General features: G+C 65.0%; 51 protein-coding genes and 2 pseudogenes (2 of these 53 cut by a window edge). 38 read left to right on the top strand and 15 right to left on the bottom strand.

Features of this window, described 5'->3' with window-relative positions:
- The 3 genes in view from murJ to GUY23_RS18380 are tightly spaced (at most 3 nt apart) and all read right to left on the bottom strand, a layout consistent with a single transcriptional unit that may run on beyond the window.
- Positions 1-479 carry the 5' portion of a murein biosynthesis integral membrane protein MurJ gene (gene murJ, locus GUY23_RS18390; protein WP_166975321.1) on the bottom strand. 1,141 nt of this gene lie to the left of the window's left edge, so 479 of the gene's 1,620 nt are visible here — the first part of the coding sequence; it begins with the start codon at positions 477-479; its stop codon lies beyond the left edge, outside the window.
- A 3-nt stretch (positions 480-482) separates the two neighbouring features.
- Positions 483-2,834 carry a DUF6049 family protein gene (locus GUY23_RS18385; protein ID WP_228282569.1) on the bottom strand — a complete coding sequence of 784 codons (2,352 nt, stop codon included), beginning with the start codon at positions 2,832-2,834 and terminating at the stop codon, positions 483-485.
- Positions 2,831-3,319: an NUDIX domain-containing protein gene (locus GUY23_RS18380; RefSeq protein ID WP_166975318.1), complete on the bottom strand. Its 489-nt coding sequence runs from the start codon at positions 3,317-3,319 to the stop codon at positions 2,831-2,833. The genes GUY23_RS18385 and GUY23_RS18380 overlap by 4 nt, the downstream gene beginning before the upstream one ends.
- 131 nt (positions 3,320-3,450) lie before the next feature.
- Here GUY23_RS18380 and GUY23_RS18375 point away from each other — a divergent pair, with 131 nt between their 5' ends.
- The 8 genes from GUY23_RS18375 to rplI all read left to right on the top strand — a co-directional run bounded on the left by GUY23_RS18375 (position 3,451) and on the right by rplI (position 12,849).
- Entirely contained in the window at positions 3,451-4,926 is a 1,476-nt protein-coding gene (locus GUY23_RS18375; RefSeq protein ID WP_166975315.1) for a CCA tRNA nucleotidyltransferase, read from the top strand.
- A gap of 109 nt (positions 4,927-5,035) precedes the next feature.
- On the top strand, positions 5,036-6,742 hold the full coding sequence (locus GUY23_RS18370) for an AMP-binding protein (protein WP_166975312.1): 1,707 nt from the start codon (positions 5,036-5,038) through the stop codon (positions 6,740-6,742).
- A 517-nt stretch (positions 6,743-7,259) separates the two neighbouring features.
- The gene (locus tag GUY23_RS18365) at positions 7,260-9,650 is read left to right on the top strand and encodes a transglycosylase domain-containing protein (RefSeq protein ID WP_228282567.1); all 2,391 of its coding nucleotides are present in this window, start codon (positions 7,260-7,262) and stop codon (positions 9,648-9,650) included.
- A 31-nt stretch (positions 9,651-9,681) separates the two neighbouring features.
- Positions 9,682-10,995: a hypothetical protein gene (locus tag GUY23_RS18360; protein ID WP_166975309.1), complete on the top strand. Its 1,314-nt coding sequence runs from the start codon at positions 9,682-9,684 to the stop codon at positions 10,993-10,995.
- Between the two features lie 146 nt (positions 10,996-11,141).
- The gene (gene rpsF, locus GUY23_RS18355) at positions 11,142-11,432 is read left to right on the top strand and encodes a 30S ribosomal protein S6 (RefSeq protein WP_025779601.1); all 291 of its coding nucleotides are present in this window, start codon (positions 11,142-11,144) and stop codon (positions 11,430-11,432) included.
- Between the two features lie 34 nt (positions 11,433-11,466).
- Positions 11,467-12,099: a single-stranded DNA-binding protein gene (locus GUY23_RS18350; RefSeq protein ID WP_166975306.1), complete on the top strand. Its 633-nt coding sequence runs from the start codon at positions 11,467-11,469 to the stop codon at positions 12,097-12,099.
- Between the two features lie 35 nt (positions 12,100-12,134).
- Entirely contained in the window at positions 12,135-12,374 is a 240-nt protein-coding gene (rpsR, locus tag GUY23_RS18345) for a 30S ribosomal protein S18 (RefSeq protein WP_025779604.1), read from the top strand.
- Between the two features lie 16 nt (positions 12,375-12,390).
- Positions 12,391-12,849, top strand: a complete 459-nt coding sequence (gene rplI / locus GUY23_RS18340; RefSeq protein ID WP_166975303.1) for a 50S ribosomal protein L9 — start codon at positions 12,391-12,393, stop codon at positions 12,847-12,849.
- A 92-nt stretch (positions 12,850-12,941) separates the two neighbouring features.
- On the opposite strand, the gene efeB is transcribed toward rplI, so the two are convergent.
- From efeB to GUY23_RS18315, 5 genes are all read right to left on the bottom strand, one after another.
- Positions 12,942-14,276, bottom strand: a complete 1,335-nt coding sequence (efeB, locus tag GUY23_RS18335; RefSeq protein WP_228282565.1) for an iron uptake transporter deferrochelatase/peroxidase subunit — start codon at positions 14,274-14,276, stop codon at positions 12,942-12,944.
- A 17-nt stretch (positions 14,277-14,293) separates the two neighbouring features.
- Positions 14,294-15,607: an iron uptake system protein EfeO gene (gene efeO / locus GUY23_RS18330; RefSeq protein WP_166975300.1), complete on the bottom strand. Its 1,314-nt coding sequence runs from the start codon at positions 15,605-15,607 to the stop codon at positions 14,294-14,296.
- Between the two features lie 14 nt (positions 15,608-15,621).
- Entirely contained in the window at positions 15,622-16,509 is an 888-nt protein-coding gene (gene efeU / locus GUY23_RS18325) for an iron uptake transporter permease EfeU (protein WP_166975298.1), read from the bottom strand.
- A 248-nt stretch (positions 16,510-16,757) separates the two neighbouring features.
- Positions 16,758-17,933, bottom strand: a complete 1,176-nt coding sequence (gene argE, locus GUY23_RS18320; RefSeq protein WP_228282563.1) for an acetylornithine deacetylase — start codon at positions 17,931-17,933, stop codon at positions 16,758-16,760.
- A gap of 201 nt (positions 17,934-18,134) precedes the next feature.
- On the bottom strand, positions 18,135-18,974 hold the full coding sequence (locus GUY23_RS18315) for a class I SAM-dependent methyltransferase (protein WP_166975296.1): 840 nt from the start codon (positions 18,972-18,974) through the stop codon (positions 18,135-18,137).
- A 336-nt stretch (positions 18,975-19,310) separates the two neighbouring features.
- Here GUY23_RS18315 and GUY23_RS18310 point away from each other — a divergent pair, with 336 nt between their 5' ends.
- Positions 19,311-20,627: a DUF445 domain-containing protein gene (locus tag GUY23_RS18310; protein ID WP_166975293.1), complete on the top strand. Its 1,317-nt coding sequence runs from the start codon at positions 19,311-19,313 to the stop codon at positions 20,625-20,627.
- A gap of 57 nt (positions 20,628-20,684) precedes the next feature.
- On the opposite strand, the gene GUY23_RS18305 is transcribed toward GUY23_RS18310, so the two are convergent.
- Together GUY23_RS18305 and GUY23_RS18300 are read right to left on the bottom strand one after the other, a co-directional pair.
- Entirely contained in the window at positions 20,685-21,083 is a 399-nt protein-coding gene (locus GUY23_RS18305) for a VOC family protein (protein WP_166975290.1), read from the bottom strand.
- Positions 21,080-21,418 (bottom strand): ArsR/SmtB family transcription factor, encoded by a 339-nt coding sequence (locus tag GUY23_RS18300; RefSeq protein WP_208085415.1) that lies wholly within the window; start codon positions 21,416-21,418, stop codon positions 21,080-21,082. The genes GUY23_RS18305 and GUY23_RS18300 overlap by 4 nt, the downstream gene beginning before the upstream one ends.
- A gap of 159 nt (positions 21,419-21,577) precedes the next feature.
- Here GUY23_RS18300 and GUY23_RS18295 point away from each other — a divergent pair, with 159 nt between their 5' ends.
- From GUY23_RS18295 to GUY23_RS18260, 8 genes are all read left to right on the top strand, one after another.
- Positions 21,578-22,327 carry an ABC transporter ATP-binding protein gene (locus tag GUY23_RS18295; protein ID WP_166975286.1) on the top strand — a complete coding sequence of 250 codons (750 nt, stop codon included), beginning with the start codon at positions 21,578-21,580 and terminating at the stop codon, positions 22,325-22,327.
- The gene (locus GUY23_RS18290; protein ID WP_166975283.1) at positions 22,327-23,682 is read left to right on the top strand and encodes an FtsX-like permease family protein; all 1,356 of its coding nucleotides are present in this window, start codon (positions 22,327-22,329) and stop codon (positions 23,680-23,682) included. The genes GUY23_RS18295 and GUY23_RS18290 overlap by 1 nt, the downstream gene beginning before the upstream one ends.
- Before the next feature lie 11 nt (positions 23,683-23,693).
- Positions 23,694-25,073, top strand: coding sequence for an FtsX-like permease family protein (locus GUY23_RS18285; protein WP_166975280.1), 1,380 nt, complete (start codon positions 23,694-23,696; stop codon positions 25,071-25,073).
- A 212-nt stretch (positions 25,074-25,285) separates the two neighbouring features.
- Positions 25,286-26,623, top strand: a complete 1,338-nt coding sequence (gene dnaB, locus GUY23_RS18280; protein WP_166975277.1) for a replicative DNA helicase — start codon at positions 25,286-25,288, stop codon at positions 26,621-26,623.
- The gene (locus tag GUY23_RS18275) at positions 26,623-27,285 is read left to right on the top strand and encodes a hypothetical protein (protein WP_166975274.1); all 663 of its coding nucleotides are present in this window, start codon (positions 26,623-26,625) and stop codon (positions 27,283-27,285) included. Before dnaB ends, GUY23_RS18275 begins: the two co-directional genes overlap by 1 nt.
- Positions 27,285-28,436 (top strand): MFS transporter, encoded by a 1,152-nt coding sequence (locus GUY23_RS18270; protein WP_166975271.1) that lies wholly within the window; start codon positions 27,285-27,287, stop codon positions 28,434-28,436. Before GUY23_RS18275 ends, GUY23_RS18270 begins: the two co-directional genes overlap by 1 nt.
- A gap of 19 nt (positions 28,437-28,455) precedes the next feature.
- A complete protein-coding gene (locus GUY23_RS18265; RefSeq protein ID WP_166975268.1) occupies positions 28,456-29,364 on the top strand; it encodes a LysR family transcriptional regulator in 909 nt (302 codons plus the stop codon).
- A 2-nt stretch (positions 29,365-29,366) separates the two neighbouring features.
- Positions 29,367-30,215 (top strand): uroporphyrinogen-III synthase, encoded by an 849-nt coding sequence (locus GUY23_RS18260; RefSeq protein WP_166975265.1) that lies wholly within the window; start codon positions 29,367-29,369, stop codon positions 30,213-30,215.
- A gap of 31 nt (positions 30,216-30,246) precedes the next feature.
- Here the strand turns inward: GUY23_RS18260 and GUY23_RS18255 are convergent, their stop codons facing one another.
- On the bottom strand, positions 30,247-30,744 hold the full coding sequence (locus GUY23_RS18255; protein WP_166975262.1) for a GNAT family N-acetyltransferase: 498 nt from the start codon (positions 30,742-30,744) through the stop codon (positions 30,247-30,249).
- Positions 30,745-30,798: 54 nt separating this feature from the next.
- Between GUY23_RS18255 and GUY23_RS18250 the strand changes: the two genes are divergently transcribed.
- From GUY23_RS18250 to GUY23_RS18230, 5 genes are all read left to right on the top strand, one after another.
- On the top strand, positions 30,799-31,302 hold the full coding sequence (locus GUY23_RS18250) for an SRPBCC family protein (protein ID WP_166975259.1): 504 nt from the start codon (positions 30,799-30,801) through the stop codon (positions 31,300-31,302).
- Positions 31,303-31,432: 130 nt separating this feature from the next.
- On the top strand, positions 31,433-31,846 hold the full coding sequence (locus GUY23_RS18245) for an acyl-CoA thioesterase (RefSeq protein WP_166976432.1): 414 nt from the start codon (positions 31,433-31,435) through the stop codon (positions 31,844-31,846).
- Positions 31,847-31,981: 135 nt separating this feature from the next.
- A complete protein-coding gene (locus GUY23_RS18240; protein ID WP_166975256.1) occupies positions 31,982-32,884 on the top strand; it encodes a helix-turn-helix transcriptional regulator in 903 nt (300 codons plus the stop codon).
- A gap of 2 nt (positions 32,885-32,886) precedes the next feature.
- Complete coding sequence (locus GUY23_RS18235) at positions 32,887-33,909, top strand: zinc-dependent alcohol dehydrogenase family protein (protein WP_166975253.1); 1,023 nt, start codon at positions 32,887-32,889, stop codon at positions 33,907-33,909.
- A gap of 34 nt (positions 33,910-33,943) precedes the next feature.
- Complete coding sequence (locus GUY23_RS18230; protein ID WP_166975250.1) at positions 33,944-34,513, top strand: DapH/DapD/GlmU-related protein; 570 nt, start codon at positions 33,944-33,946, stop codon at positions 34,511-34,513.
- Between the two features lie 6 nt (positions 34,514-34,519).
- Here the strand turns inward: GUY23_RS18230 and GUY23_RS18225 are convergent, their stop codons facing one another.
- Positions 34,520-35,656: an amidohydrolase gene (locus tag GUY23_RS18225; protein ID WP_166975247.1), complete on the bottom strand. Its 1,137-nt coding sequence runs from the start codon at positions 35,654-35,656 to the stop codon at positions 34,520-34,522.
- 98 nt (positions 35,657-35,754) lie between these two features.
- The gene (locus GUY23_RS18220) at positions 35,755-36,390 is read right to left on the bottom strand and encodes an HAD family hydrolase (protein WP_166975244.1); all 636 of its coding nucleotides are present in this window, start codon (positions 36,388-36,390) and stop codon (positions 35,755-35,757) included.
- Between the two features lie 135 nt (positions 36,391-36,525).
- Between GUY23_RS18220 and GUY23_RS18215 the strand changes: the two genes are divergently transcribed.
- Positions 36,526-37,170 (top strand): GNAT family N-acetyltransferase, encoded by a 645-nt coding sequence (locus GUY23_RS18215; protein WP_166975241.1) that lies wholly within the window; start codon positions 36,526-36,528, stop codon positions 37,168-37,170.
- A gap of 210 nt (positions 37,171-37,380) precedes the next feature.
- On the opposite strand, the gene GUY23_RS18210 is transcribed toward GUY23_RS18215, so the two are convergent.
- The gene (locus GUY23_RS18210) at positions 37,381-37,584 is read right to left on the bottom strand and encodes a cold-shock protein (protein WP_025776564.1); all 204 of its coding nucleotides are present in this window, start codon (positions 37,582-37,584) and stop codon (positions 37,381-37,383) included.
- 591 nt (positions 37,585-38,175) lie between these two features.
- On the opposite strand from GUY23_RS18210, the gene GUY23_RS18205 reads away from it, so the two are divergent.
- Positions 38,176-39,237, top strand: coding sequence for an LCP family protein (locus tag GUY23_RS18205; RefSeq protein WP_228282561.1), 1,062 nt, complete (start codon positions 38,176-38,178; stop codon positions 39,235-39,237).
- 19 nt (positions 39,238-39,256) lie between these two features.
- On the opposite strand, the gene GUY23_RS18200 is transcribed toward GUY23_RS18205, so the two are convergent.
- Positions 39,257-40,138, bottom strand: coding sequence for an SDR family oxidoreductase (locus GUY23_RS18200; RefSeq protein ID WP_166975238.1), 882 nt, complete (start codon positions 40,136-40,138; stop codon positions 39,257-39,259).
- A 51-nt stretch (positions 40,139-40,189) separates the two neighbouring features.
- Here GUY23_RS18200 and GUY23_RS18195 point away from each other — a divergent pair, with 51 nt between their 5' ends.
- From GUY23_RS18195 to GUY23_RS18130, 14 genes and pseudogenes are all read left to right on the top strand, one after another.
- On the top strand, positions 40,190-40,819 hold the full coding sequence (locus GUY23_RS18195; protein ID WP_208085413.1) for a TetR/AcrR family transcriptional regulator: 630 nt from the start codon (positions 40,190-40,192) through the stop codon (positions 40,817-40,819).
- Between the two features lie 38 nt (positions 40,820-40,857).
- Positions 40,858-41,604, top strand: a complete 747-nt coding sequence (locus GUY23_RS18190; protein ID WP_208085411.1) for an ABC transporter permease — start codon at positions 40,858-40,860, stop codon at positions 41,602-41,604.
- A gap of 106 nt (positions 41,605-41,710) precedes the next feature.
- Positions 41,711-42,139, top strand: coding sequence for a thioredoxin family protein (locus GUY23_RS18185; protein ID WP_166975235.1), 429 nt, complete (start codon positions 41,711-41,713; stop codon positions 42,137-42,139).
- 198 nt (positions 42,140-42,337) lie between these two features.
- Positions 42,338-45,523, top strand: a pseudogene (gene fdnG / locus GUY23_RS18175) (formate dehydrogenase-N subunit alpha); the annotation flags it as partial.
- A 425-nt stretch (positions 45,524-45,948) separates the two neighbouring features.
- Positions 45,949-47,076 carry a 4Fe-4S dicluster domain-containing protein gene (locus GUY23_RS18170; RefSeq protein ID WP_166975226.1) on the top strand — a complete coding sequence of 376 codons (1,128 nt, stop codon included), beginning with the start codon at positions 45,949-45,951 and terminating at the stop codon, positions 47,074-47,076.
- Positions 47,073-48,347 carry an NrfD/PsrC family molybdoenzyme membrane anchor subunit gene (gene nrfD / locus GUY23_RS18165; RefSeq protein WP_166975224.1) on the top strand — a complete coding sequence of 425 codons (1,275 nt, stop codon included), beginning with the start codon at positions 47,073-47,075 and terminating at the stop codon, positions 48,345-48,347. Before GUY23_RS18170 ends, nrfD begins: the two co-directional genes overlap by 4 nt.
- A 489-nt stretch (positions 48,348-48,836) precedes the next feature.
- Positions 48,837-49,655 carry a PaaX family transcriptional regulator gene (locus tag GUY23_RS18160; protein WP_166975222.1) on the top strand — a complete coding sequence of 273 codons (819 nt, stop codon included), beginning with the start codon at positions 48,837-48,839 and terminating at the stop codon, positions 49,653-49,655.
- Between the two features lie 90 nt (positions 49,656-49,745).
- Positions 49,746-51,332: an FAD-dependent monooxygenase gene (locus GUY23_RS18155; protein ID WP_166975219.1), complete on the top strand. Its 1,587-nt coding sequence runs from the start codon at positions 49,746-49,748 to the stop codon at positions 51,330-51,332.
- Positions 51,298-52,149: pseudogene (locus tag GUY23_RS18725) on the top strand (CoA-binding protein); the annotation flags it as partial. The gene GUY23_RS18155 and the pseudogene GUY23_RS18725, both read left to right, overlap by 35 nt.
- A 162-nt stretch (positions 52,150-52,311) precedes the next feature.
- Positions 52,312-53,454, top strand: a complete 1,143-nt coding sequence (locus tag GUY23_RS18720) for an acetate--CoA ligase family protein (RefSeq protein WP_228282859.1) — start codon at positions 52,312-52,314, stop codon at positions 53,452-53,454.
- Positions 53,451-55,094: a (2,3-dihydroxybenzoyl)adenylate synthase gene (locus GUY23_RS18145; RefSeq protein ID WP_166975214.1), complete on the top strand. Its 1,644-nt coding sequence runs from the start codon at positions 53,451-53,453 to the stop codon at positions 55,092-55,094. The genes GUY23_RS18720 and GUY23_RS18145 overlap by 4 nt, the downstream gene beginning before the upstream one ends.
- 39 nt (positions 55,095-55,133) lie before the next feature.
- The gene (locus GUY23_RS18140; RefSeq protein WP_166975211.1) at positions 55,134-56,246 is read left to right on the top strand and encodes a cupin domain-containing protein; all 1,113 of its coding nucleotides are present in this window, start codon (positions 55,134-55,136) and stop codon (positions 56,244-56,246) included.
- Positions 56,243-57,079, top strand: a complete 837-nt coding sequence (locus GUY23_RS18135; protein WP_166975208.1) for a fumarylacetoacetate hydrolase family protein — start codon at positions 56,243-56,245, stop codon at positions 57,077-57,079. Before GUY23_RS18140 ends, GUY23_RS18135 begins: the two co-directional genes overlap by 4 nt.
- A 3-nt stretch (positions 57,080-57,082) precedes the next feature.
- On the top strand, positions 57,083-57,671 hold the 5' portion of the coding sequence (locus tag GUY23_RS18130; RefSeq protein ID WP_166975205.1) for a maleylpyruvate isomerase family mycothiol-dependent enzyme. Its footprint extends 143 nt past the window's final position; the window shows 589 of its 732 coding nt (coding positions 1-589); it begins with the start codon at positions 57,083-57,085; the stop codon falls past the right edge of the window.

The following is a 57,671-nucleotide window of genomic DNA, read 5'->3' as shown; positions in this document are numbered from 1 at the left end:
GGCCCGAACGAGGACTTCGCGTTGAGCACCTGCCCCAGCAGCGTGTAGAGGCCGTAGAAGAACAGCTGCGGCAGGCACCAGAAAGCAAAGGCCGTAGCCAAGGCCATTTGGTCATCGCTCCACCCGGAGGAATACAGCCATACGAGTACGGGTGCTGCGGCCGTGGCGATGATGCTCACGCCAGCCAGGATGAGGAAAGACAAGGTCAACAACCGGTTAGTGAAGTCCTCGCCCCCGTCCTCACGCTTCGACGCCCGCACGATCTGCGGAACGAGAACGGCATTGACCACACCGCCGGCGAGCAGCATGTAGAGGGTGTTGGGCACCTTGTTCGCGACATCGAAGGCGTCGGCCTGTGATGCGGTGACGCCGATCGCGGTCGCCAGCAGCGAGGCCTTGATGAGACCGAGGATGCGGGAGGTCAGGGTGCCCGCGGTCATGATCGCCGAGGACCGGGCCAGGGATGAGAATCCGGACACGTTCTACCTCTTTTCGTTCTCGTCGGTCTGAGCGCGGGCCATCGCATCGGCCAGCTGGTCTTCGGGAATCTTCGGGCGACCGCGGGCGATCGTCTTGACCAACCCGATCACGAACACCGCGGCCAGCGCCAATCCGATCACCGCAGTGCCGATGTTCTCCCAGTCCGCACGCACTCTGACCAGGAGTGATTCGTGTTTGGGTAGGACGACGTCATCGGCAGAGACCATGTCGATCGTCGTCGGAACGTCGGCATTCGCCAGCCCTTCGACGGGCACGTCGACGCGCATCGTCTCCGCCGGCGGAACCTTCACGGTCTCCGTCTCCTGCGCCCGCAGCTGCGGAGTCGCCGGTTTCATCCGGATCTTCAGGCTCGCCTCGGCGGGCGAATCATTGACGATCGTCACCGGGATCGTCGTCTCCTCCCCGGTCACGAGGAGGACCGAGGATCCCTTCCGCAGGTGCAGGCTGTCCATGAGCTTCGTGCTCTGCTTGCGCGCCGCCCCCGCACAGATGTTCGCGTTCCTGCCCAGGGTCCACGCCGCCGAGGTGCAGCTGAGCAGCTCTCGATCCATGCGGATGTCCGCGCTCTGTCGGTCGGTGAAGACGCTGTTGAAATCCTCCTGCTCGGCGCGGGTCTGGCCCAGGGAGCGCACGGCCCGTGCGCGGATGTGCGGTGCGTCGGAGACTTGTTGGAGGAGTCCGCGCTGGGTGGAGGGAGAGTCGAGCAGATCGTCGACCCCGGTGGGGGCGATCCAGGGCGCGGAGGAAAGCGAGTCGATCGCGTCCTCCCACCCCGCCGAGGCGGCCGCGCGTGGGAGCGGAACGAGCAGTTCGCGTGTGCGATAGGGAGCTTCGGATTGGATCGCTGCCGACTTCGCAACGAGCTCGGACAGCGCCGAGGCGGGATGATCGGCTGCGATCGCCTCGGCGCTCTGATCCGTCAGTCCCTTATCGGTGACGAGGGTGTCGATCGTCGACTCCCCATCGTCGGTGGTCGTCGTCTGCGAATGCGCATCGTCGCGGATGCCGGTCGTCGACGGCTGCTGCTCGTCGCTGACGATCGCGGTGGAGTTGCCTGTCTTCTCCAGTGCCCGCAGCCCGGACTTCGTGGCACTGCCGGCCACCGGCCAGGCGATGTCGGTGCGGGCGTCGGGGAAGACGTCGGACACGATCGAGCGCTGCTTCTGCGCGAAGTCGCTGAGCCGGTCGATCTTGGTCCCCTGCAGAGCGCTGAGGTCCGGGTCACCGTAGGGCAGGGCGACGATCGTGTGCTTCTGCGCCTCGGACACGAAGTCCTGGTACCAGGAGTTCAGGCGTCTGCGCTGATCCTCTTCGGCTTTGAGTTCGGCCTCGCTGGCGTCTTCGTCGGTGTCCTCGGCGGCACCGGCGGGCGGGGTCTGGGTCTCCGCACCGTCCTGATCCGAAGGCTCTTCGGTCTCGTCGGGGTCGTCGCTGTCGGGCGGTTCGGCGATCGCGGCTTCGAAAGAGGTGAGCACCCGCGGGTCGATGGCCAGTCCGAGCTTCTTGTGCTCGAGCAGCTTCTTCACCGTCGCGAGCGAACCGCCGTCGGCGATCGCGTCGTCGAGGCGGTCGGGATCGATGAGTCCGCCCTCCGAGTGCCCGGGCAGAGTGACGGGAGCGAGCAGACTGACCTTCGTCTGATCGAACTTCGGGCTCGGGTACCACGTGGTGAAGCCGATCTCCGAGGCGCGCAGGCCCGTGGAGTCGCCGAGCTGCACCGCCAGTCCCCGCGGACCCCATGAGCTTACGGGCGAGGACGTGCTCAGGCCGAGATCGTCGGCGGGGATCTTGATGGTGAAGTCGTACGAGGCGCCCGGGTCGATCTTGTCATCGAAGGTCGCATCGACCGCAGGAGCCTTGGAGTCGTCATCGCTGTTGTTCCCCTTCGCCTTCTTGCGGGCCTCGGGTCCGTTGTGTTCGAGGTCGGCGATGGTCCGGTGCCGAGCCTGACTCTGCTTCCACGCGCTGATGCGCGATTCCGAATCGAGGGTGCGCGTCGACATCTCGAGTCCCAGACTCGGCTTCTCGATCGCCTTCTCGGTGCCGTTCGACACGAGCCCGCGGACCGTGAGCGTCCCCTTCTCATCGACCCAGGGGGTCACCTCGTCGATGCGGACTGAGATGCCGGAGTCCTGCGCGGCGTCGCTGCCGGATCCATCCGAACCGGATCCCTCGGACCCCGTATTCGCGCTCGGGCTCGCGGCCGCGTTCATCGTGGCACTCGCCGAGGTGGCGGTGAGGAGCGGAAGTGCGAAAACCGGCCCTGCGAGCAGGAAGAGAGTGCTCAGCAGGGCGGTGAGGAAACGCAGGCGGCGGGCGGGAATGGGTTTCACTGCTCCATTCGGGAGACCATCGGTCGGGCGGCGGCGACGATGCGGCGTTCGTTGGCGAACGAGAGGCGCGAACGCAGCTCGTTGAAGGGCACCCATGCCGCATCGATCGCTTCTTGGTCAGGATCATTATCCACGGTCAGCGTTCCCGATTGTGCACGGAGCAGGAAATGGTGGACGAGTTTGTGGATCCGGATGCCGGTGACGGTGAACCAGTAGTCGACCGTTCCCAGCGGGCAGATGATCTGCCCGGTGATCCCGGTCTCCTCTTCGACCTCACGGCGGGCCGCCTCGGCGGGGGTCTCCGTCCCTTCGAGATGGCCCTTGGGAAGGCACCATTCGATCCGGCCGGCCCGATTGATCCGCGCGATGACCGCCACGGTCAGGTGCGGATGGGAGAAGTCGACGACGATGCCACCGGCGGAGATCTCCTCCACCGTGGTGCGGCGGGACGTTCGGGGTCCCGGCTTGGGCATCGGTGTGGTCATTCTCCTACCTTAGTAGGCGAAGCTTGGAAGTTCCGTGTCATCGGCGCCCGGTAGGCTTGTGGTGGCGAGAACTGCCGCCTGCACGCGGGCGGCACTTGCCGGACGCGCAGGAACCAAGAAGAAGGAGCTCGGTGGATCCGCAGACCGCGCACACCCGACTGCACGACAAGCTCGACGAACTCGAGCACATCCTCGGCCCGCTGGGCCAGAGGTTCTCCCAGGCCGGATTCGAACTCGCTCTCGTCGGCGGGTCGGTCCGTGATGCGCTGCTCGGTCGCCCGATGCCCGACCTCGACTTCACCACCGACGCACACCCCGATGACATCCTGGACCTGATCAGGGACTGGGTCGACACTCATTGGGACATCGGACGCGAGTTCGGCACGATCGGGGCGGTGAAGTCCGGCGTGCAGATCGAGATCACGACCTATCGCGCTGAGGCCTACGAGTCGGACTCGCGCAAGCCCGTCGTGCGCTTCGGCACCGACCTCGACGCCGACCTTGTGCGCCGCGACTTCACGATCGGAGCGATGGCGATCCGGCTGCCGAGCAAGACGTTCGTCGACCCGCATCACGGCTTCGACGACCTCGTCGCCGGACGCATCCGCACGCCGGGCGCGGCCGCGGACTCCTTCTCCGACGACCCGCTGCGGATGATGCGCGCCGCACGATTCACCTCACAGCTGGGCCTCGACCCCGTCACCGAGGTGGAAGAGGCGATGACGGCAATGGCCGAGCGGATCGACATCATCTCCGCCGAACGCGTCCAGGTCGAACTCTTCAAGCTCATGACGGGCATCGACCCGGCCGCCGGCGTCGACGTGCTCGTGCGCACCGGCATCGCCGACCACGTTCTGCCCGAAGTGGCTGGACTGCGCCTGGAGACCGACGAGCACCACCGGCACAAGGACGTCTACCAGCATTCGCTGACGGTGCTGCGTCAGGCCGTCGACCTCGAGGCCCGCTATGCCGCGGCCCAACAGGAGGCCGGGATGGCCGATGACGATCCGCAGCGGCTGCGCGTGCCCGACTTCGTCGTCCGCTTCGCGGCGCTCATGCACGATGTGGGCAAACCCGCGACCCGGCGCTTCCAGCCCGGCGGTGCGGTGACCTTCTACCACCACGATGCGGTGGGGGCGAAGCTCACGGCCAAGCGGATGAAGGCCCTGCGCTTCGACAAGGACACGACGAAGGCGGTCGGCCGCCTCGTCGAACTGCATCTGCGCTTCTACGGCTACGGTGACGCCGGGTGGACGGATTCGGCGGTGCGTCGCTACGTCACCGATGCCGGCCCCCTGCTCTCCCGTCTCCACATCCTCACCCGCGCCGACGTGACCACGCGGAACAAGCGCAAGGCCGACCGGCTGGCGTTCGCCTACGACGACCTCGAAGAGCGGATCGAGGCGCTCGCCGAACAGGAGGAGCTCGCGGCGATCCGGCCCGACCTCGACGGCAAGCAGATCATGGCGATCCTCGACATCGAACCATCGCCGCTGGTGGGCAAGGCCTACAAGCATCTCCTCGACCTGCGGATGGAACACGGACCTTTGGGACCCGAGCGCGCCGAGGCGGAGCTGCGGTCCTGGTGGCAGACGCAGGAAGGGTGAGAAACCCCCACTGAGCTCTTCGCAGCGTGGTGCTGATAGCTTCGGTATCGCGTAGATTTGTGCTCGACGTCACAGCATGTGACGGCGGCGATGATGTGAGGAGACAGCCATGACAGTGACCGAGGAGTTCCGGGCAGCCCGAGACCAGCTGATCGAGCTTCGCACCGACTATGAAGCGGCCCGCTCGACGTTCGAATGGCCGCGCTTCACCCACTTCAACTTCGCCCTCGACTGGTTCGACAAGGTCGCCGAGAACAACGACGACCCGGCCCTGTGGATCGTCGAGCAGGACGGGTCGGAAGGCAAGTGGAGCTACGCGGAGCTCTCGGCACGGTCGAACCAGGTCGCCAACTACCTCCGCCGCGCGGGAGTCAAGCGCGGCGACCATGTCATGGTGATGCTGGGCAACCAGGTCGAGCTGTGGGAGACGATGCTCGCCGGCATCAAGCTCGGTGCGGTGCTGCTGCCCGCGACCACCCAGCTCGGTCCCATCGATCTGGCCGACCGCGTCGAGCGTGGCCGGGCCGAATTCGTCGTCGCCGGTGCCGCGGACGCCGCGAAGTTCGACGACGTCGAGTCCGATGTCGTGCGCATCGTCGTCGGCGCCGACGCCACCCGCCAGCAGGACTACACGTACTCCGAGGCCGCCGAGGAGAGCACATCGTTCGACCCGCAGGGGCAGTCCCGGGCCGATGACCTCCTGCTCCTCTATTTCACCTCTGGCACAACGTCGAAGGCGAAGATGGTCGCCCACTCGCACGTCTCCTACCCCGTCGGACACCTCTCGACGATGTACTGGATGGGCCTGACCCCCGGCGATGTCCACCTCAATGTCGCCTCGCCCGGTTGGGCCAAGCACGCGTGGTCGAACATCTTCACCCCGTGGATCGCCGAGGCCTGCGTGTTCCTCTACAACTACTCACGCTTCGACGCGAACGCCCTGATGGAGACCATGGACCGGGTCGGTGTGACGAGCTTCTGCGCTCCGCCGACCGTGTGGCGGATGCTCATCCAGGCCGATCTCGGACACCTCAAGACCCCGCCGCAGAAGGCTCTGGGTGCCGGCGAACCGCTCAACCCCGAGGTCATCGACCGGGTCAAGAGCGACTGGGGTGTGCTCATCCGCGACGGCTTCGGCCAGACCGAGACGACCCTCCAGGTCGGCAACTCGCCTGACCAGCCGCTCAAGTACGGCTCGATGGGTAAGGCGCTGCCCGGCTTCGACGTCGTCCTCATCGATCCCAGCACGGGCGAGGAAGGCGATGAGGGTGAGATCTGCCTCCGCCTCGATCCCCGGCCGATCGGCCTGACCAGCGGGTACTGGAACAACGAGGAGAAGACCGCCGAGGCGTTCGAAGGCGGCGTCTACCACACCGGTGACGTGGCCCAGCGCGACGAAGACGGCTACATCACCTACGTCGGTCGCGCCGACGATGTGTTCAAGGCCAGCGACTACCGGCTCTCCCCGTTCGAGCTCGAGAGCGTGCTCATCGAACACGAGGCCGTCGCCGAGGCGGCTGTCGTGCCGTCGCCGGACCCGGTGCGCCTCGCGGTGCCGAAAGCCTATGTCGTCGTAACGAGCAAGTTCGCGGCCGACTCCGAGACCGCGCGGTCGATCCTCGCGTACTGCCGTGAACACCTGGCGCCGTACAAGCGCATCCGCCGCCTCGAGTTCGCGGAGCTGCCGAAGACGATCTCGGGCAAGATCCGTCGTGTCGAACTGCGGGCACGTGAGGATCAGCTCCACCCGTTCAGCGGCGAACCGGGCGTGACCGGCGAAGAATACGCTGACACGGACTTCGACCTCAAAGGCTGACGCGGACGGTCCGGCGGCGGGGCCACGCGTCTTCCCTGCTGCGGGGCCGCCTCGGTGATGGAGGGCTCAACAGTGCTCGCAGCGCTCGTTCAAGGCGGAGCGCGGTTGTGGATCGGTCCACGGGTCTGCAGAGGCGCTGCGCCTTGATCGACGGGATTCGGGCGGGGTGGCGAGGGATTTCGGCGGGGTGTGGACGTGATCGGGGCGGTGAAGGCGCGATTCGTCCGGCGGAATGGCCTTGGATCAGCGAGGTAAGGGAAGACTGAGAGCGTGAATGTGAGCAAACACGCACATGTCGTGGTTGAATCCGCCGCGGTGAATTAAAATGCCTGGTGAGAGTTCATATCAGGGGTTACTCGATATACCATTTGGTAACCTCGGCCGGTGATTGGGCGGGTGGTTCAGCACTTTTTCACGGTCTACTAAAGAAGGCGTGCGAAACTGTTTTGCGTCTTTAACCTTTTTCGGACCTCGTCGCCACGCATTGCGGCAGGCTGACTGACCTGGAGGACCTTGGGTGGCTAAGGGACAACACACAGCCAAGAACATCGGCAGGAATACGAAGAATCTGCTCAACTACCCCCGTGCGGGTGTGAGCGGATGGACTCGTTACCTGCCGAGCATCCGCATACTCGTCGTCGGCGGGCTCAGCCTCGTCATCGCGCTGTGCGTGCTCTTCGCCGTCGGATATGCCTCGACGGACATCCCCGAGCCGAACCTCGAGGCGACCGGTCAGACGTCGACTATCTACTACAGCGACGGCAAGACCCCCATCGGCCAGTACAAGGTCGAAGACCGCAAGTCCGTCGAGATCGACGAGATCTCCGAACCCATGCAGAAAGCCGCGATCGCCGCCGAGGACACCTCGTTCTACGAGAACCGCGGCATCTCGATCAAGGGCCTCTCCCGCGCCGTGGTCGGCGTGGCGACGAACAAGTACGCGGGCGGCGGCTCGACGATCACCCAGCAGTACGTGAAGAACTTCTACCTCACGAACGAGCACTCCTTCGATCGCAAGGTCAAGGAGATGTTCATCTCGCTCAAGATCGACCAGCAGCAGTCCAAGGACGAGATCCTCGCGAACTACCTCAACACCATCTACCTCGGTCGGCGCTCCTACGGCATCGAGGTGGCCGCACAGAACTACTTCGACAAGCCGGCCTCGGAGCTCAACGTCAGCGAGTCCGCACTGCTGGCCGCGATGATCCAACGTCCGGGCGCCGCCGATCCCTCGGACGACCCCGGTGCCTACCAGGACCGCTTCGACTACGTGGTCAAGAACATGGTCAAGGAAGGCTTCATCACCGAGGAACAGGCCGCGAAGGTCAAGATGCCCGAGGTGCGGAAGCAGAACAAGGAGTCCTCACTCTCGGGCCAGAAGGGCTACATGTGGGACTTCGTGCGGCGTGAGGCACTGCGCAAGCTCGACATCGACGAGGCGCAGCTCGACCGCGGCGGCTACAACATCGTCACAACCTTCGACAAGGACCGGATGAAGGCCGCCGAAAGCGCGATCAAGACACTGCCGCAGCAGCAGCCGGAAGGCATGCAGGCCGGACTCGTCTCGATCGACCCGGACAACGGCGGCATCGAAGCCTTCTACGGCGGCAAGAACTACCTCGACCAGGCGTTCAACGCCTCGACTCAGAGCCACGTGCAGGCCGGTTCGACGTTCAAGCCCTTCGCCCTCGTGGCAGGATTGGAGAACGGTGTGCGACTGACCGACTCCTATCCGGGTGCCAGCCCGACGACCTTGAACAACGACGGGACGCCGTGGACGGTCAACAACTTCGGCAATACGAGCTACGGGCCGGTCAGTCTGCTCAAGGCGACGCAGTCATCGATCAACACCGCCTATGCTGCACTCAACGTGCAGGTCGGTCCGGACAAGACCGTCGACGTCGCAGAACGTGCGGGGCTGACTCCGAACTGCACCGATAAGGAGATGAAGGCCGGCAACACGGGCGGTTGCTCGATCGGACTGACCGCGAACCCGTCGAACGTGCTGGGTACGCCCAGCGTCAAGCCCATCGATATGGCATCGGCGTATGCGACCTTCGCTGCGAACGGCGTCCACCACGAGACCCACTCGATCAAGAAGATCAATCAGGGCGCCGAGGACAAGGAAGTGTACAAGGCCGAAACGAAGGGCAAGCGCGTCTTCGACAAGGCTGTCGGCGCTGAGACCTCGTACGCGCTGAGCCAGGTCGTCAACGGCGGATCGGGCAGCTACGCCCAGAATCTCGGACGTCCGGCTGCCGGCAAGACCGGTACGACCAACGAGAACAAGGCGGCCTGGTTCTCCGGGTACACGCCGAACCTCGCGACTTCGGTCGTGCTCTACCGCGAGGTCGACGGAAAGTCCGTGTCGATCGGCTCCTTCGGCGGCCGCGGTGAGGTCACCGGTGGTTCGTTCCCGGTTCAGGTCTGGACGGATTACATGAAGCAGGCCCTCCAAGGCGAGAAGGTCGAACAGTTCCCCGCCCGCGGTGAACTGCCCGACAAACCCAAGCCGAAGAACACCAATCCTGCTCCGGCTCCGAAGCCCGAGCCGAAGGCCCCGTCGGGCAGCAACAGCGGCAGCGACGGGGACGAGACCAAGGCTCCGGTCGAAGAGCCGAAGGATGACGAGGACAAGAACAAGGACTCGGACTCCGAAGGCGATGAGAAGGGCAAGGAAGAAGGCTCGAAGGACGGATCGGACGACGCCAAGGACTCCGGCGACGACGGGAGCAAGGAAGGCGACGACGGAGGCGACGGCGATAAGTCCGGCGGGTCCGACGACGGAGACGACAAGGATTCCGGCGGCGGCAACGGATCCGGCAGCAATGAGGACCCACCGAAAGACGATGGACCAGAAGGCGGGATCCCGGTTGAACCGCCGAAGTCCCCTGGTGGCAATGACTAGTACCGGGAGTAACGACCGGTAACCTCGAGTCATGCCTTCGAAGCCCAGCACCCGGATCGCCGAGCCACTGCTCGGCGGTCCGGTCGGCATTCACCTCGGTGTCGCCGGACGGCGGTTCCGCAGTTCGCAGGCCTATGTCCTCGCCGCACTCCTCGGGCTGACCACATTCCTCGGTCTGGCGCTCCAGGGACCGTGCCTGAACTCCGGCTACGCACAGCCGTCCGCCTCGGCGAGGATGTGCGCCGGCCCCCTGTCCACGGCGTTCGCGGGTGAGGTCAACCCCGAGGTGTTCGGCCGCGCTCGTGGCGGAGCGGCGGGGCTGGCCCCGCTCGAGGCACGCCTCGTCGACCTCATCCATCTCCTCACCGACGACGTCTCACTCTTCATGGTCGTGGTCCTGCTGCTCAACACGGCCGGGGTGGCGGCCCTCAGCACGGGGCTCCTCGTCCTCGCCCGTGAACGGGCCTGGCTGGTCGCAGTCTTCGCCTCACCGCTCATCCTCTTCACCCTCGGTTCGACGCTCGATCCGCTGGCGCTGGCGTTCGCGGTATGGGCGATGGCCCTCTTCTTCGGCGCGCCGCCGCTGCGACCGCGTGGCTGGTTGGCCGGAGTCCTGCTCGGCATCGCGACGTTCATCAACCCGCTCGCGCTCCTCGTCCTCCTCGCCCTCGTCCTGTCCGGACCCCGCCCGGCCCGCGGCCTGAAGCGGCGAGATCCGCGGATGATGCTCGCCTCGGCCACGGTCACCTCGGCGATCCTCCTCGTCCTCGACATGACGGCGATCGACCGGCTGATCCACTGGTACTCCGATGCCGTCGACGGCGGATCGTTCGCCTCGATTCTGGTCATGGCCCAACTCGGCGACGCTGCACTGTGGGCCCCGTTGTGGATCACCGCCAGCGCCGGCGTGGTTCTCGCCGTGACCGTCAGCCTCTACATGGTCCGGCGCACCGGGCTGGACCCCGCAGTGTCCGCCTGCCTGCTCATCGGCGGCTGCCTGCTGCTCGCGCCGGGCATCATGCCGTGGGACAGCCTGTGGCTGCTGCCCTTCGCCGCGCTGGCCGTCCGACGCTGGTGGGTGCTCATCGTCTGGACACTCGCCGAGGCGGTCTTCGCCGTCGGAATCCAGCTCGGCGACGTCTCCGGCTTCGAAGCCGACAAGGGACTCGACCCCGGCTTCGTCGCCCTCTTCGCCCTGCTGCGCCTGCTCGCCCTCGTCCTCCTCATCATCATGGCCGGTGAGAACCTCTACCGGCGACGGATCCGCGGTGTGCCGGCGCCGGCGGCGCCACCTCGGCGAGAGGATGAGAACGACCCACCGTTGGTGGTAAGGAAGGCCACGTGAACGGACATGACAGCGCGCGGGCGGTTCGACTAGACTGGTGAGGTCTGTTCCCATTTCGTGACCAGCACGGAAGCGGGACGGACAGGCATATACCCTCCTGCCATGGACCGACCATGGCCGCAAAGACCAGAGGAGGTGGGTGACATATGCGTAAGTACGAGCTCATGCTCATTCTTGATAACGACCTCGAAGAGCGGACGCTGGCTGACACCGTGAACAACCTGATCAAGGTTGTCCCGGCTGAGAACGGCACCGTCGACAACGTGGATATCTGGGGACGTCGTCGCTTCGCGTACGAGATCCAGAAGAAGTCCGAAGGCTACTACGTCGTGGTTGATTTCCACGCCGAGCCCGCAACGACCAAGGAACTCGATCGTCAGCTCGGACTCAACGAGTCCGTTCTGCGCACGAAGATCCTCCGCCCGGACGCCAAGTAAGGCATCTCAGCTACCTCGCTTCAAGGAGCATTCAATGGCAGGCGAAACAGTCATCACGGTCGTCGGGAACCTCACCAGCGATCCCGAACTGCGCTTCACACCCAACGGTGCTGCAGTCGCAAACTTCACCGTGGCCTCGACGCCGCGTATCTTCGACCGTCAGGCCAACGAGTTCAAGGACGGGGAGACCCTGTTCCTCCGCTGCTCGGTCTGGCGTGAAATGGGAGAGAACGTCGCCGAATCGCTCACGCGCGGTAGCCGGGTCATCGTTCAGGGCCGACTGAAGTCCCGGTCCTTCGAAACCAAGGAAGGCGAGAAGCGCACCGTCATGGAACTGGACGTCGACGAAGTCGGCCCCAGCCTGCGACGGGCCACCGCCCAGGTGACGAAGAACAACCCCGGCGGCGGAGGAAACTTCGGTGGCGGCGGAAACTTCGGCGGAGGCCAGGGCGGAGGCGGCCAGCAGGGCGGCTTCGGCAACCAGCAGTCCTCCGGATGGGGCAACAACCCGCAGGGCGGCCAGCAGGGCAACCCGCAGGGCGGTCAGCGCCAGGGCGGCTACAGCCAGGGCAACAACGGTCCCGCCGATGACCCGTGGGCATCATCGAATCCACAGAGCGGCAACGGCGGCTGGGGCAATCCCGGCGCCGATGAACCCCCGTTCTGATCCACGTTCAGACATTTCGTTAACAGGAGATACTCATGGCCAAGCCAGAGATCCGGAAGCCGATCAAGAAGAAGGCTAATCCGCTCAAGAAGGGCGAAGCGGCGAACATCCACTACAAGGACACCGCTACGCTCCGTAAGTTCATTTCCGACCGCGGCAAGATCCGTGCACGTCGTGTCACCGGTGTGACCGTGCAGGAACAGCGCGTCATCGCAAAGGCTGTCAAGAACGCCCGCGAGATGGCACTTCTGCCCTACTCGAGCTCAGCTCGCTGATCGGAGGGAAAGAATAATGCCTAACCGCAAAGTGATTCTCAACCAGGAAGTCGACGGCCTCGGTGCCGCCGGCGATGTCGTCGAGGTTCGTGCCGGATACGCACGCAACCTGCTGCTGCCCCGTGGCTGGGCATCCGCATGGTCCGCAGGCGCGGAGAAGCACATCGAGGCTCTCCGCAAGGCCCGCCAGGCCAAGCAGATCGCCGACCACGATGAAGCAGTGAAGGTCAAGGGCGAACTCGAGTCGACCACGTCTCGCATCGAGATGAAGGCCGGCAAGAACGGTCGCCTCTTCGGCGCCGTCACCCCTGCCCTCGTGGCAGAGGCCCTGCACACGGCCACCGGTCGCGATTTCGATCGCCGTCAGGTCGCTCTGACCGGTCACGTCAAGACTCCCGGCAGCTACAACGCTGTTGTGCGCGTCAGCGACGAGATCACCGCGAAGATCAAGTTCGAGGTCATCGGCAAGGCCTGATCCCGAACACTGCACCACCGCCGAGGCGGCACCTGAGTTCAGGTGCCGCCTCGGTGTTTCTTATGGGTGGGTGCGGGTGCTGCGCGCTGGCCTCAACCGAAGAGCTTCTGGCCGACCATGGTGTCCGACTCGCCGATTCCCGGTGGGATCGCGAACAGCGCCGAGGCCTGGTGCTGGAGGTACTCGGTGAGCAGATCCTTGTCCGCCATGGTCTTGAGGATCGGGTAGAACTGGGTGCGCGGGTCCCGGACGAAGGCGATGAAGAACAGACCGGCGTCGAGGCGGCCGAGCGAATCGTTGCCATCGGTGTAGTTGTATCCGCGGCGGAGCATCATCGCGCCGTGATTGTGCTCGGGAGCGACGATCGCGACGTGCGCGCGAGGGTCGATGGCCGTGTCACCCTGACCGTTCTTCGCCGCGAAGTCCAGCGGGGTGAACTCCGCTTCCGCATCCGGTGAGGCCACCGATTGTGGGGCCCCGTAGCGTTTGTCGCGGCCGATGATGTCTTCCTGCTCGGCGAGGGAGACCCGGTCCCAGATCTCCAGATACATGTGGATCTTGCGGGCCATGAAATAGGTGCCGCCGGTCATCCACGCATCCGAGGCGTCATCGTCACCGGACTGCACCCACAGCTGCTTCGCAAGCTCCTTGTCCCCGTTTTCGGACTTGATATTGTTCGTCCCGTCCTTGAACCCGAAGAGGTTGCGCGGCGTCTCCTGCGCAGTCGACGTCGACGAGGTGCGTCCGTAGCCGATCTGACCCCAGCGCAGCTTCGCGGTGCCGAAGGCGATGCGGGTGAGATTGCGGATGGCATGGACGGCCACCTGCGGATCGTTCGCGCAGGCCTGAATGAGGAGGTCTCCGTCCGAGGCATCCTTGCGCAGCGCCTCGTTGGCGAACTTCGGCACGCCGTCGCGCAACACTGGCGGCATCCTCTCGGCGAATCCGAAGCGGTCTCGGCCCTGATCGTCGACGAACAGGGAACGGCCGAAGCCGAAGGTGATAGTCAGTCCGCTGGCCGGATAGCCCCATGCCTCACCCGAGTCTTCGGGTGGGAACTCGCGGTTGGCGTTCGGGGCGCCGCCGACGAGTTCGCCGGCAGTCATCTGTTCGGCCGCGACGGTCCAGTCCTCGAGGAGGAACTTCAGTGAGTCGATGTCCTCGTCGGTGACGTCGAATGCCGCCGTGTACATGTTGTCCTGTGCCGGAGTGAGGATCCCCTGCTGGACCGTGCCCCGGAACGGGTAGCGCAGCTCGGTGGCAGACGGTTGGTCCTGCTTCGACGCGCGGAGCCCGTAGCCGATGGCGCCTCCGCCGAGACCGGCGAGGCCGAGGGCTCCGGCGGCACCGCCGAGGGTGAAGAGATGTCTGCGGTCGATGCCGCGAAACCGGCCGGAGGATTCTTGGTCCTTTCCGGCCGGTTCCACGGCGTCATCGTTCGGGGTCAGTGCAGCACCGTCCCGGCGACCTTGGACAGCGGCTCGCTCAGTGCGTTCACGGCATCGGAGAACTCCTGCTGAGTCTTCGTGTAGTCGGTGTCCTTCGGCGCCTCACCGGCGTCCTTCTGCACGGTCGCGACCTTCGCGTAGTCCTGGTAGAGGACGTTGCCGTCGTCGTCCTTGCCGTCCTGCTGCTTCTTCAGCAGCGTGTTGACCTTGTCGAAGTTGTGCGTGATCCGCTTCGCCAGGTCGGGGTCCTGGTCTTCGACGAGCTTCTCGACGTTGCCGTAGGCCACCTCGGCGCCTTCGACATTGGCCTTGAAGTCGTAGAGGTCGGTGTGGGAGAAGGTCTCCTCCTCACCGCCGATCTTCGACAGGGCGACCTCTTCCATGAGGTCGGAGGCTCCGGTGGCGACGTCGGAGAGCTTGAGCTCGAACTTCCCGTTCGCTCCGTCGACCTTGCCGTAGACGAGGTCGTAGAGCTTCTTCGTGTCCTTGTTGAGCTGGTCGGTGACCTTCTTCCGGTCGGCATCGGAGTCGAAGGCGAAGCCCTCGGACTGATCTGCGAACAGGTCGGCCTCGATGCGGTGCCAGCCGGTCCAGTCGGCGAGCACCTCAGGGTCATTGGGCTTCTTGTCGGCGTCGGCCGAGAGGTCCTGGACGCGGGCGTCGAGCGCCCCGTCGAGATCGCCGGCTTCCTTGATGCCGAAGGATTCCGCGGTCGGCTCGATGCGTTCGTAGTGCTGGCGGGCCAGCGGGAACAGGGCCTTGGCCTTCTCGGTGTCGCCGGAGGTGTAGGCGTCGGTGAACTCCTGCGTGGCGTCGACGAGCTGGCCGACCTGGTCCTTGACGTAGCCGGTGTAGTTCGTAATCGCCTTGTCCTCTTCGGCCTGCACGTCCTTCGAGACCTCGACTTTCTCACCCTTCGTCACGGCCAGTTCGGCGAGTCCGACGAAGTCGCCGACCATGTTCGGCTTGCAGGCGGTGTAGTACGTGCCCTCGTCGAGGGCGGTGGTCAGGGTGGCGGTCGTGCCGGGGCCGATGTTCTCGCGTTCGGATTCGATCTGGAGCTTGTTCTCGGCGAGGATCTCGAACTCGTTGGGCTTGGTGCCGTTGTTCGTCACGGTGAAGGAGACCTTGCCCGAGGGGAATTCGGCCGGTGAGACTTCGCAGGAATCGTCGGTGATCGTCACGGTGATGTCGCCGTTGCCGTCGGCATCGTCGGACTTCTTGTTCTGCGGGTTGTCGGTGCACGCCGCCAGCGACAGTGCCAGCAGCGTGGCGGTCGGCAGAGCGATGAGAGCGCTGTGTCGTTTCATGGGTGTCCTTGTGTTCAGTTGGGATGGAGCGATGAGGAGGGATGGGTCGGCTCAGGGGTCGATGTCGCGCGCGTGCGGCCGTGGATCTGGCGGGCGAAGAGGATGATGACGGGGATGATGTAGACGATCCAGCCGATCGTCTGCAGCACCGTGGGTTGGACGTTGACCTGGAAGATCGCCTGGCCGAGGACGTAGAGCCAGTAGATCGGCGACCCCGGGCCGGGCAGGGATGAGCTGAAGTCCCAGGTGTGATTCATGATCCCCGGCAGGACGCCGGCTTCCTGGAGGTCGCCGATGCCGTAGGCGAAGATGCCGGCGGCGACGAGGATGAGGAAGTAGCCGGTGACGGAGAAGAAGAGCTTCATGTTGATGCGCCTGGATCCGCGGTAGATGATCCAGCCGAGGACGACCGCGAGGACGAGGCCCGTGATGACTCCTGCGGTCGTGGCGAGCACGCTGTTCTCGACCGACGAGCGCACCGTCGCCCAGATGAACAGCGCTGTCTCCGCGCCTTCACGGCCGACTGCCAGCACGGCCAGTCCGACGATGCCCCAGCCGGAGGAGCGTTTGGTCAACGAGGCGGCCATCGACGATTCGAGTTCGCCCTTGAGCTGGCGGGAGTGCTTGCCCATCCAGAAGATCATCCCGGTCACGAGGGCGACGGTGACGATCGACAGGGAGCCGCCGATGATCTCCTGCGCCTGGAACGTCAGCGTCTTCGGACCCCAGGTCAGCGCCGCGCCGATCGACAGTGGGATGAGCGCTGCCACGCCCACACCGAGCCAGAGCTTCGGCAGCACATCGCGGCGATCGGTCTTGACCAGATAGCCGACGAGGATCCCGATGACCAGGGTGGCCTCGAGTCCCTCTCGCAGCGCGATGAGGAGATTCGCAAGGAACATGCGACCTTCTTCTGTCTGTCCGCCGAGGTGGCAGCACAGCGGTCGCCTCGGTGCTTCACCGGAGACAAGGGGGATCCGGTGGAGAAATGGATGAGTACGAATTTAGCCTTACCTAAGGTCAGGCGAAAATAAGTGTACATCCCATCGCGGGGTGCGCAAGGTCACGGGCATGCCTCGATTGTCCGGGCGGGGCAGCAGCGCGAGGGACCGAAACCGGCCGGCCGAGGGCCGGTCGGTGCCGTCCGGACTCAGGCCTCGCTGAGGTCGCTGATGAGCGCGTCGATGAAGGTTTCGCAGGCAGCGATCTGTTCGAGCTCGATGAACTCGTCGGGTGCATGAGCCTGGGCGATGTCTCCGGGCCCGCAGACGACGGTCGGGATGCCGGCCTCGGAGAACAGACCCGCCTCGGTGCCGTAGGTGACCTTGTCATCGGTGGCGATGCCGCCCCAGTTCGCGGCGAGTGCCACGATGTCGGCATCGGCAGGGGTCTCGCAGCCGGGGGCGGTGGACTCGATCGTGAAGTCGACCCCGGCGGTCTCGTTCTCGGCGGCCATGGCGCGGCCCAGGCGCTCGGCCTCGTCGCGGAAACGGGTGATGAGGGCTTCGCGATCAACGGAACTGAGCGAGCGGAACTCGAACTGCACGGTCGCCTCGGCGGGGATCGTATTCACGGCGATTCCGCCCTTGAAGGTGTTCGCCGTGACCGAGGTGTAGGGCACGACGTAGGCCTCGTCGAAGGGCCCTTCGGTGCGGAATTCGGCGGCAACGGCGTGGACGAAGGCGACGAATTCGGAGGCGTAGGCGATGGCGTTGACACCTTCGGTCGTGAGCGAGGAGTGCGCAGCGACGCCGTGGAAGTCGACGCGGAAGACGCTGATCGACTTGTGGCCGCGGATGACGCGCATGCTCGAGGGCTCACCGACGACGCAGCCGCGGGGCGCGAGTTCGGCGTCGGTGATGGCCTTGACGAGGTCGATGGCGCCGACGCACCCGATCTCCTCGTCGTAGGAGAACGCGAAGTGGATGGGCTCGCGCAGCTTCGCGGAGGTGAGCGCTTCGAGGCGGGAGAGGATGACACCGACGAAGGACTTCATGTCCGCGCTGCCGCGGGCGTAGTACTTGCCGTCGCGGATCTCCGGCGCGAACGGTTCGGACGACCAGTCCTGGCCGTCGACGGGAACGACGTCGGTGTGTCCGGACAGGACGATGCCGCCGGTGGTGGTGCCGTCGGCGGCGGGGATCGTGGCGAGGAGGTTCGCCTTCGTGCCTTCGGCGTTCGGGATGCGCTGGAAGCTGATGCCGGCGGCTTGGAGGCGGGCCTCGACGTGCTCGATGAGCGGCAGGTTCGTGTCCCGGCTCGTCGTGTCGAAGGTGATGAGATCGGTGATCTCGGCGATGGTGGCCTCGGCCGGTTGTGCTGGCACGACTGCTCCTGACTCTCGGATGCTGATGGCGTCGATCCGGTCGGTGCGCTGCTGCGTTCGTTGAGGGCTCGGGTGACCCCGGGGCTCTTCGGGGCCGTGGACTCCGTAGAGGAATCATGCGTGGTCCCCGTGCGCAGGACAGCGGTGACCAGACGCTTCCCACTCTACGGGGCTGGTTCCGGCGGCGGTGGACCGGCCCGATCAGTGGGACGGCTGGGCGAGGATGAGCAGGGCGTCGTTGCGCGCTTCGAGGCCGCCGGCTGGGATTTCGGCGTTCATCTCTTCCCGCATGACTGCTCGCTTGACCGGATCCATCGTCAGTTGAGCCGAATGTGTGAACACCATCGACAGCCAGTCGTGCCGCGAATAGTGCAGGTCTTCGGTGAAAGTGGACTTCCGTGGGATGAACTTCATGGCGCGCAGTTGGGCGAGTGCCGGGTGCTCGATCGGTTCGAAATTGTCCGGCGTCGTCGCCGCCGAAGTCCCGTCAGAACCGTGGTTCGCTGCAGATCCTGCGCTCGCCGCAGTGCCGAGGCTCGCTGTGGTTCCCTCGGCATGGAAGCGTGCGGTGATCGCGTCGAGTCGGTTCCGCAGCTCTCCGAGCGGTTCGATATCGTTCCAGGCCAGAGCCAGTCTCCCGCCCGGTTCGAGCAGGCCTCGGATCTTCGGCAGAGCGACCATCGGGTCGACCCAGTGGTAGGACTGGCCGAAGCTGACGAGGTCGAAAATGCGGCCGCGCGCATTCCAGTCTTCGAACGAGGAGACTTCGACCTTGAGCCCTTTGGACCGGGCAATGGCGGCCATCTCTTCGTCGGGTTCGACCGCCACGATCTCGGCCCCGGCATCCCTGAGTTGGACGGCGAGGATGCCCGTGCCCGAGCCGACATCGAGGACGCGCGGAACACGTGAACCGGCCCCCGCCTCGGCGGCGTTGATCATGGCCGAGATGAGCGCGGCAGGATATTTCGGTCGGTAGGCGTCGTAGTCCGTGGCCACCTCGCCGAAGGATTCCGCCCGCTCACGATCCTCGAAGTACTCCATCCACCGAGCCTACCGTTGACGCGGGTATTCTCGCGGCTCTCGCGAGCCGGAGTCGATCGTCAGACCTCTTGGGTGGGCAGGTGGGCTCATCTCCTACAGGTAGCGGCACAGCCACCCGGTGCACCGGGGCGTTGTGTCGCCAACGGTGCCCGATGATGCTTGCGGGTGGAAGTGACGGCAGCGGTGGTGGACGCCTGATTGCGCTGCAGCGGATCTCGCGGCCGGACGGCACGCCTCCCGGACGGCACGCTGAATTCCCAGCCGAGAATGCGCCGGCGGATGCAGGTCGAGCGGCGTGGTTTCGCTAGAGTCGATGACAAGTGACAAGGGGGAACGATGTCGATCGAGAATGCACCATCCGTGCCGCGCTTCGGTGCGGGCGGCGACACCGGCGGTCCGGCCGAGCTGACGCCGGAGGATCAAGAGCGCGCTCGCGGGCTGAAGAAGATGCGCACTCTCGCGCTGTCGCTGCTCATCCTCGCCACGCTCATCTTCCTCTCCACCCACCTCTTCACCGACAACACCGGCGTGTGGGGCTTTGTCTCCCGCGCCTCGGAAGCGGCGATGATCGGCGCGATCGCCGACTGGTTCGCCGTCACCGCGCTCTTCCGCCACCCGCTCGGCCTGCCGATCCCGCACACCGCGATCATCCCCCGCAAGAAGGACACCCTCGGGGCGAGCCTGTCGGCCTTCGTCGCTGCGAACTTCCTCCACGCCGAGGCGGTGTCGACGAAGATCCGATCCGCCGAGGTGTCCCACCGTGCCGGCCGGTGGCTGGCCAAACCCGGCAACCGGGACATCGTCGTCGACCGTGCCGCAGGAGGGCTCGAGTATGTGCTCGCCCGCATCGACGATGACTCGATCAAGGCTCTGACCAGGAACGTCATCATCCCTCGACTCGTTGCGACGCGGAAGACTCCGGTGTTGGCGCAGCTGCTGCGTCAGATCGTCCTCGACGGAGCTCACCATCGACTCGTCGACCTCGTCGTCACCGAGGCGTACGCGTGGCTGCAGGACAATCCTCAGGTCATCGACGAGATCGTGCACAATCGGGCACCGTCGTGGGTGCCGGACTTCGTCAACGAACAGCTGGCGAACCGTCTGCAGCGCGAAGTGCTCGGCTGGGTCGCCGATGTCCGCGACAACGAATACCACAAGGCCCGGCAGGCCCTCGATGCCTGGCTCGTCGATCTCTCCGACGACCTCGAGTCCGATTCGTCGCTGTCAGAGCGAGCCGAAACCATCATCAATGATCTGCTCAGCCAGGACGGCGTCGTCGACTCGGTGCTCGAGATCTGGACCTCCCTCAAACAGCTGCTGCGGGAGGCCATCATCGACGAAGGCGGTGAGGTCCGATCCCGGATCTGGCAGCTCATCGGCGAATTCGCCGACCGCCTGCAGTCGGATTCGGACTTCTCCCGGCGTATCGACGACCGGATCGCGACGACGGCCGGTGACCTCGCCGAGAGCTTCGGTCCCGAGATCGCCAGCGTCATCTCCGACACCATCGAACGCTGGGATGCGAAGGAAGCCGCTGAGCGCATCGAACTCTACGTCGGCCGCGACCTCCAGTACATCCGCATCAACGGCACCGTCATCGGCGCTCTCGTCGGTCTCCTCCTCCACACCGTCATCGTGCTCCTGCCGGGGTGACAGCCGTGTCCGCGCGATCGGGCACACCCGCCGGCCGCCTCGGCGATCATCCGCTCATCACTGACCAGAAACGTCCTGGTGGATGAGCTGGATGAGGTTGCCGACCGTGTCGTCGAGCACTGCCGTGGTCATCGGTCCCATCGTCGTGGGAGCCTGCGTGAACGTCACTCCGGCGGCGACGAGGCGGTCGTATTCGGCTTGGACGTCGTCGACGGCGAACTGATTCATCGGGATCCCGTCGGCCACGAGCGCCTCGGTGAAGGGAACTACCGCCGGGTGAGAGTTGGGCTCCAGCACGATCTCAACCCCGTCGGGGTCCTCGGGTGAGACCACGGTCAGCCAGCGGGCGCCGCCCAAGTCGATATCGTGCTTGAGTACGAAGCCGAGCTTCTCGGTGTAGAAGTCCAAGGCCTTCTGCTGATCGGTGACGAAGATGGATGTCCAGTTGACCTTCATGATGGCTCCTCTGTTTTGGTGGACTCCGGGCGCACGCCCTCGGACGTGGTCGACGACGATTGAGGTGCATCCTGCGGCCAGCGATCGGCGATCGCAGCCAGTGGGGTGGGATCGATCTGGTGATACTTGAAGCGACCCTCTTTCCTCGATCTGACCAATCCGGCGGATTCGAGAGTCTCGAGGTGCTGTGACACCGCCTGCCTCGTCAGTCCGAGGCCGTGCTTGTTGGTCAGGCGCGCGCAGATCTCGAACAGTGTCTGGTCGTCCCGTTCGCAGAGTTCGTCGAGGATCGTGCGCCGCGTCGGATCAGCGATGGCACGGTAGATGTCAACCACACTCACGACAATAGGCAAGTATATGCTTGCCTGTCAATAGGGCGGCCGCTGCCGGCGGACACCCGAATCGGTTTTCCATCAACAGGGGTTGGGTTTTCCTTCCCTCACTCGTGGGCTGACTTCATGGCTCGCGCAGACGCGGCGAGAAAACATGGAGACATGACTTCTTCACCGATTGCTGCACAGCACCCTGCCCGCCAGAACCCCGCCATCATCACCGCCGGCAACGTCACGAAACACTTCAACCAGACGTATGCGCTCGCGGGCGTCGACCTCACCATCGGCCTCGGCGAATCCCTGGCGATCATGGGACCCTCCGGTTCGGGCAAGACCACCCTCCTGCACTGCCTGGCCGGCATCATCAGCCCCGACAGCGGCCGCATCGCCCTCTCCGCCACCGACCGCAGCGCCGCCGCGGACATCACCGGGCTCAAGGAATCCGGTCGCACCGCTCTGCGCCGTGAGGTCTTCGGCTTCGTCTTCCAGCAGGGTCTGCTTCTGCCCGAACTCACCGCCGTCGACAACGTCGCGCTCGCCGCCATGCTCGCCGGCATGAACCGCGCCGATGCCACCCGACATGCCCACGCATGGCTCGACCGCCTCGGACTGGCCGAGCACCTCAACAAGCGGATCGGCCAGCTCTCCGGCGGTCAGGCCCAGCGAGTGGCCATCGCCCGTGCCCAGGTCACCCAGCCCGTCGTCACCTTCGCCGACGAACCCACCGGGGCGCTGGACTCCCACACGTCGGCCGAGGTGCTCACCGAGCTGCTGGGATCGACGACCGGTCGCGGCTCCACCCTCGTCGTCGTCACCCACGACGAGAACGTCGCCGCCCGCTGCTCCCGAGTCGTCCGGCTCGCCGACGGCCGCATCGTCGCCGACTCCGCGATGCAGGAAGCCGCGCACTGATGAACGTCCTTCCCCTCCTCGTGTCTCGACAATCCCTGACCTCGACGACAGCGAAGCTCGTGGGCATTGCGTTCTTCGCCTGCTCGACGATCTTCCTCACCGTCGCCGGCGGCGCCTGGGCATTCACCGACCGCCCCGCAGTCTCCGGATACTCCGAGATCGCCGACCTCTACCGATTGCTCGCGATCTTCGCCACCGTGTTCCTCATCGTTCCCGCCGTCAGCCTCGGAGTCGCCTCGGCGAAATTGAGTGCCCGCCGACAGGACGAACGCCTCTCCACCCTGTCCCTGCTCGGCGCCGGACGCGGCACGATCCGCCTCATCGCCGTCGCCGAACCCGTCATCCCCGCCGCGATCGGCATCATCGCCGGCATCGGGGGCTACCTGCTGGTCTCCTGGCCGCTGAGCTTCATCACCTTCACCGGTGTGCCGCTGGGATATTCGGCACTGCTCATGCCGGCCTGGCTGCTCGCAGCCGTCGTGACCGGACTCGTCCTCATCTGCCTGCTCGCCTCACTGCTGGGACTGCGCAAGATCACGGTGTCCCCGCTGGGCGTGCGCACCCGCGCCCTCGAACGTCGATTCCCGCTCTTCCGCGTGATCACGGCGATCCTGCTCGTCCTCGTCGTGGCCATCGCCGCCTATGTCTCCACAAAGATGGAACTGTCGATGACGGCCACCATCGTCTCGAGCATCGCCACGACCGGTCTCGCCCTCCTGCTCATCAGCGTCCTCGGGGTGCTGTGCATCCGCATCCACGCGGCAATCGCGGGCAAGACCGCCCGCGGTCCCGCCTCGGTGATCGCCGCCGGAATGGTCGCCGACGCCCCCGGTCAGTACTGGCGCCGGGTCGCGGGGCTGGCGATGATCACATTCATCGCCGTCGTCGGCGGGACCGGGACGGCGATGATGCGCAGCGGTCAGAGCAATCTCACCGCGGAAGAGCGGGCCATCATGGGTCCCTACCAGTACCTCGGCGACGATATCTTCACCGGACTCATCCTCACCCTGGCCATCGCGTTCATCCTCGTCATCGTCTCCGCCACGATCAATCAGGCGGCCGACATCCTCGACCGGGCCGACACCTACCGCGAGCTCCACGCCGCCGGGATGCCGCAGACGATGATGCACCGCGTCACCGTGCGGGCCGTGATGTCGCCGATCCTGCTCGTCACCGTGGTCTCCCTGCTGCTTGGCGGAGCACTCGCCGCTCTTATGGCTTCGGTCGGCGACCTCGGCGATCCGCTCACCATCGGCACCGTCGCCATCGTCGTCGTGGCCGGGGTGGCGATGGTGTGGCTGGGTCTGCAGTTCACCCGTCCTCTCGTCCGCCGAGTCACCGCGGTGCCGGCCTGAAAGGAGCACTCATGTCCACCTCACTTCGCACCGTTCCCCTCGTCCTCGGCCGCAGATCACTGACCTCGGCGAGCTCCCTCCTCGTGGTCGCCGCGTTCTTCGCCTGCGCCACACTGTTCCTCACGGTCGCCGCCGGGGCATGGATGTTCTTCCAGATCCCGCCGAGCACCGACTCCGCCGAGGCGGGCATGGACATCATGTACAAGACCCTCGCCGCACTGGCTACCGTCCTCCTCGTCATCCCCGCGTCCACCCTGGCGTCGGCCTCGGCCACACTGTCGGCCCGTCGGCAGGACGAACGACTGTCGACGATGTCACTGCTCGGTGCCAAGCAGTCGCAGATCACGGCGCTCGCGGTGGCCGAACCGCTCCTGCCGGCCCTGGTCGGGATCGTCCTCGGCGTGGTCGGCTACCTGGGCCTGGCGCTGCCGGTCAGCCTCATCCACTTCATGGGCGAGCCGATCGGCTACGGCAACATGCTCATGCCGGTCTGGCTCATCCTCGTCGTGGTCGTCTTCCTCGTCCTCGTCTGCGCGGGTTCGGCGCTGCTCGGCCTGCGGAAGGTCGCAGTGTCCCCGCTGGGAGTGCGGACGAAGAGCCTCGAGCGGAAGTTCCCGCTGGGCCGCGTCATCGTCGCGATCGCCGCCGTCATCGCCCTGCCCATCGTCTTCGCGCTCACGAAAGCCGGCCTGGGCGTCGGCTTCGTCCTCGGCGTGACCGTCGGTTTCCTCGCACTCGGACTCGTCGTCGTCGACCTCGTCGGCGGTCTGCTCATCCGCTGGTTCGCCCATCTCAGCGGCCGGCGCGCGGCCACCCCCGATCGACTCATCGCCGCCCGACTCGTCTCCGACGAACCGAAGAGGTTCTGGCGGCGGGTCTCCGGCCTGGCGATGGCGGCCTTCATCGCCGCCGTCTGCGGGTCCGGAGTCGCCCTGTCCCAACTCGGCATCGACACTGCCGAGGACTCGGAAGTGGGAGTGAGCGAGGCCGAGAACCATCTCTTCCACGACATGTTCACCGGGGTGCTGCTCGTCATGGGCATCGCGATCGTGCTCATCGCGGTCTCGGCGGTGATCAACCAGGTCGCCGACATCTACGACCGAGCCGACACCTTCGCCGACCTCTATGCCGCCGGAGCCGATCCGACGCTCATGCACCGAGCCCTGGTGCGGGCGGTCATGTCCCCGGCGATCTGGGTTTCGCTCGTGGCCGGCGGGCTCGGACTGCTGCTCGTGTTCCCGCTGGCAGGCGCGGCGCTCGTCTTCAAGCCGGTCACGTTCCTCACGATCCTCCTCACCGTGGCCGTGGGCATCGCCATCATCCGCGGCGGTCTGCAGCTGACGAAGCCGATCCTGCGGTCCGTGGCCATCGCCGGGCGGGCGCGGGACTGAGGATCCCACCCCATCGACGAGGCGGCTCACCGGGTTTCGGTGGGCCGCCTCGGTGACGGGGTCCGTTGGAAACCATGGGGATTTCCGTGTCATGGCCGCAACCTACGATGGTCGGTGAAGGGTCGATGGGACCCTCGCCCGGTCTCCGGGTACAGTTGGAGCGCACCACCTGCGGGTGGGCGTCTGCAATGCTGTGAGGAAGAGGACGACGAGTGAGCAACGACCAGGGGTATGACGGTCTGAGGACCCCTCCGCAGGACGTCGAGGCCGAGCAGAGCGTACTCGGTGCGATGCTTTTGTCGAAGGACGCCATCGCCGACTGCGTCGAGACGATGAAGGGCGATGACTTCTACAAGCCCGCTCACGAAACCATCTACGAAGCCGTGCTCGACCTCTACTCCCGAGGCGAACCCGCCGACTCGGTGACGGTGGCGAACTATCTGACGAAGACCGGCGACCTCGCCCGCGTCGGCGGTGCCGCCTACCTGCACACGCTCATCTCCTCCGTGCCGACCGCAGCCAACGCCGGCTACTATGCCGCGATCGTCAGCGAACAGGCCGTGCTGCGTCGCCTCGTCGAAGCCGGCACGCGCATCGTGCAGATGGGCTACGACGCCGAAGGCGACACCGACGACGTCGTGAACTCCGCGCAGGCGGAGATCTACAAGGTCACCGAACGCCATACGACCGAGGACTACGTCATCCTCTCCGACATCCTCGGCGAGGTGGCCCAGGAGATCGAACGCAACGGCAACACCGACAGTCAGACCGCGGGTGTGCCCACCGGCTTCACCGAGTTCGACAACCTCACCAACGGTCTGCACCCGGGTACGATGATCGTCATCGCCGCCCGACCCGGTGTCGGCAAGTCGACGCTGGCGCTCGACTTCATCCGGTCGGCGGCGATCCACAACAATGCGGCCGCCGTGTTCTTCTCACTCGAGATGGGCAAGAACGAGCTCGTCATGCGTCTGCTCTCGGCGGAGTCGGAGATCCCGCTGCAGAATCTGCGCCGCGGCGAACTCAGCCCGCACGATTGGACCACCCTGGCCGCGACCGAGGCTCGGATCAACGGTGCTCCGCTGTTCGTCGACGATTCGCCGAACATGGCGCTGACCGAGATCCGTGCGAAGTGCCGCAGGCTCAAGCAGCAGCACGATCTGCAGATGGTCTGCGTCGACTATCTGCAGCTGATGTCCTCGGGCAAGCGTGTCGAATCGCGTCAGCAGGAGGTCTCGGAGTTCTCCCGTTCGCTCAAGCTGCTGGCCAAGGAGCTCGAGGTCCCGGTCATCGCGCTGTCCCAGCTCAACCGTGGCAGCGAGCAGCGCACCGACAAACGACCGATGATCTCGGATCTGCGTGAGTCCGGTTCGATCGAGCAGGACGCCGATATGGTCCTCCTCATCCACCGTGAGGACATGTACGACAAGGAACACGAACGCGCCGGTGAGGCCGACATCATCGTCGCCAAGCACCGTGCCGGTCCGACGATGGACATCCCCGTGGCGTTCCAGGGTGCGAAGTCCCGCTTCGTCAACATGCCGCAGTGATGAGCACCGATCAGATGAAAGGCAAGGTGAGACGAGGCAGTCGGAACCCCCTGACGATCATCATCGTCGGCGCCGTCTTCGTCGTCTGCCTCGCCGGGCTCTTCGCCCTCGCGTACTTCTTCCCGTCGGCACAGCTCATCACGTTCGTCATCGGCGTCTTCGTTCTCATCGGGATCGTCGGCGGAATGCGGGCGATCATGGGGAACTTCTGGGCCTATATATACACGACCCCGTTCGTCGCCTTCGCGCTGCTGGGGGTGATCATGCTCGGTGAGGACATGGCGCTGACCAAGGTCGGTGAGCCCACCGAGGTGGTCGTGCTCGAGGATCACCTCGAGCAGAAGACCGAGCGTGACAGCACGGGTTCGCATCAGGTCTACACGCACGAATACACACTCGAACGCACCGACGGCTCCCCGGTCGACGAGCAGATGATCTACCGCGGACGGAACGGCTATGACGGCTTCTCCGAAGGCGACACGATCACGGTGCTCATCGACCCCGACGGGGAGGCCCCGATCCAGCCGGCCGACGAGATCGACGTGGACGCCGATATCGGTATCACCGCGGTCGGCGTAGTCACCTCGGGGATCGTGTTCCTCATCTGCGGAATCGTCGTGCTGGTCAGGTGGACGCGAAGGCCAGCACAGATAGTTCGCTGATGCCCCCACCTGCAACGCGGCCTCCGGTGGCCGTCTCAGCGGCAGCCTTCGTCTCGAGCTTCGACCGGTTCGCGGTCAGTCCCCTGCTCGTCCTCGTCGCCGCTGGTCTCGGAGCCACACTGACACAGAGTCTGTCGGTCGCGAGTCTGTACTACCTCGCCTACGGCATCAGCCAACCTCTCTGGGGTGCCCTGTCCGACCGATTCGGGCGGATCCGACTGATGCGGCTGACGCTGTTCGCCGCCGCTCTGGCCGGGGCGGTCTCCGCCGTGGCACCGAACCTCATCACACTCATCGTGGCGCGGGCGTTCGCCGGTGCCTTCTACGGGGCCGTCGTTCCTGCCTCGTTGACCTACGTCGGTGACACCGTGGCTGAAGAGCGTCGACAGCCCGCCCTGGCCGATCTCATGGCGGCGATCGCACTGGGCACCGCCTCGGCGACTGCGATCTCCGGCCTGCTCGCCGACTGGCTCGACTGGCGGATCGTCTTCGCCGTTCCCGCCGTCCTTGCCGTCCTCTGTTCCTTCGGTCTCATGCGACTGCGCGAGCACCGACCCGAGACCGGCAGCAGCATGCTCTCGACTCTCCGGTCTGCCCTCACCCACCGTTGGGTGCTCGTCGTCATCGGCCTCGCCTTCGTCGAAGGTGCGGCCGTCCTCGGGGTTCTCACCCTGCTCGCCCCGGCGCTGCAGTCCCAGGGGATCGGTGCCGGCGCGGCCGGGCTGGCCACCGCCGCCTACGGCCTCGGAGTGATCATCACCAGCCGTTTCGTCAGACCGCTGTCGGCCAGGATGTCCATGCCGCGCCTGATGACTCTCGGCGGCTGCGCGCCGATCATCGGCTATCTCGTGCTGACCATCCACATCTCGCTGGCCACCGTCTTCATCGCCGGTCTGCTGCTCGGCGCGACCTGGTCGTTCCTCCACTCCTCCCTGCAGACCTGGTCGACCTCGGTCCTCCCCCAGGCCAGAGGCACAGTGGTCGCGCTCTTCGCCGGATGTCTCTTCGCCGGCAGCGCCCTCGGAGCGGCGGTCGGCGGGCCGTTGGGCCACGGCGATCACTGGGGCGTCCTCTTCGGCTCGTCGGCACTCGTCATGGCCGTCCTCACAGCCACCGCCGTCCTCAGCCGCCGAGCCTACGAACGACGATGACGCACCTACCATGGCAGGTATGGACACCACGCCCAATGACCTGCTCGTGCTGCTCGCCGTCTCCCGCACCGCGAAGTTCACGACGGCCGCGCACAACCTCGGGCTGACCCACACGACGGTCTCGCGCCGCATCACCGCCTTGGAGAAGTCTCTCGGAGGGCGGGTGCTCGCCCGCTCCGCAGACGGCTGGGAGCTGACGGAGCTCGGGCAGAGGGCCGTCGCCGTGGCCGAACAGATGGAGGCCGCGGTCGCCGACCTCGGACACACGGGACAGGGACCGGACGCGGTCACCGGAGTCGTACGGATGACCGCCACCGACGGGTTCAGCGCCTACATCGCCTCTCCGGCGGCGGCCCAGCTGCGCCGTCGACATCCGGGACTGAGCGTCGAGATCGTCACCGTCACCCGGCAGGCCCTGCAGCAACGCTCGGGACTCGACATCGAAGTCGTCGTCGGCGAACCCCGCGTCCATCGTGCGGAGGCGATGAAGCTCGGCGACTACGTGCTCGGCCTCTACGCCTCACGCGAGTATCTGGAGGCAAACGGCACCCCGACCTCGGTGGACGAATTGGATGACCACCGCCTCGTCTACTTCGTCGACTCCATGCTCCAGGTCGATGACCTCGATGCGCCGAGGCGGCTCTTCCCGACCATGAAAGATGCCCTGACCTCGACGAACGTCTTCGTCCATGTGGAGGCCACCCGTGCCGGTGCCGGCATCGGATTCCTGCCGTGTTTCATGGCCGACCTGCACCCGGACCTCGTGCGCCTCTTCCCCGACACTGTGGCTGAACGTCTGCCATATTGGATGGTGCTGCGGCCCGACTCGATGCGTCGACCCGCTATCGCCGCGCTCGTGCAGGCGCTGAAGGATCAGATGCTCGTTCACCACAATGCCCTCGAAGGACGAGCCGGAGGCAGAATATGAGTATGGATCAGCTCCGCAGCGACATCGGCGATGAACTGGCCGGACGACGCATCGTGCTCACCGCTCAGCGGCGAGCAGAACAGCTCGCCTCCGCTCTCGAACGGCACGGAGCGCAGATCGTGCACGCTCCGACCCTGTCCGTCATTCCGCACATCGACGACCCTGAACTCGCCGCCCGTACCGGGGACCTCATCGACCACAGGCCCGACACCGTCGTGGTCACGACCGGCGTCGGATTCACCGGCTGGGGCGAGGTCGCCGAGGCTGCGGGCATGCGCGACGAGTGGCACGCGATGCTCCGAGAAGCACGGATCGTCGTTCGCGGCCCGAAAGCCCGAGGTGCGGTCCAGGCGGCCGGTCTGACGGTCGACTGGGTCGCCGAGTCCGAGACCAGCGCCGAGATCGAACAGGTGCTCCTGGCCGAAGGCGTCAACGGCCAGCGGATCGCGGTGCAGCACCACGGCGCCGGAGCCGACGGACTCGATGGGGCCTTCGCCGCGGCAGGCGCCGACGTCCGCTCACTCGTCATCTACCGCTGGGGCCCGGCGCCCGATCCGGAAGCCGTGGTCGATGCGGTCAACCTCGTTGCGCAGCGCAGATGCGACGCCGTGGCCTTCACCTCGGCGCCCGGAGCCGCCGCCTTCCTCGCCGTGGCCGAGGAGCAGAGTCTGCTGCCCGCAGTGATCGAGGCGTTCAACAACGGTGTGCTGGCGGCGGCCGTCGGCAATGTCACCGCCGCGCCGCTGTGGGACCGTGGGATCAGAACCGTGATCCCGGAGCGGTTCCGCCTCGGCGCCCTCGCCCGAATCCTCGTCAGTGAACTCAGCGTTTCGGCAAGGGCAGGACAGTGAGTGCCGAACTGGGAGGTAGGTTCGGTGAGGATCACAGCCTCATCGAGAACACCTCGTGGATCGGGGAGGCATGCCGCAGTGACGGGTCTCGTCGCATGCCGAGCTTCTCGGCCACCCGCTGGGACGGCCGATTGTCCCGGTGGATCACCGCGACGAGAAGCGGCCCGAGTCCGAGCCTGCGTGCATGATCACGGCAGGCCAGAGCCGCCTCGGTGGCAAAGCCCTTCCCCTGAGCCGCAGCCGTCACGTGATACCCGACCTCGAGATGAGGAGTCCCGTTCACGGTCTGCCAGGTGAGACCGCAGTCGCCGACGAACTCGCCGTCATGGGTCTCGACCGCCCACAGCCCGAAACCGTGCTCCGCGTAATTGCGCACATTCCATTCGATCCACGCAGCCGCCTCGTCGCGGCCCTTGGGCGCCGGATAGAACTCCATGACTGACGGATCGCCGAGCAGTGCGGCCATGTCGTCGAGGTCGGTCAGCGACATCTCGCGGAACTTCAGACGAAGCGTCCGGGGAGGGTGCATAGACGTCAGGCTACCCTGTGGCCCTAGGCTGGGACGAGAGACGAAGGGACAGTGATGACACGAATCATGCAGGTCAGCGACAGTCTGGTGATCAGGGCGGATGCCGCCGCGCTGTGGGAGCAGGTGGCCGATCCGACGCAGATGCCGCGGTGGAGCCCGGAGAACACTGGAGCCAGCACATTCTCAGCCGCGGGGCCCCTGCACGCGGGTGACGTCTTCGAGGGCACGAACCGTCGCGGACCGGCGACGTGGGTGACCGAATCCGTCGTCACCGACTCGACGCCCGGGAAGCGCTTCGCCTTCACGGTGCGTCGGATCGGTCCCCGCTCGCCGAGCATCGAAGGCGCGAACGCGAGCTGGACGTATGAGTTCGAGGACCTCGGTGGGGCGACGCGAGTGACCGAGACGTGGACCGATGACCGCCGGAAGTGGCCCGACGCTCTTGCCTGGGTCTTCGACCACATCGTCACACGTGGGCGGAGCTTCGCCGACTTTCAGCGCCTGAACATCCGCCGGACACTCACAGCAATGAAGGATGACTTCGAACGCGAAGGATGACGTCGAACGGCGGTGACGCGGCCGAAACCCCGGCGAAACATGTGCTCGCTACCCTGATCGCATGACAGAGACGGCACAGCGCACAGCGACGGCATCGCACACCGAGAGCCCCACCGGCCACGTCGAGGGCATGAACTTCTACACCCGCAAATGGGTCCGGCCCGAGGACCTCAACGCCAACGGCTCGCTCTTCGGCGGCAGTCTGCTGCGCTGGATCGACGAGGAGGCTGCGATCTATGCGATCATCCAGCTCGGCAACCACCGCGTCGTGACGAAGCTGATCTCCGAGATCAACTTCCAGGCCTCGGCACGAGAAGGCGACCTCATCGAGATGGGGCTCATCGCCACCCACTTCGGGCGCACCTCGCTGACGATGACGGCCAGGGTGCGCAATATGATCACCCGCAAGTCCATCCTCACCATCGAGAAGATCGTCTTTGTCGGAGTCGATGAGGACGGCACACCGGTTCCCCACGGCTATTCGACGATCACCTACGACCGCGATCGGATGCCCCACCCACATGCGGAGCAGCTGCCGGAGTAGTTGCCGGAGACGCGGAAAGGGTGTGCAGCGGCCTCCTGAGAACTACGCGATGCCGAAGGAGTTGGTGAGAGCCTCGGCGAGGGGTGCCACATCAGGGTATCCCTCGATGGCGCAATCGGCTCTAGCCTGGAAGGCATGGACAACCGTGCCGAGGTTCGCGAATTCCTCATGTCGCGCCGAGCGAAGATCACGCCTGAGCGGGTGGGTCTGCCCGCTGGCGGGGCCCGCAGAGTTCCGGGACTGCGACGCAGCGAGGTGGCAGCCCTCGCCGGCCTGAGTGTGGAGTACTACGCAAAGCTCGAACGAGGGGCGATCGGCGGAGCTTCCGCCTCTGTGCTCGACGCTCTCGCCACCGCGCTGATGCTCGACGATACCGAGCGCAGTCACCTCGTCGATCTGGCCCGAGCCGCCGACGGCATCCCCGCCTCGGGCAGGCGCCGGCGTCCGGTCTCAGCGGCGAAGCCACCTCATGAGACCCTCTACTGGGTGCTCGACTCGATCAGGGACGCTGTCGCGTTCGTGCGCAACGATGCGCAGGACATCGTGGCGATCAAGGAACTCGGCCGCGCCTTCTACTCGCCGATCATCGGCGACGGGGGACGCACCCCGAACCTCGCGAGATTCCAGTTCCTCGATCCGGCTTCGCGCGACTTCTACCCCGATTGGGAGATCTTCGCCCAGATGTGCGTGGGAATCATTCGCAACGCCGCCGGGAAGGACCCGCACGACCGGGCGATCCAAGACCTCGTCGGCGAACTCTCCACCCAGTCCGAGACATTCCGCGAACTGTGGGCGGCCCATGATGTGCGCACGCATGGGTCGGGCACGAAGCGCTTCAACCACCCTGTCGTCGGCGAACTCAACCTCGCCTACGAGGAATTGAGCGTGACCGCCGAATCAGGACTGGCTCTCTATATCTACACGGCCGAACCCGGTTCGGACTCCTATCAGCGACTTCAGCTGCTGGCCTCGTGGAGCACCACGCCGGCTCCGGCGACCTCCTCAGCGAGCGATTCACTTACCGACGAAAGGAACTGACCATGCGTGGAATCATCATGCACGGACCCGGCGATGTGCGGGTCGAGGATCGACCCGATCCCGAGATCCAAGAGCCCACCGACGCCATCATCCGCATCGTGGCCGCCTGCGTCTGCGGATCCGACCTCTGGCCCTATCGCGGCGCGGACACACCTGACGGTCTGCTTATGGGGCACGAATACGTCGGCATCGTCGAGGAGGTCGGCGGTGAGGTCCGCACTGTGAAGCCCGGAGACTTCGTCGTCGGATCATTCGTCATCTCCGACAATACCTGCCCGATCTGCGCCGCCGGCTATCAGTCGCGGTGCGTCAACGGGACATTCGTGGACGGAAGCATCGGCACTCAGGCCGAATTCGCTCGCATCCCCTTCGCCGACGGCACGTTGGTCGCCACTCCGGGTCAACCCGATGACGACCTCATCCCCTCGCTGCTCGCCGCCTCCGATGTGCTGGGCACCGGGTGGTTCGCAGCCGATGCCGCCGAGGCGGGGCCCGGGAAGTCAGTCGCCGTCATCGGCGATGGCGCCGTCGGTCTCATGGGTGTTCTCGCTGCGAAGCAGATGGGTGCGGAGACGATCATCGCGATGAGTCGGCACGCGGATCGGCAGAATCTTGCCAGGGATTTCGGTGCCACTCACATCGTGGAGGAGCGCAGCGACGACGGTGTGTCCAAGATCAAGGAGCTCACCGGCGGACTCGGAGTCGACAGCGCCATCGAAGCGGTCGGCTCTCAGGAGTCGATGATGCAGGCGATCCGCTCGACCCGCCCCGGCGGGCACGTCGGCTATGTCGGAGTCTCACATGATGTCGAGCTGCCCGGGGGAGAACTGTTCTTCGGACTCGTGCATCTGCACGGCGGACCGGCACCGGTACGCCGATTCCTGCCTGACCTCATCGACCTCATCTGGAACAGGAGAATCGAGCCGGGGAAGGTCTTCGACAAGGCGATGAGTCTCGACGACGCCGCGGCCGCGTATGCGGCGATGGACAGCCGCGAAGCCATCAAGGTTCTGCTGCGACCCTGAAACCATCATTGCCGAGCACAGGAAAGGTGACACCGTGGACACAGCTGATCTACTGAACGCGCTCAATGCCGGAGAGACGATCACGGGCGGCTCGCCCCTGCATGAGGTGATGCACCGCAGCAGTCAGAGAGCTCTGCGGATCACGGCCGAGATCAACGGTGAGTATCACGAACCTGATGAGGTTCGGGCCCTGTTGGCGGAGCTGACCGGTCGGCCGATCGATAAGTCCGTGATGCTGTTCCCGCCGTTTCGCACAGACTTCGGGCAGAACATCACCATCGGTCAGCGGGTGTTCATCAATTCCGGGTGCAGCTTCCAAGACCAGGGCGGCATCACGATCGGTGATGACTCCCTCATCGGGCACAACACCGTCCTCGCCACCCTCAACCACGGAATGGAACCGGACCGTCGCGCCGATATGCACCCGGACCCCATCGTCATCGGCCGCAATGTCTGGATCGGGTCGAATGTGACGGTCCTGCCGGGGATCACCATCGGCGACGATGCGGTCGTCGCCGCGGCAGCAGTGGTGACCCGGGATGTTCCCGCCGGCACCGTCGTGGTCGGATCACCGGCACACGTCGTGCGCACCGTGGGTGAGTGACAGGCGTCAGCCGCCGAGGTAGGCCAGTGCGCCGATGGCCTGCGCCTTCGTCGCGATCTCGAGGGTCGGATCGATCTCGGGTGCGAAGAACGGCGAATGGTTGGCCGGAACGTCCGTGAGCACGGTTCCCGCCTCCTCGGCGTCTTTGTACTTCTCGGCATCGAAGGAGCCGACGAACCAGTAGGCGTAGGGGATGCCGAAGGCGGTGGGCAGTTCGCTGAAGTCCTCCGAGGCGGTCGCTGGAGTGGCGGGCTGCACCACCTCGTCGCCGAAGTAGCCGGTGAGCGCCTCAGTGACGGTGTCGTTGACGGCCTCACTGTTGTCCGTCAGTGGGAACTGGTCGAAGTATTCGAAGGTCGGTTCCTTCGGCGATCCGGCCGCTTCGCATTCGCCGCGGACGATGCGTTCGATCGAGTCGATCACGCGCTGCCGGACCGCGGTGTCGTAGGTGCGCACATTGAGCAGGAGTTCGGCCCGGTCGGGAATGATGTTCGACTTCGAACCCGCATTCGAGGCACCGACGGTGACGACGGCGAACTCGCCCGGTTCGGTCTCCCGCGAGACGATCGTCTGCAGTCGGAGCACGATCGAGGCCGCGAGCACGACCGGATCGACCGACAGGTGCGGCATCGACCCGTGCGCGCCACGGCCGAAGACCGTGATCTTCACCGAATCGCCGGCCGACATCACCGGGCCCGAGGCGGTGAAGATTCGCCCCGCGGGCATCGGCATGACGTGCTGAGCAAGGGCGACATCGGGTTTCGGCACCGCCGTTGTCAGGCCGTCGTCGATCATCGCCTTCGCGCCGGCCGCGTTCTCCTCGGCCGGCTGGAAGAGTGCGATATAGGTGCCCGACCAGGCGTTTCGGTTCTCGTTGAGGAGCCTCACGGCACCGAGGAGGGCAGTCGCGTGCATATCGTGTCCGCAGGCGTGCATGACCCCCTCGACGGTGGATGCGTAATCGAGTCCGGTGTCCCCGATGCGTTTGACCTCGAGTCCCAGGTCGGTGAGTTCGGACTCGATGCGCTCGGCGGTCTGATGCTCCTCGAGGCTGAGCTCCGGATGCTGGTGGAAGTGCCTGTAGAGATCACGCTGCCACGCGAGCTGTGAGTCGATGCTGTCCAGGAATTCCGGTGTCGTCATCACTTCTCCTCGCTCGTGTGCCGCCCGGGCAGTCCGGATGCGGACGATACTCACGCTACCAGCGTGGATTCGAATGCGTCAGGCGTCAGCCGAATGCGTTAAGAAGGACTCGACTCGAGCAGCCCGAGATCTTCAAGCTCCCGGCGCAGCGACTGTGCGTCCGTGAACACGTGACCGATGAAGCCGAGTTGCCTGGCCGCCTCGATGTTCGCCGGCAGGTCATCGACGAACAGGGTCTTGGCGGGGTCGAGATCGAAGCGCTCGAGCAGCAGTTCGAAGATCGCCGGATCGGGTTTGATGAGCTTCTCCCGTCCGGAGACTATAACGTCTTCGAGTTCGTCGATGGCCGGGGCGACGGCGGGCGCATGGTGGAAGGTTTCGGCCGCCCAGTTCGAGAGCCCGAGGAGCCGGGCTCCCGAGTCCTTGAGTTCGGCGACGACCTCGGCCATGCCCTCGATCGGACCGGTCAGCGAATCCTCGAAGCGCTCGTAGTAGCGGGAGACGATCTCACCGTGTCGCTCATCGACCGCGGCCGCGCGAGCGATCACCTCGGCGACGGGGACGCCGCTGTCCGAGGCGGTGTTGAGGGCCGCGAAATCGGCCTCCTCGGCGAAGGCGCGCCACTGCTCTGCACTCATCCGGTCAGCGAGCGGGCCGGTCTGGTCCCATCCGATGAGCACGTTTCCGAGATCGAAGACGACGGTCGTGGGTTTCTGGTCGGTGGACTGCGGCATCGCGGGTCTCCTTCGGTGAGGATTCGGCTTCGGACTCCTACGCTACAGAACATCGTGGCCCTCGCGGATGATGTTCGTGGCACATGACATCATCGGACCATTGTGGAATCGTCAGTGCTCGCCTAGGTTGGAGTCATGATCGGCTACGCGCCACTGCAGATCCGGGTGACGACGCCCCGACTCGAGCTCGTCGGTGCCGGTGATGACATGCTTGCGGCGCTCGCCCCGCTGGTGCGCGACGGCAAGGTCTTCGCCGAGCCCGCCCCCTATGACGACCCGATGTCCTTCTACGAATCGGACCCCACCGCACGAGTCAACAAGTGGCTGCAGAGCGTGTGGCGCGGCCGCGGCCGATTCTCGCGCTCCGAGTTCAGACTGGCCTTCGCCGTCCTCGTCGACGGTGAGGCCGTGGGCATGCAGGACCTCATCGCGGAGAAGTTCGACACGTGCGGCACGGTGCTCTCGTTCTCCTGGCTCTCGACCGATGTGCGCGGGCGTGGGCTGGGCACCGAGATGCGCAGCGCCATGCTCCACCTCGCCTTCGCCGGGCTCGGCGCCCGAGAAGCCGCCTCCGATGCCTTCGTCGACAACATCGGGTCGAACCGCGTCTCCGAGGCGCTCGGGTACGAACACAACGGAGTCGAATGGGACATCCGCCGAGGCGAACCCGGGCTGATCCAGCGATGGAGACTCACCCGTGAGGCGTGGGAGACGAGGCGGCGCGACGACATCGGACTCAGCGGTGTCGAGGACTTCCTCGAGCTGCTCGAACACAGCTGAATCAGGATCGGATCGCCGCGGTCGCAACCGGTGAGGCCCGCTCTGCGCCGAGCACTCGGTCCGCGACACAGAAACGGCGATCCTCCGCCCAGCAGCCGACCGGGTCCGGGGATACCGGATCGGACGGTTGTCCGGGCGAAGGATCGCCGGTGTTGCTCAGAGGTCTCGATTGAGACCCGCAAAGTCTCTAGGAGAGACTCTCAGGGAGTCTCAGAGGCCGCGGACGCGAGTCGCCTGCAGGCCCTTGGAGCCCATCTCCGAGTCGAACTCGACGTTCTGACCCTCGGTGAGCTCGCGGTAGCCGGTGGCCTCGATCGCGGAGAAGTGGGTGAACACGTCAGCCGAACCGTCGTCAGGCTGGATGAATCCGAAACCCTTTTCCGCGTTGAACCATTTCACGGTACCTGTTGCCATAATCTTTGTATCCTTATTTTTTAACTGAAGACCGCTGGTGCGGTCGTGATGGTCGAATCCATTGCTGGATCCGGCTTTCCCGCTGGATGGACTGAGTCTTGGACGCAGGTCCAGCGAAAAACTGTGGGTGAACCGGGACCTCGGATTCCGATGCGGTCGTGAGTGCTCTGGAGAGAGTTCTCTGTCTCGGACGAAATCGTGGGGATGCTCGGTTTCGATCATGCACTCGAAAGTGCTGGACGGAAGTCGCCAGGTGACTGAGCGTCAGACGACTGAGATGGGAAATATGAAAATCATGAGGGGCGCGGAAGGCAGACACGCGCCGACGGGCAAACACATGGTGCCGAGCTGAACCTACCTGCTCTGTGAGGCACCACCTGCTCCGCACGATGCTGTGCGAGAACTCTTCAAGCCTAACAGAAAGTTCGGCGGTCGTCGGCACAGACGGTGTTCACAAGCGCGATCGCCGTCGAGAGATGGCACACAGTGACGCAGAATCGCTGAGAAGCTCGACCCTCCGTGTCTAAGATTGTATGCAAAACGTTTTGCATACAATCTGCCACTATCCCCAACGCAGGAGCCGCCCAAACCGTGGACAACCGAGACGCACCTCTGACCATCGGACCCCGACGTCGCCGGCGTCTGGCCGCGAAGTACCGCAGGCGACGGACCTTCGTGGCGGTGGCAGCGATCCTCGTCATCGCGGCTCCGCTGACGATCGCGATCGTGGTGCACAACCTCGGCGCGAACATCTCCTCCTCGGCTCTGCGCGCCCATGATGGTACCGATGTTCCCGAGAAGCTCACCGACGAGACCAATGTGCTCATCATCGGCTCCGACACCAGGGATCTCGCGTCGGCACAGGACGACTCGGGGGCCGCCTCGGCGTCGGGATACGGCAGCGCCGAGGGAGCGCGCAGCGATGCGATGATCCTCGCCCACATCGCCGCCGACGGCAGCCGCATCGACGCCGTCCAGATCCCGCGTGACACGATCATGGACATTCCCGCCTGCGACGACACCGGCCACGGGGCCACGCAGGCCGTGCACGGGATGATCAACTCCGCACTCAACGGCGGACCGGCATGCTCGGTCTCGGCGGCCGAATCACTCACCGGCGTGCGCGTCGACCACTTCATCAACGTCGACTTCGACGGGTTCGCCGCGATCGTCGACGCGCTCGACGGGATCACCGTCGACCTCGACGAACCGCTGAAGGACCCGAAGGCGAACCTCGACCTGCCTGCCGGCGAGCAGACGATCGGGGGAACCGATGCGCTCGCCCTGGCCCGCACCCGGCACGCCGTCGGCGACGGCAGCGACATCTCCCGCATGGGCAACCAGCAGATGGTCATGAACGCCATCATCGACCGGGCCAAGAGCAGCCACGTGCTCACCCGCCCCGACCGCCTCTACTCCTTCCTCGACGCCGTGACCTCCTCGCTCGAGGTCGACGAGGACCTCGACTCGGTCTCGTCGCTGGCCTCGCTGGCTTCGACTGTTGCCGCGGTGCCCAAGGATGACATCACCTTCGACATCATGCCCTGGACCCCGGCCCCGGAAGACCCGAACCGTGTGGTCAAATCCGCACAGGCCGACGAGGTCTTCGCCGCCATCAACGCCGATAGGCCGATCACCGACCTCGTCGGGTGAGGGGTTCGGCCGGTGCGCCTCAGCGTGTGAGGCTCTCGAGATCATCGAGCAGTCCGGGCCGAGTCGGCGTCCACCCGAGAGCGGACCGAGTGTGCTGACTCGACGCCGGCTGGTCGGTGGCGAAGATCGGCCCGAGCGGACCGAAATTCTCCTCCGGCACAGTGCCCACCGGCAGTCCGAGTCGGCGGCCGAGCACCTCGGCGATGTCGATGACGCGCACCCCCTCGTCGGCGACGGCATGCCAGGATGTTCCACCTTCAGCGGACTCGAGTGCGAGCCGGAAGAGGGCCGCAGCATCCTGGGCGTGGACCGCGGGCCAGCGTTGGGTGCCATCGCCAGGGTAGCCGCAGATCCCTGATTCCTCCGCGAAGTTCGCGAGCAGGCCGGCGAAACCGCCCTCGCCGTCGGCGTGCACGGTTCGCGGCAGACGGATCGCCGAGGTGCGTACCCCCTGATCTCCGAACCGGAGAGCTCGGGTCACCGCGACGCTGCGCCCTCCGACGGGGCCGTCGGTCGGAAGCGGGTCCGCTTCGGTCGCGGTCCTGCCCGTCACAGCGGGTGTGCCTGCGACCATGACAAAGGGCTTGTCCGAGCCGATGAGGATTCTGCCGAGAGTGTCGATCGCCGAAGCTTCCTCCTCGACAGAGGCCGCCAGCGCTGCGGGTGAACTGAAATCGTTGCGGAAGGCAAGGTGGATGACACCGTCGGCCGCCTCTGCGGCCGAACGCAGGACATCGGCAGAGGAGAGGTCGCCACGGACCGCCGCCGCCCCGAGTTCCGCCGCCCGTTCGGCCGACGCATCGGACCGGGCGAGGATACTCGCGGAATGGCCGTTGGAGATGAGTTCTTTGGTGACCGCAGAACCGATCAGACCGGTGCCGCCTGTGATGAATACGTGCATGGTGTCTCCTCGCCGAGTGATGGGACTGAGTCTTATCAGGGTACCACCGCGATGGGACTCAGTCCCGTCATCGATCGCGTGCTCACCCGTTGCTACGATGACGGCATGCCCCGTTGGACCCCGAATGCTCGCGATCGACTCGTCGTCGCTGCTCTCGACATGTTCGCCGAAAACGGCTTCGACGGTGTGACGGTCGCTGAGATCTCAGCGCGTGCAGGACTGACGAAGAGCACCTTCTTCCGCTATTTCCCCGACAAGCGAGAAGTCCTCGCGGCAGGCCAGGACGAAATGCTGCGACTCTTGGTCGACGGCATCTCTTCGGCTCCCGCCGAAGTCGGCCCACTCGAGGCGGTCCGCGCAGGACTCGACGAGGTCTCGTCGTCGATGACCCCGTTCCACCGCGAACTCGGTCCACGGATCCGCCGCGTGATCTCGGAGAACGTCGAACTGCAGGAACGAGACGCCGCAAAGCATCGTGCCCTCACCGACGGAATGGCATCGGCGCTGCAGGAGCGTGGAGTCGAGCGGCAGGTCGCGATCATCGCCGCTCACCTCGGCACCGTGGCGTTCGGTGAAGCCTACGCGGCGTGGATCGACGCCGGACCCCAGACCGACCTCAGCGAACTGGCTCACACCGCCCTCACCGACCTCGGGCGAGCGGCCGGTACGCTGGCGGACTGATCGGCCCTGCCCCGCCTCGGCGACCATAGACTGATCTCGTGTTGATCGCCGAGGTCCTGCCGCTGCTGCTGGGCATCGCCGTGCTCGTCGTCATCGCGGTGATCATCCTTCGCCTCGCCGAGGTGGGGCTCGGGTGGCTGCCCATCGTCGCGATCCTGCGTGCCGTCGTCCAGCTCGCCCTCGTCGCGCTCCTTCTCCACGGTGCCCTCAACGCGTGGTGGACCGTCGCCGCGTTCATCGCCCTCATGCTCACCACCGCCTCGGTGACCTCCCTGCGGCGCGCCCGGCAGTTGCCGCGCGGCCGCCTCGGCGCGGTCACCGGTGTCATCGTCGGATCCCTGACCACTCTGGGGCTCGTGCTGGTCCTCGGTCTCGTCGACCGGGAATTCGAGCGGGTCATCGCCATCGCCGGGATCGTCACCGGCACCTGCATGACCGTGGCGACCCTGTCGATGCGGCGCTTCGCCGCGAACCTGCGCACCGGATCCGGAGAGGTCGAGGCGTGGCTGTCCCTCGGCGCCAAGCCTCGGCAGGCGGTGGCGCGTCTGCGCAGCGAATCCATCAGAGAGGCGCTGCTGCCGAACCTCGATCAGACGAAGAACACCGGACTGGTCACGCTTCCCGGAGCCTTCGTCGGCGCCCTCTTCGGAGGTGCGTCACCGCTCGAGGCCGCCGAGTTCCAGATCGTCGTGCTCGGCTCGCTCATCCTCGCCGGAGCGATCACTGCGGTCCTCGGCACCCACATCGCCGCCGGTGCACGCGTTCTGCTTGCCCCGGAGCAGTGAAAGCCCGTCCTGTCTGCCCCCGAGCAGTGAAGTCGCGCGCGCCTCACGTACGCCAGTGATGCCCCTGTCCAGTGAGTATTCATGGTCGGCCCCTAGACTGGCGCCCATGTCTACGATCGAGATCACTCAGGACACCTTCGAATCGACCATCAACGACAACGAGATCATCCTCCTCGACTTCTGGGCCGATTGGTGCGGCCCATGCAAGCAGTTCGCTCCGGTCTACGAGAAGGCCTCCGAGGACAACCCCGACATCGTCTTCGGCAAGATCGACACCGAGGCCCAGCAGCAGCTGGCCGGACTCTTCGGAATCACCTCCATCCCCACCCTCGTCGCCTTCCGCCAGGGCATCGTCGTCTTCGCCCAGCCAGGCGCGCTCGCCGCACCCCAGCTCGAACAGGTCATCACCGCCGTCAAGGGACTCGATATGGACGAAGTCCGCGCGGAACTGGATAAGCAGGCCGCCGCCGAGGCTGCCGAGCCCGAAGGCACCGGCCCGGATTCGATCCCGGCCGACCCGGGCGTCGATAGGTGACCTCCACGAACCGGTGAGCGCCGAACTCGAGGACGCCGTCCTCTCCGTGCGCCGGGTCGGCTCCTGAGAGCAGGAGCCGACCCGGCTTTCTGCGTTCCTAGTCTGGTCGCCGAGACCCGGTCTCACCTCGCAGGACGAAACCGTTTCACCACGGTCCTGCGGATGTGTTTCGCGGTCACGAAGGGCTATGGTTGAGCCATGGCTCGGTTCAGCTTCCTTGAATGGCCGGTACTCCGGCAGTTCCGCACGTCCGATCGGACGGGTCGCGGCGAATCGGTGACGTCCCAGAAGACCCGAGACACCACTCCTCGAACCGCTGAGGCCGACAAGGTCGTCCAGTCTGTGTGCCCCTACTGCGCCGTCGGCTGCGGCCAGAAGATCTATGTCAAGGACGACAAGGTCATTCAGATCGAAGGCGATCCCGATTCGCCGATTTCGCGCGGGCGCCTGTGCCCGAAGGGTGCTGCCAGCGAACAACTCGTCAACGCTCCCGGCCGCGTGACCGACGTCCTCTACCGCGCACCGCGGGCCAAGGACTGGCAGAAGATCGGACTGAGCACCGCGATCGACATGATCGCCGATCGCTTCCTCGAAGCCCGCCGCAGGCATTGGGAGGACTTCGACGACAAGGGCCACCCGCTGCGGCGCACGATGGGCATCGCCAGCCTCGGCGGGGCGACCATCGACAACGAAGAGAACTACCTCGCGAAGAAGCTCTACACCGCCGCGGGAGCCATACAGATCGAGAACCAGGCGCGTATTTGACACTCCGCCACGGTTCCCAGTCTGGGAACCTCGTTTGGGCGAGGCGGCGCCACACAACCCGTCCAGGATATGGCGAATGCGGACTGCATCATCATCCAGGGTTCCAACATGGCCGAGTGCCACCCCGTGGGATTCCAATGGGTGAGCGAGGCCAAGGCCCGAGGTGCCCGCATCATCCACGTCGATCCTCGATTCACGCGCACCACCGCGATTGCCGATAAGCACGTCCCCATCCGGGCGGGCTCGGACATCGTGCTGCTCGGCGCGCTCATCAACCGGGTGCTCACCGAAGGCAAGCACTTCGACGAGTACGTGCGTGCCTACACGAACGCCGCGAACCTCATCAGCGAGGACTATGTCGACACCGAGGACCTCGGCGGACTGTTCTCCGGCTTCGACCCGGAGACGAACTCGTACGACAACTCGACCTGGTCCTACCAGACCGATGAGCACGGTGCGCCCCTGACCGACCCGACGCTTGAGGACCCGCGGACGGCGTTCCAGATCCTCAAGCGGCACTACTCGCGCTACACCGCCGAGATGGTCGAGGAGAACTGCGGGATCAAACCCGCCGACTTCGACTACCTCTTCGAATCGGTGACGCAGAACTCGGGCCGGGAACGGACCACGTGCTTCGCCTACGCGGTCGGCTGGACTCAGCACACCCTCGGCGCGCAATTCATCCGCACCGCTTCCATCCTCCAGCTTCTGCTGGGAAATATGGGACGACCGGGCGGCGGAATCATGGCGCTGCGCGGACACGCGACGATCCAGGGATCGACCGATATTCCGACGCTGTTCAACCTGCTGCCCGGCTATCTGCCGATGCCCAGCGCCGGTGTCCACGACACCCTCGATGACTACGTCGCAGCCGTCGGCACCCCGGAGACCCACAAGGGCTTCTGGGCCAACGGTCGCAGCTACGCGGTCAGTCTGCTCAAGGCCTGGTGGGGCGATGCGGCGACACCGGACAACGACTTCGCCTACGACTATCTGCCGCGCATCAACGGCGCCCACGGCACGTACCAGACGCAGGTGCGCATGCTCAACGACGGTGTCGACGGGTACTTCCTGCTCGGCCAGAACCCTGCCGTGGGGTCGGCCAACGGCCGCATGCAGCGGATGGCGATGAGCCATCTCAAGTGGATGGTCGTGCGCGACTTCAGCCTCATCGAATCCGCCACCTGGTGGAAGGACGGCCCGGAGATCGAGACCGGGGAGATGAAGACCGAGGACATCGAGACCGAGATGTTCTTCATGCCCGCGGCCAACCACACGGAGAAGGCCGGCACCTTCACTCAGACCCAGCGTCTGGTGCAGTGGCGGCACAAGGCCGTCAACCCGCCGGGGGATGCGCAGAGCGAACTCGACTTCTTCTACGAGCTCGGTCAGCGGATCAAGGAGAAGCTGGCCGACTCCGATGATCCGCGTGATCGTCCGCTGCTCGATCTGACCTGGGACTACCCGGTCGACGAGGAGGGCGAGGTCGATGCCGAAGCCGTGGTCAAGGAGATCAACGGCTACCGGGTCGGCGGCGAGGACGATGGCCAGCCGTTGGAGAACTTCAACCAGTACGCCTCCGACGGAACCACAGCAGGTGGCTGCTGGATCTACGCCGGCGTCTATGCCGGTGGTGTGAACATGGCCGCTCGGCGCAAACCGCGCAGCGAGCAGGACGAGACCGCGGCCGAATGGGCGTGGGCGTGGCCGGCGAACCGGCGCATCCTCTACAACCGCGCCTCGGCGGCCCCGGATGGAACCCCCTGGTCGGAGCGGAAGAAGTTCGTCTGGTGGGACGAAGAGGCCGGGAAGTGGACGGGCAAGGACGTGCCCGACTTCCCCATCGATCGCGCCCCCGCGGCGAGGTCGGATCAGGCCTACGGCGGTCCTGCCCACTTGGACGGTGACGACCCGTTCATCATGCAGTCCGACGGCAAGGGATGGCTCTTCGCGCCCAGCGGCATGGTCGACGGCCCGATGCCCACGCATTACGAACCGCAGGAGTCGACGGTCGCCAATCCGCTCTACCCGCAGCAGAACAGCCCGACGCGGAAGGTCATGCGGCGCGGGGACAACCTGTCCGCATCGGGTGCCGGCTATCCCGGCTCCGAGGTCTTCCCGTACGTGTTCACGACCTACCGGCTCACCGAGCACCACACCGCCGGCGGCATGTCCCGCTGGCTGCCGTACCTGTCCGAGCTGCAGCCGGAGATGTTCTGCGAGATCTCACCGGAGCTCGCCGCCGAGGTGGGGCTCGAGCCCTACGGGTGGGCGACCTTGGTCTCCCCGCGGGCGGCGATCGAGGCCCGCGTGCTCGTGACGAAGCGGATGAACCCGCTGACCATCGGCGGACGCACCGTCCACCAGATCGGCCTGCCCTACCACTGGGGCGTGGGCGGTCAGGGCGCCGTCGTCGAGGGCGACTCCGCCAACGACCTGCTGGGCGTGACGATGGATCCGAACGTGTTCATCCAGAACAGCAAGTACGTCGCCGGCACGATCGTGCCCGGCAGGCGTCCGCGCGGACCGGAGCTCGTCGACTTCGTCGAGAAGTACCAGCGTGAGGCCGGTCTGACCACGGAGTCCGGAAACCAACAGGTCACTGCGCCCGAATCCGATGTCGAAGCGGCCTCCGCCGCCGGTGCCGGACACAGCGTCGGCGGCCACCCCCACCGCGGAGGTGACTCGGCAGTGGGCGTGACCCCGGGCAAGACGCTCGGCGGAGAAACAGTCGACGCTCCGACGGTCGAGAGCGCCGATGATCGCACCGGACGCGTCGATCTGCAGCCGGTCGACACGGCCGACGCAAATGCGGCCGATGACGGGGACACGACCGACGGCGATCCCGATCACGGCCGTGATCTCGACGGATCGGCCGTCACTGACTCCGAGGTCCGCGACGCCGAGGCGGAGCAGGCGCAGCGTGCGCAGGCTCAGCTCGACGAACGCGCCCGGGAGAAGGCCGAGGGCTCCGGCACGTCGGATGCCGGCACGGGCTCGGATCAGGTGGACAATGGAACCAGCGATGAAGGGGAGGATGACTGATGTCGGCTTCGACGTTGGACAGCGGCACGGTCGCTGACGGCCACTGGCACGATTCGACGCAGAATCGCAAGGGGTTCTTCACCGACACCTCGATCTGCATCGGCTGCAAGGCCTGCGAGGTCGCCTGCAAGGAATGGAACCGCAATCCCCAGGACGGAACCTTCGAACTGCTCGGCTCCTCGTACGACAACACGGGCAGCCTCGGCGCGAATACCTGGCGTCACGTCGCCTTCATCGAGCAGGACTCGGACCGGATCGAGAAGGCCCGCGAATCCGGGCGCAAGCTCGTCAACCTCGGCATGCCCACCATCCGGCCCCGCACCGATGAGAGTGCCGCAGCCCAGCCTCTGGGCGGGGCGCTCGGTGCCGCGGATGAGGGTCGGACCAGTGACGGACTGCCGACGACGCCGCAACTCGATGTCGATCTCCTCGCCCCCGGGGCACTCGAACCGGCGGATCTGACCGGGGTCGACACCACCCCACCGGACACCGCGGACTTCCGGTGGTTGATGTCCTCGGACGTGTGCAAGCACTGCACGCACGCCGGCTGCCTCGACGTGTGCCCGACCGGAGCGCTCTTCCGCACCGAATTCGACACCGTCGTCGTTCAGAACGACGTCTGCAACGGCTGCGGCACCTGTGTGGCCGGCTGCCCTTTCGGCGTCATCGAACGTCGTGACGACGGCACGATCAACACGCCCACCGACCGTGATGACCGCAAGGCCGCGGAGATGGACGTCCCGAACGCGGGCACCGCGAACAAGTGCACGCTCTGCTACGACCGCCTCGTCGATGGTGAGGAGCCGGCGTGTGCGAAGACCTGCCCGACTCAGTCGATCAAGTTCGGCGACCGGACGGACATGGTGGACAAGGCGCATGAACGAGTCGCCGAACTCCACGCGAAGGGTCTGACCGAGGCCCGGCTCTACGGAGCGAACCCCAACGACGGAGTCGGCGGCACCGGGTCCGTCTTCCTCCTCCTCGACGAACCCGAGGTCTACGGCCTGCCGCCGGATCCTCGGGTGGCGACGAAGGACCTGCCCGGAATGTTCGCCCATGCCGGTGTTGCGGCGCTGGGCATGGTCGCGGCGGTCGGCCTCGCGTTCCTCGGGAGCCGCCGTTCATGAGCGTCTCCGAATACGATTCCTACCGCCCACCCGAGCCCGAAGGCGGACGTAAGAAACGTCGCCGAGGTGGCCGCGGAGGTCCCGGTGGTCGCCGTGGCGGCGGGTGGAAGAACCGCGGTTCCGACGGCAATCGCGAGATGCCGATGGTCGAGGACGTCGAGTTCACCTCGTACTACGGTCGACCGATCGTCAAGGCTCCGCCGTGGGGCCACGAGATCGCGCTCTACCTGTTCCTCGGTGGACTCGCCGGCGGGTCGTCGCTGCTGGGCCTCGGCGCACAGATGACCGATCGGCCCGGTCTGCGCATCGCCACCCGGATGACGGCGATCACCGCGACCGGTGTCGGCGGCGTGGCACTGGTCGCCGACCTCGGCCGGCCCGAACGGTTCATCAACATGATGCGCGTGGTCAAGGTGTCCTCGCCGATGAGTCTGGGCACTTGGATCCTTTCGGGCTTCGGCGTCGGATCGGGTGTGACGTTCGCGGTCGAGCTCGACCGGGTCACGGGGGAGAAGCTGCTTCCGCTGGGACCGCTGCGCAAGGTGCTCCACGCGATGGAGACTCCGGCGGCCCTCGAGTCGGCACTCTTCGCCACACCGCTGGCCGCGTACACGGCGGTGCTGCTCGGTGCGACGGCCGTGCCCACCTGGAACGCTGCCGGTCGCAACGGTCTGCCGTACGTATTCGTGTCTTCGGCTTCCCTGGCTGCCGGGGGTTCTGCGATGGCGCTCGCTCCGGTGCGGGAGACGGGCCCGGCGCGACTGCTCGCGCTCACCGGGGCCGTTGGCGATATGGTCGCGATGAGCCGGATGAAGAAGCGCATGCACCCGGCCGAGGTCGACCCGATGGAAGACGGCGAACCGGGACACAAGCTCCACCGTGCCGAGAAGCTGCTCATCGCGGGCGCTGTCGGCGCCGCTGCCGTCGAGGTGGGCGCGCGGGTGTTCGCGAAGAAGCTCGGTGGGCGGGGTGCAGGCACAACCGGCAGCACCGTCGAGAAGATCGCCGATGCCGTCGGATCAGCAGGTGGCTTGGGTGGCGTGGGCCGCGTGGGCAAACGCAGCTGGAAGACTCGCGCCGTTCTGCGTGGACTGTCCGTCGTCTCGGGTGCCGCGTTGGCGGCCGCCTCGGCGTACACCCGTTTCGGGATGCTCGAGGCCGGTATCGAGTCGACGAAGGACCCCCGTCACGTCGTCGAACCGCAGCGCGCTCGCCTCGAAGAGCGCCGCGCCCGCGGCATCAACGACGACTCGATCACCACCGGCCAGTAGAGCTCGGGGACTGCGCGGGACCTGCGAAGTCCGGGACTGTGCGCGGGAATCGCATCGAGTCCGCCGCCGCGCCTGCTGCCACCTTCGCGCGGTCCGGAAGCACCCCGCACCGGTAGCGTCTTCGCCAACACTTCGCGGCAGCTCCTACAGTCAGCTCTGCGTCCATCACCGTTAGCGACATAACACCGCAGTGCAACGGGTGGTTGTGTGCCAAATGGTGACGGATGCCCGTGGTGCCCTCGGGCCGTCCGGCTGCGGGCTCCCGCTGTCCGCTTGTCACCATAACTCAGGACTTTCGGCGACCAATCAACCGATTGTCGTTTCACCATAGTCTGGTGAAACAAATGCGCGTCATGCATTCTGAGTTTGTTTCGTGGAATACTGAACCCCATTGCTAGGCGAGTCGTACTCTCGTGAGGAGCGATCAACCGCGGCGCTGATTGGATCGGCGGTCCACAGCAACTGGGCGTGAACTGGAAGGAGGCACCGATGTCGCAACGTGTTCGATCCTTGGTGATGGATCTGTTCGGGGAGTATTACAGGTACGCCGAAGGGGAGGCCCGCCTCGGAGGGCTTAGCACTTTGCTGGAAGCATTCGGAATCGATCCGGCAACGGCTCGGGTCACGATGGCGCGTTTGAAGAAGGACGGGTGGTTCACCACGCGTCGTGAGGGCCGAGAATCGGTCTATTGCCTAAGTGAGGCTATGTCGACGGTGATCGCCGAAGGTCGGGAGCGGATCTTCACGCGCGTCGACGCCGAATGGGATGGGTGGTGGACGCAGGTCCTCTATCAAGTCCCCGAGTCCTCCCGCAATGATCGAGAAGCTATGCGCAAACAACTCACATGGCTGGGGTTTGGGCAGCTTGCCACTTCGACATGGATGTCGCCGCACGAGATGGTCGATCGAATCGATAGGCTGGCTGCCGATTTTCCTGATGCGTCTCTTGATGTCTTGCGCACCCGGACAACGCGGGTGACTACGGACAGAGATCTTACCGAGCGCTGTTGGGATCTCGCGGAGCTCGCTGCAGACTACCGGGACTTCATCGCGGACTACTCGTCCTATGAAAGCGGAACCTCCCTCTCGAGCGGGCCCGAGGCTCTGCGCGTGCGCACGGCGATGGTCGCCGATATGCGACGCCTGACTTTTCGCGATCCCGAGCTGCCGATCGAGCTCTCTCCCGTCGATTGGCCCGGTCGCCCAGCGTTCGAGCTGTTCAGGCGTGTGCACGCATCTCTCGCAGAACAAGCTGACTCCTATTTCGAAGAAGTGGTCGGTAGGCGTCTCGAGCGCCCCGTGGTGTAGTCGCAGAAATTCTAACTCGAAACATATTGACGACGGTAGGACGAAAACTGTTACTCTTATGGCATATCGTCTATTCGAGGGAGAATCCAAATGTCTCTTCGCGTCGCATGTGTCGGAGGTGGGCCGGGTGGCCTCTTCTTCGCTACCCTGCTCAAGCGGAATGATCCCAGCATTGAAGTCACGGTCTTCGAACGCAACCGTGCAGAGGACGCTTTCGGCTTCGGCGTCGTATTCTCCGATGCCACTCTGCGCGCAATCAACGAAGCTGACGACGTGCTGCACCGGGGCCTGGCCGAGCACGGCCGTCATTGGGACGAAATCGCCGTTCTGTCCAAGGGAGAGAAGCGTGCTTTCCGCGGCAACGGCATGGCCGCAATCCATCGTCGCACTCTGTTGCCCCTGCTCCATGCTCGAGCTGAAGAAGTCGGAGTAGATCTGCGTTTTGCCAGCAATGTCCCCTCGCTCGAGGAACTGAGCGACTATGACGTCATCGTCGGAGCCGACGGAGCCAATTCCATCGTCCGTCGAACGGTCGAATCCGAGCTCGGCCACAGTGTGGAAGAAGCTGATGCGAAGTTCATCTGGTTCGGAACCGACCACATGTTCGACGGGCTCACTTTTGTTCACAGACGCAGCGAATTCGGCAACTTCGCCGCTCATGCCTACCCGATCAGCGATGAGGTAAGCACTTTCATCGTCGAAACCGATGCAGAGACCTGGAAACGCGCAGGACTTGACGAATTCGATGTCACGCAGCCACCCGGCGTCTCCGATGAGAAGACTCAGCGTTTCGTCGCCGAACTCTTCGCCGAAGACATCGATCACGGCAGCATCATCGTCAATAACTCCCGCTGGGCCAACTTCCGCACGCGCCGTTCTGAGACCTGGCACAGCGGCAACATCGTCCTCCTCGGAGACGCCGTGCACACCGCCCACTTCTCGGTCGGCTCGGGCACAAAGATGGCAATGGAGGACGCGATCGTTCTTGCCCGAGAACTCACCGCTGACCATCCGGACCTGTCTGCTGCCTTCGAAGCATATGAAGCTGAGCGAGTCCCCGCAGTGCGAAAGATCCAGGACTCTGCACGTGGTGGCCTGAGCTGGTGGGAGAACTTCGGTTTGTACCACGAGAACATGGACCCCACCCAGTTCGCCTTCCACTTCTTTTCGCGCTCCATCGGAATCGACCGAATCGCTCCCCGAGACCCCGAACTCGTCGAGACCGTAAGAAGTGAGTGGGCTTCCGAACATGGCGGTTCGGCCGCGCTGGACAGCTCCGTTCGCCTCGGCGGTACCGAACTGTCCGGCAGGCTGCTCCGGGATGCCGGCTCGGCCCTCGTCTGCGGAGACGACGAGGTTCCGGTCAGCGATATCGCAGGCTGTGGCCAAACCACTGGCACCGTAATCGGAACCGATGCCGTCCTGCGTCTTCAGCCGCCCAGCGATGTTCGGCGCGAATCGCCCGAGACGATCGCGGCTGGGACCCCTGCGGGCAGCACCGTCTACGTCATCGGTGGCGACTCCCTTGATCGTGTGCGCGTGAGCGAAGAACTGCGATTCCGCCGAGGTGCCACCACCGTCCTCCGAATCGATCCGGGTGACCGGCTCGATCCCGAGACCGTCATCCTCTCGGGACGCGCGGATGCGGTTGTCGTCGGAGGGGAAACCGATGACTGAGCAGTTGTCGAAACCGCGGACCGAGACCCTACAGTCCCTTTTCGAACCGCGCGCAATCGCTGTCATCGGAGCTTCAACCACCCCTGGCAAGCTCGGTGCCACGATGATGGAGTCCCTCGCTGAATTCCCGGGCAAAGTCGTCCCGGTCAATCCGCGGTCAGGTCCGTTCAGCTCGATCGATGCGGCTGTCGCTGCGCATCCGGACATCGATCTTGCTGTGCTGTGCATTCCCGCTGCCGCAACGGCTCACGCCATCATCGAATGCGCAGCAGCGGACGTCGGTGCTGTCGTAGTCTGCGCCGGGGGCTTCGTGGAAGCCGGGGAATCAGGTCAGCAGCACCAGACGGATATCGAAGCGGCGGTCGAGTCGACCGGGGTCCGCCTGCTGGGCCCCAATACATCCGGCTTCTTTGTTCCGGGCAGCGGTCTGTTCTCGAGTTTCGTCCCCGGTGTCACCTCGCTGAAACCAGGTCGGGTCGGAGTCGTCGCAGCCTCTGGCGGCGTCAACCACGCTGTGTCTTTTCGACTGGCCGATATGGGGGCGGGAGTCAGCCTCGGTGTCGGTATAGGAGGAGGAATCGACGTCACAGCACCGGATCTCCTTGACTATCTGGCCGATGATCCGGCGACCCGATGTGTTGCTCTCCATCTCGAGACCATTCCGGATGGGCCGAGGCTGCTCGCCTCAGTGCGTGCTCTGTCTCAAGTCAAACCTGTCGTCGCATTTGTCGTCGGGCGCAACGAAGTCGGTGAATTCGCTCAGTCGCATACTGGATCCTTGGCCACATCGTGGGCTACGACTCGTTCCCTGATTGCTCAAGCCGGTGCCGTAGTCGTGGATTCGGAAACTGAACTCGTCAACGCCGCGACGGCGCTGAGCGGTCGCCGCCTGCCTGCGAATGCGGCCGCCGGCATCGGACTGGTCACCGGGCAGGCCGGACCGGGACTCATCATCAATGATGAGCTGCTCAGTTCGGGAGTGGATCTGCCGCGTCTGCGCGACGACAGCGTCACTGCCCTGTCTCGGCTTCTTCCGCCACTGACGTTCCTCTCCAACCCAGTCGATACCGGACGACCAGGGCCGGAATATCCAGAGGTCCTCAGCATCGTCGCCGCCGATCCGGGTATCGACGCGGTCGGAGTCTATGGAATCACCGAACCGGTCGTCTCATTGCCAGAGGCAGTGGCGCAAGCTGACCTCGATCCCACCGTTCCAGTACTCGTCGGCGTTGATGGCCCGAGCGCTGAGGTCGCCGAGGTTCGTCGTGCCGCTGGGGAAGGGATACCTGTCCTCCTCGGCCCTACCGCCCTGGCCGAAGGCATGAGGGCGCTGTCCGCCGACGCGCGGTCGCGTGCGCTTTCAGACCACGGGGCCGATGGTGTCGTTCCGACAGAAGCGAACCGCACGAACGTGACAGACGAATATGATCTGGGGCCCGGGCCATGGCATGAGGCCGCCGCGAAGGACATACTCGAGACCGCCGGCATACGAACTCCCAGACGTTGGGTCATCGAGAATCTGGCTGAAAGCCTCGATGGCTCCGTGCTGGCCAACGCATCGCCGCCGGTGGCGATCAAGATCCTAGATTCCTCCATCTTGCATAAGACCGACATCGGGGGAGTTCATCTCAACATCAACGATGGTGACGAGGCAGTTGCGGCGCTGGTCGAACTCGCTGACATCGGCGCCCGCGCCGCACTCATCGAGGAGATGGCTTCATCCGGAATCGACCTGCTCGTCGGTGTGCACCGGGACCCGGTGTTCGGGGTCGTTGGAGTTCTCGCCCTCGGGGGCGTGGAAGCGGAGGTGTACGAAGACTCTGCGATCATCAGTCTGCCCGCAACCGAGGCCCACCTCCGTGCAATGACCGAGCAGCTGCGATGCGCCCCGCTGCTCGACGGCTTTCGCGGTGGCCCGACGCTCGATCATGGCGAACTCTCGGAGATCATTACTCGGCTGGGCCGCTTGCTGGCGGCGAACCCGCAAGTGCATGAGATCGAGATCAATCCGTTGCGCCTTACCGAGTCAGGTCTCATCGCTCTCGACGCCGTCATCACCGCGACGCCTGACCTTTCAGCACAACCTGCAGTTCTGCTCGACGACGAGGAGGAAGTCCGATGACAAGCCCGAGCACAGTTCATACCGTCCCCTGGCCCGCTGAGATCGCCGCTGAATACAGGTCACAGGGGCTGTGGCGTGGTAAGACTCTGTTCACCACACTGCTCGAGGTAGCTGAGCAGTTGCCCGAAAAGATCGCGCTGGTAGATGGCGATGTGCGGATCAGCTACCGAGAACTCGTCGACCGGGCAGAAGCTGGAGCCCGTCGACTGCTGGATCTCGGGCTTGCACCCGATGATCGGATCCTCGTTCAGTTGCCTAACTGCTGGCAGTTCGTGGTGCTCACCTTTGCTTGTGCGCGAGCGGGAATTGTTCCTGTCATGGCTCTGGCTGGGCACAGGGAAGTGGAGCTGTCTGGAATCGCAGAGGTCTCGGAATCCCGGGCAATCGTCGTTCCGGATACACTCAAGGATTTCGACCACCGAGCTCTCGCTCGCATCATTCGTGATGAGGCACCGGACCTAAAGACCATCATCGTCAGTGGACAGGCCGGGCAGGACGTCTCGCTCGATGAACTTCTCGCGCCCTCGGCAGGAGAACTCAGTGAACTCGACCATCCGGAAAGCTCATCGGTAGCACTCTTCCTACTCTCCGGTGGCACCACTGGCCTTCCCAAGTTGATCTCGCGGACACATGATGACTACGAGCTGAATGCGCGCCTATGCGCCGATGTGGCTGGAATCGACGTCGACGCAGTCTATCTGGTCTGTGTGCCGGCCAGCCATAATTTCGCACTCGCCTGCCCAGGCATCCTCGGTGTTCTCTTCGCAGGTGGAACCGTGGTGACCTTACCGAGTCCGCAGCCGAAGCGGGTACTGCGAGCGATCGAAACTGAGGGTGTCACGATCACTGCAGCGGTGCCTGCCGTGGTGCAACGATGGCTCGAACACGTCGAACAGTCGCCAAGCGAGATTGATTTGTCGACGCTTCGCACGGTGCAGGTGGGAGGATCGCGGCTTCCCGACGAGATCGCACGGAGGGTCACTCCGCTGCTCGGTGCTACGCTCCAGCAGGTCTTCGGCATGGCCGAGGGCTTGATCAACATGACTCGCCTCGATGATCCGCTCGAAGTGATCACTACGACGCAGGGGCGCCCTGTCAGCGAGCTGGATGAGGTCCGCATCGTCGGTCCTGACGGTGAGACAGTTGCCGATGGGCAGGAAGGTCTCATCTACACCCGTGGCCCCTATACGCCTCGAGGCTACTATCGGGCACCGGAGGCGAACGCGAAATCATTCGTCGACGGTTGGTACGGGAGCGGTGACATCGTCGTTCGTCGCCCAGATGGAAATCTTGTCGTTCACGGACGAGACAAAGACATCATCAACCGCGGCGGCGAGAAGATCTCCGCCGAGGAGATCGAGAGCCTGGTCTATCGACTTCCGCAGGTGGAACTGGCCGCAGTCGTCGCGATGCCCGACCACGTGCTCGGAGAGCGCCTGTGTCTGTACGTCACGTTGCAGCCGGGGGCGCAGGCCAGTCTCGAGGACGTGCGTGCCGCACTCACCGATGCTGGCATCGCCGAGTACAAGCTGCCTGAACGTCTGGAGATCGTCGAGGAGATTCCGATGACGAAGGTCGGCAAAATCAACAAGAAAGAGCTGCGCGACGATATCCGACAGCGCACCTCGGCCGAAGCTTGATCCATCAACTGTCAGACATCGATGACACGAAAGGAAGACATGATGAACGATCACGACGACCCGAATCTGCCGGTGGTTCCGCCGCCGAGTCCGGAGGAGGCTGCGCGACTGGAGAGACTTTATGCGAGGTTCTCCGACAACCATATGATTCCACTGTGGACAGAGATCGGCGACCTCATGCCGGAAGTGCCGAAACCGCAGGCGATACCGTACACCTGGCGGTGGAAGGATCTGCTGCCATTGGCCGAGGAGGCGGGTGAGCTGGTTCCGGTGGGCCGTGGGGGAGAGCGCAGAGCGATCTCGCTGGCCAATCCCGGCCTGGACGGTCGGCCGTATATCTCTCCGACTCTCTGGTGTGCGATCCAGTATCTGGGTCCGCACGAGGTAGCGCCCGAACATCGGCACTCGCAGAACGCCTTCCGCTTCGTCGTCGAAGGCGAGGGCGTGTGGACCGTGGTGAACGGTGATCCGGTGCGAATGAGCCGCGGTGACTTCCTCCTCACGCCCGGATGGAATTTCCACGGACACCACAACGAAACCGATCAGCCGATGGCGTGGATCGACGGCCTTGATATTCCATTCGTCCATTACTCGGACACTTCGTTCTTCGAATTCGGCATCGACAGGGTCACCGATGAGTCAACACCGGATATCTCCCGGTCCGAACGCCTGTGGTGCAACCCAGGACTTCGTCCGCTGTCAGGGCTGGGCACAACGGTGAACTCACCGATCGGTGCCTATCGGTGGGAGCATACAGATCGCGCACTGACCGAGCAGCTGCGGCTCGAGGATGAAGGATTTCCCGCGACAGTCGAACAGGGCCACGCTGCGATCCGATACATGAATCCGACGGACGGCGGAGATGTGATGCCCACGATTCGGGCTGAGTTCCATCGTCTGCGGGAGGGCACCGCCACCGCCACCACTCGTCAGGTCGGATCGGACGTCTACCAGGTGTTCGAGGGATGCGGCCGATTCGTCATCGATGACACCGTTCACGAAGTCGAGAAGGGCGATGTAGTGGTTGCCCCCTCGTGGTCGGCCGTGCGGATCGAGGCAGAGACCAGTCTCGACCTCTTTGCGTTCAGCGATCGTCCGATCGTCGAAAAGCTCAACTTCGCCCGCACCCATATCGAAGGAGTCAATCCATGAAACTCGCCACACTGACAATCGACGATGGCACCTGCGCTGCAGTGTTCGACGGCGAAGACTATGTGCTGATCGAGTCAGCGGTCGACGTCGGGTCACTGCTGAGTGGAGAGAACTGGCAGACCGTTGCAGCCGAAGCGCTCACACATCGTAAGCGAGTGATACCTGCTGAGCAGGCGAGAGTGGACCAACTCATCACGCGACCGGGCAAAGTAGTCTGCGTGGGGCTCAACTACCGCAATCACATCCTTGAGATGGGGCGGGACCTGCCAGAGTATCCAACACTGTTTGCCAAGTTCGCTGAAACTCTGACCGGCCCGACATCAGACATCCCATTCGCTCCCGAGGACCCGGAGCTCGATTGGGAAGGTGAGCTGGTCGTCATCGTCGGGGAGACTGTGCGTCGGGCCGACGAGAGGAAGGCGCGAGCGGCGATTGCGGGATACTCTGTCGCTAACGACATCTCCATGCGCGGATGGCAGTTCCGAACCAAGGAATGGCTACAAGGAAAGATGTGGGAGGCCACAACCCCGTTGGGGCCCGTCATGGTCACCGCCGACGAATTCGATGCGGAATCAGCGGTGCTGACGACAAAGGTCAATGGCGAGGTGATGCAGGAGCACGCCATTTCGGATCTGCTGTTCTCCTCCTCCCAGCTCGTCGCGTACGTCTCGACGATGATCACGCTCGAGCCCGGTGACATCATTCTCACGGGTACGCCAGGCGGTGTCGGCCGCGCGCGCGATCCCCAGGTCTTCCTTGTGCCCGGCGACGAGGTGGCTGTGGAGATCTCCGGAATCGGCGAGGTCCGAAACACCATCGTCGAGGCGGTGTGAACCGTGGTCGCCCGACACGACCTGACGACCGATCCCGCGGTGAAGGATGGTCTCCTGACTGTACGGCGGGGAACCGCGTTCTTCTCTCGTAAGGTCAATGAGCTCTCGGATGCGGACTTCGACGCTCCCACTCTGCTCCCGGGTTGGACGCGGAGGCATCTTGTCGCGCACGTCGGCTATAACGCCCGCGCGCTGACCAGGTTGGTGCAGTGGGCTAACACCGGGACCGAAACACCGATGTACGAATCGAGCGAGGCTCGGGATGCCGAGATCGACTTCGGGTCGACCTTGCCGGTTCGCGCGCTGCGCCATCTGCATGATCATGCAGCGATCAGTCTCGATGTGGAGTGGCGGGACTCTTCGGATGAGGCGTGGTCTTCTCTTGTGCGCACGGCGCAGGGGCGCGAGGTCCCGATGTCGGAGACGCTGTGGATGCGCACCCGAGAGGTCTGGTTACACGCAATCGACCTCGACAATGGTGGTCGACTAGCCGATATTCCGAGGGATGTCGCAGTGCGACTCCTCGCCGACATACTCGGTCATTGGAAGAAGAAGGGTGAGGCCGAACAGGTGTCGATCTCCGTGACCGATG

The organism is Brevibacterium atlanticum, assembly GCF_011617245.1.
Classification (GTDB): domain Bacteria; phylum Actinomycetota; class Actinomycetes; order Actinomycetales; family Brevibacteriaceae; genus Brevibacterium; species Brevibacterium atlanticum.
This window is presented reverse-complemented; position numbering and strand designations above follow the sequence as displayed.

What these genes read in the sequence shown, in the direction of transcription:
- GUY23_RS18380 (WP_166975318.1), bottom strand. Translation starts at nt 3,319, where the DNA reads ATGACCACACCGATGCCCAAGCCGGGACCCCGAACGTCCCGCCGCACC.
- GUY23_RS18370 (WP_166975312.1), top strand. Translation starts at nt 5,036, where the DNA reads ATGACAGTGACCGAGGAGTTCCGGGCAGCCCGAGACCAGCTGATCGAG.
- GUY23_RS18360 (WP_166975309.1), top strand. Translation starts at nt 9,682, where the DNA reads ATGCCTTCGAAGCCCAGCACCCGGATCGCCGAGCCACTGCTCGGCGGT.
- rpsF (WP_025779601.1), top strand. Translation starts at nt 11,142, where the DNA reads ATGCGTAAGTACGAGCTCATGCTCATTCTTGATAACGACCTCGAAGAG.
- GUY23_RS18350 (WP_166975306.1), top strand. Translation starts at nt 11,467, where the DNA reads ATGGCAGGCGAAACAGTCATCACGGTCGTCGGGAACCTCACCAGCGAT.
- rpsR (WP_025779604.1), top strand. Translation starts at nt 12,135, where the DNA reads ATGGCCAAGCCAGAGATCCGGAAGCCGATCAAGAAGAAGGCTAATCCG.
- rplI (WP_166975303.1), top strand. Translation starts at nt 12,391, where the DNA reads ATGCCTAACCGCAAAGTGATTCTCAACCAGGAAGTCGACGGCCTCGGT.
- efeO (WP_166975300.1), bottom strand. Translation starts at nt 15,607, where the DNA reads ATGAAACGACACAGCGCTCTCATCGCTCTGCCGACCGCCACGCTGCTG.
- efeU (WP_166975298.1), bottom strand. Translation starts at nt 16,509, where the DNA reads ATGTTCCTTGCGAATCTCCTCATCGCGCTGCGAGAGGGACTCGAGGCC.
- GUY23_RS18315 (WP_166975296.1), bottom strand. Translation starts at nt 18,974, where the DNA reads ATGGAGTACTTCGAGGATCGTGAGCGGGCGGAATCCTTCGGCGAGGTG.
- GUY23_RS18310 (WP_166975293.1), top strand. Translation starts at nt 19,311, where the DNA reads ATGTCGATCGAGAATGCACCATCCGTGCCGCGCTTCGGTGCGGGCGGC.
- GUY23_RS18305 (WP_166975290.1), bottom strand. Translation starts at nt 21,083, where the DNA reads ATGAAGGTCAACTGGACATCCATCTTCGTCACCGATCAGCAGAAGGCC.
- GUY23_RS18295 (WP_166975286.1), top strand. Translation starts at nt 21,578, where the DNA reads ATGACTTCTTCACCGATTGCTGCACAGCACCCTGCCCGCCAGAACCCC.
- GUY23_RS18290 (WP_166975283.1), top strand. Translation starts at nt 22,327, where the DNA reads ATGAACGTCCTTCCCCTCCTCGTGTCTCGACAATCCCTGACCTCGACG.
- GUY23_RS18285 (WP_166975280.1), top strand. Translation starts at nt 23,694, where the DNA reads ATGTCCACCTCACTTCGCACCGTTCCCCTCGTCCTCGGCCGCAGATCA.
- GUY23_RS18275 (WP_166975274.1), top strand. Translation starts at nt 26,623, where the DNA reads ATGAGCACCGATCAGATGAAAGGCAAGGTGAGACGAGGCAGTCGGAAC.
- GUY23_RS18270 (WP_166975271.1), top strand. Translation starts at nt 27,285, where the DNA reads ATGCCCCCACCTGCAACGCGGCCTCCGGTGGCCGTCTCAGCGGCAGCC.
- GUY23_RS18265 (WP_166975268.1), top strand. Translation starts at nt 28,456, where the DNA reads ATGGACACCACGCCCAATGACCTGCTCGTGCTGCTCGCCGTCTCCCGC.
- GUY23_RS18260 (WP_166975265.1), top strand. Translation starts at nt 29,367, where the DNA reads ATGGATCAGCTCCGCAGCGACATCGGCGATGAACTGGCCGGACGACGC.
- GUY23_RS18255 (WP_166975262.1), bottom strand. Translation starts at nt 30,744, where the DNA reads ATGCACCCTCCCCGGACGCTTCGTCTGAAGTTCCGCGAGATGTCGCTG.
- GUY23_RS18250 (WP_166975259.1), top strand. Translation starts at nt 30,799, where the DNA reads ATGACACGAATCATGCAGGTCAGCGACAGTCTGGTGATCAGGGCGGAT.
- GUY23_RS18245 (WP_166976432.1), top strand. Translation starts at nt 31,433, where the DNA reads ATGAACTTCTACACCCGCAAATGGGTCCGGCCCGAGGACCTCAACGCC.
- GUY23_RS18240 (WP_166975256.1), top strand. Translation starts at nt 31,982, where the DNA reads ATGGACAACCGTGCCGAGGTTCGCGAATTCCTCATGTCGCGCCGAGCG.
- GUY23_RS18235 (WP_166975253.1), top strand. Translation starts at nt 32,887, where the DNA reads ATGCGTGGAATCATCATGCACGGACCCGGCGATGTGCGGGTCGAGGAT.
- GUY23_RS18225 (WP_166975247.1), bottom strand. Translation starts at nt 35,656, where the DNA reads ATGACGACACCGGAATTCCTGGACAGCATCGACTCACAGCTCGCGTGG.
- GUY23_RS18220 (WP_166975244.1), bottom strand. Translation starts at nt 36,390, where the DNA reads ATGCCGCAGTCCACCGACCAGAAACCCACGACCGTCGTCTTCGATCTC.
- GUY23_RS18215 (WP_166975241.1), top strand. Translation starts at nt 36,526, where the DNA reads ATGATCGGCTACGCGCCACTGCAGATCCGGGTGACGACGCCCCGACTC.
- GUY23_RS18210 (WP_025776564.1), bottom strand. Translation starts at nt 37,584, where the DNA reads ATGGCAACAGGTACCGTGAAATGGTTCAACGCGGAAAAGGGTTTCGGA.
- GUY23_RS18200 (WP_166975238.1), bottom strand. Translation starts at nt 40,138, where the DNA reads ATGCACGTATTCATCACAGGCGGCACCGGTCTGATCGGTTCTGCGGTC.
- GUY23_RS18195 (WP_208085413.1), top strand. Translation starts at nt 40,190, where the DNA reads ATGGGACTCAGTCCCGTCATCGATCGCGTGCTCACCCGTTGCTACGAT.
- GUY23_RS18185 (WP_166975235.1), top strand. Translation starts at nt 41,711, where the DNA reads ATGTCTACGATCGAGATCACTCAGGACACCTTCGAATCGACCATCAAC.
- GUY23_RS18170 (WP_166975226.1), top strand. Translation starts at nt 45,949, where the DNA reads ATGTCGGCTTCGACGTTGGACAGCGGCACGGTCGCTGACGGCCACTGG.
- nrfD (WP_166975224.1), top strand. Translation starts at nt 47,073, where the DNA reads ATGAGCGTCTCCGAATACGATTCCTACCGCCCACCCGAGCCCGAAGGC.
- GUY23_RS18160 (WP_166975222.1), top strand. Translation starts at nt 48,837, where the DNA reads ATGTCGCAACGTGTTCGATCCTTGGTGATGGATCTGTTCGGGGAGTAT.
- GUY23_RS18155 (WP_166975219.1), top strand. Translation starts at nt 49,746, where the DNA reads ATGTCTCTTCGCGTCGCATGTGTCGGAGGTGGGCCGGGTGGCCTCTTC.
- GUY23_RS18145 (WP_166975214.1), top strand. Translation starts at nt 53,451, where the DNA reads ATGACAAGCCCGAGCACAGTTCATACCGTCCCCTGGCCCGCTGAGATC.
- GUY23_RS18140 (WP_166975211.1), top strand. Translation starts at nt 55,134, where the DNA reads ATGATGAACGATCACGACGACCCGAATCTGCCGGTGGTTCCGCCGCCG.
- GUY23_RS18135 (WP_166975208.1), top strand. Translation starts at nt 56,243, where the DNA reads ATGAAACTCGCCACACTGACAATCGACGATGGCACCTGCGCTGCAGTG.